The organism is Paraburkholderia sp. J76 (genome assembly GCF_905220295.1).
Classification (GTDB): domain Bacteria; phylum Pseudomonadota; class Gammaproteobacteria; order Burkholderiales; family Burkholderiaceae; genus Paraburkholderia.
Genome location: NZ_CAJMZJ010000010.1, coordinates 228414 through 275813, shown reverse-complemented (window position 1 = coordinate 275813; position 47400 = coordinate 228414). Strand labels below are relative to the sequence as shown.

General features: G+C 64.5%; 43 protein-coding genes and 3 pseudogenes (1 of these 46 cut by a window edge). 28 read left to right on the top strand and 18 right to left on the bottom strand.

Features of this window, described 5'->3' with window-relative positions; translation table 11 throughout:
* From U5768_RS20680 to U5768_RS20670, 3 genes and pseudogenes are all read left to right on the top strand, one after another.
* Window positions 1-241 (top strand): annotated as a pseudogene (locus tag U5768_RS20680) (hypothetical protein); the annotation flags it as partial.
* A 79-nt stretch (window positions 242-320) separates the two neighbouring features.
* Window positions 321-1205 (top strand): hypothetical protein, encoded by an 885-nt coding sequence (locus U5768_RS20675; protein WP_322032258.1) that lies wholly within the window; start codon window positions 321-323, stop codon window positions 1203-1205.
* Window positions 1183-1749: a hypothetical protein gene (locus tag U5768_RS20670; protein ID WP_322032257.1), complete on the top strand. Its 567-nt coding sequence runs from the start codon at window positions 1183-1185 to the stop codon at window positions 1747-1749. The genes U5768_RS20675 and U5768_RS20670 overlap by 23 nt, the downstream gene beginning before the upstream one ends.
* Window positions 1750-2058: 309 nt before the next feature.
* On the opposite strand, the gene U5768_RS20665 is transcribed toward U5768_RS20670, so the two are convergent.
* The 3 genes from U5768_RS20665 to aroQ all read right to left on the bottom strand — a co-directional run bounded on the left by U5768_RS20665 (window position 2059) and on the right by aroQ (window position 4847).
* On the bottom strand, window positions 2059-3354 hold the full coding sequence (locus tag U5768_RS20665) for an MFS transporter (RefSeq protein WP_322032269.1): 1296 nt from the start codon (window positions 3352-3354) through the stop codon (window positions 2059-2061).
* Window positions 3355-3495: 141 nt separating this feature from the next.
* Entirely contained in the window at window positions 3496-4395 is a 900-nt protein-coding gene (locus U5768_RS20660) for a shikimate dehydrogenase (protein ID WP_322032256.1), read from the bottom strand.
* The gene (aroQ, locus tag U5768_RS20655) at window positions 4392-4847 is read right to left on the bottom strand and encodes a type II 3-dehydroquinate dehydratase (protein ID WP_322032255.1); all 456 of its coding nucleotides are present in this window, start codon (window positions 4845-4847) and stop codon (window positions 4392-4394) included. Before aroQ ends, U5768_RS20660 begins: the two co-directional genes overlap by 4 nt.
* A 291-nt stretch (window positions 4848-5138) precedes the next feature.
* Here aroQ and U5768_RS20650 point away from each other — a divergent pair, with 291 nt between their 5' ends.
* The 3 genes from U5768_RS20650 to U5768_RS20640 all read left to right on the top strand — a co-directional run bounded on the left by U5768_RS20650 (window position 5139) and on the right by U5768_RS20640 (window position 9802).
* A complete protein-coding gene (locus U5768_RS20650; protein ID WP_322032268.1) occupies window positions 5139-7055 on the top strand; it encodes a bifunctional sugar phosphate isomerase/epimerase/4-hydroxyphenylpyruvate dioxygenase family protein in 1917 nt (638 codons plus the stop codon).
* 119 nt (window positions 7056-7174) lie between these two features.
* Window positions 7175-8353, top strand: coding sequence for a porin (locus tag U5768_RS20645; protein ID WP_322032254.1), 1179 nt, complete (start codon window positions 7175-7177; stop codon window positions 8351-8353).
* A 105-nt stretch (window positions 8354-8458) separates the two neighbouring features.
* On the top strand, window positions 8459-9802 hold the full coding sequence (locus tag U5768_RS20640) for a PucR family transcriptional regulator (protein ID WP_322032253.1): 1344 nt from the start codon (window positions 8459-8461) through the stop codon (window positions 9800-9802).
* Window positions 9803-9841: 39 nt separating this feature from the next.
* Here the strand turns inward: U5768_RS20640 and U5768_RS20635 are convergent, their stop codons facing one another.
* Entirely contained in the window at window positions 9842-11452 is a 1611-nt protein-coding gene (locus U5768_RS20635; protein ID WP_322032252.1) for an AMP-binding protein, read from the bottom strand.
* Between the two features lie 162 nt (window positions 11453-11614).
* Between U5768_RS20635 and U5768_RS20630 the strand changes: the two are divergent.
* Window positions 11615-11853: pseudogene (locus U5768_RS20630) on the top strand (hypothetical protein); the annotation flags it as partial.
* Between the two features lie 74 nt (window positions 11854-11927).
* Here the strand turns inward: U5768_RS20630 and U5768_RS20625 are convergent.
* Window positions 11928-12351, bottom strand: a pseudogene (locus U5768_RS20625) (GFA family protein).
* A 223-nt stretch (window positions 12352-12574) separates the two neighbouring features.
* Here U5768_RS20625 and U5768_RS20620 point away from each other — a divergent pair.
* Window positions 12575-12916, top strand: coding sequence for a DHCW motif cupin fold protein (locus U5768_RS20620; RefSeq protein ID WP_322032251.1), 342 nt, complete (start codon window positions 12575-12577; stop codon window positions 12914-12916).
* Window positions 12917-12936: 20 nt separating this feature from the next.
* Here U5768_RS20620 and U5768_RS20615 read toward each other — a convergent pair whose 3' ends face one another.
* The 3 genes from U5768_RS20615 to U5768_RS20605 form a co-directional block, all read right to left on the bottom strand.
* Entirely contained in the window at window positions 12937-14043 is a 1107-nt protein-coding gene (locus U5768_RS20615) for a J domain-containing protein (RefSeq protein WP_322032250.1), read from the bottom strand.
* A gap of 139 nt (window positions 14044-14182) precedes the next feature.
* Window positions 14183-15970, bottom strand: a complete 1788-nt coding sequence (locus tag U5768_RS20610; protein ID WP_322032249.1) for a cobaltochelatase CobT-related protein — start codon at window positions 15968-15970, stop codon at window positions 14183-14185.
* A 14-nt stretch (window positions 15971-15984) separates the two neighbouring features.
* On the bottom strand, window positions 15985-17214 hold the full coding sequence (locus tag U5768_RS20605; protein ID WP_322032248.1) for an AAA family ATPase: 1230 nt from the start codon (window positions 17212-17214) through the stop codon (window positions 15985-15987).
* A 123-nt stretch (window positions 17215-17337) separates the two neighbouring features.
* Between U5768_RS20605 and U5768_RS20600 the strand changes: the two genes are divergently transcribed.
* Window positions 17338-18150 carry a helix-turn-helix transcriptional regulator gene (locus U5768_RS20600; RefSeq protein ID WP_322032247.1) on the top strand — a complete coding sequence of 271 codons (813 nt, stop codon included), beginning with the start codon at window positions 17338-17340 and terminating at the stop codon, window positions 18148-18150.
* A gap of 22 nt (window positions 18151-18172) precedes the next feature.
* On the opposite strand, the gene U5768_RS20595 is transcribed toward U5768_RS20600, so the two are convergent.
* Window positions 18173-18382, bottom strand: coding sequence for a hypothetical protein (locus U5768_RS20595; protein ID WP_322032246.1), 210 nt, complete (start codon window positions 18380-18382; stop codon window positions 18173-18175).
* 363 nt (window positions 18383-18745) lie between these two features.
* On the opposite strand from U5768_RS20595, the gene U5768_RS20590 reads away from it, so the two are divergent.
* The 4 genes from U5768_RS20590 to U5768_RS20575 are packed head-to-tail and all read left to right on the top strand — an operon-like array spanning window position 18746 to window position 28187.
* Entirely contained in the window at window positions 18746-20095 is a 1350-nt protein-coding gene (locus U5768_RS20590; RefSeq protein ID WP_322032245.1) for an efflux RND transporter periplasmic adaptor subunit, read from the top strand.
* 18 nt (window positions 20096-20113) lie between these two features.
* Window positions 20114-23248, top strand: a complete 3135-nt coding sequence (locus U5768_RS20585; protein ID WP_322032244.1) for an efflux RND transporter permease subunit — start codon at window positions 20114-20116, stop codon at window positions 23246-23248.
* Window positions 23245-26559 carry an efflux RND transporter permease subunit gene (locus U5768_RS20580; RefSeq protein ID WP_322032243.1) on the top strand — a complete coding sequence of 1105 codons (3315 nt, stop codon included), beginning with the start codon at window positions 23245-23247 and terminating at the stop codon, window positions 26557-26559. The genes U5768_RS20585 and U5768_RS20580 overlap by 4 nt, the downstream gene beginning before the upstream one ends.
* Window positions 26556-28187, top strand: a complete 1632-nt coding sequence (locus U5768_RS20575; protein ID WP_322032242.1) for an efflux transporter outer membrane subunit — start codon at window positions 26556-26558, stop codon at window positions 28185-28187. Before U5768_RS20580 ends, U5768_RS20575 begins: the two co-directional genes overlap by 4 nt.
* Window positions 28188-28202: 15 nt before the next feature.
* On the opposite strand, the gene U5768_RS20570 is transcribed toward U5768_RS20575, so the two are convergent.
* Together U5768_RS20570 and nfsB are read right to left on the bottom strand one after the other, a co-directional pair.
* Window positions 28203-28658, bottom strand: coding sequence for a PACE efflux transporter (locus tag U5768_RS20570; protein ID WP_322032241.1), 456 nt, complete (start codon window positions 28656-28658; stop codon window positions 28203-28205).
* An 87-nt stretch (window positions 28659-28745) separates the two neighbouring features.
* On the bottom strand, window positions 28746-29396 hold the full coding sequence (gene nfsB / locus U5768_RS20565; RefSeq protein ID WP_322032240.1) for an oxygen-insensitive NAD(P)H nitroreductase: 651 nt from the start codon (window positions 29394-29396) through the stop codon (window positions 28746-28748).
* Window positions 29397-29596: 200 nt separating this feature from the next.
* On the opposite strand from nfsB, the gene U5768_RS20560 reads away from it, so the two are divergent.
* From U5768_RS20560 to U5768_RS20530, 7 genes are all read left to right on the top strand, one after another.
* Window positions 29597-30016, top strand: a complete 420-nt coding sequence (locus U5768_RS20560; protein WP_322032239.1) for a secondary thiamine-phosphate synthase enzyme YjbQ — start codon at window positions 29597-29599, stop codon at window positions 30014-30016.
* 86 nt (window positions 30017-30102) lie between these two features.
* Window positions 30103-30825: a dienelactone hydrolase family protein gene (locus tag U5768_RS20555; RefSeq protein ID WP_322032238.1), complete on the top strand. Its 723-nt coding sequence runs from the start codon at window positions 30103-30105 to the stop codon at window positions 30823-30825.
* 125 nt (window positions 30826-30950) lie between these two features.
* The gene (locus U5768_RS20550) at window positions 30951-31724 is read left to right on the top strand and encodes a hypothetical protein (RefSeq protein ID WP_322032237.1); all 774 of its coding nucleotides are present in this window, start codon (window positions 30951-30953) and stop codon (window positions 31722-31724) included.
* Between the two features lie 46 nt (window positions 31725-31770).
* Entirely contained in the window at window positions 31771-32082 is a 312-nt protein-coding gene (locus tag U5768_RS20545) for a cupin (RefSeq protein WP_322032236.1), read from the top strand.
* Window positions 32083-32257: 175 nt separating this feature from the next.
* Window positions 32258-32962, top strand: coding sequence for a glutathione S-transferase N-terminal domain-containing protein (locus tag U5768_RS20540; RefSeq protein WP_322032235.1), 705 nt, complete (start codon window positions 32258-32260; stop codon window positions 32960-32962).
* A gap of 96 nt (window positions 32963-33058) precedes the next feature.
* Window positions 33059-33319, top strand: coding sequence for a hypothetical protein (locus U5768_RS20535; RefSeq protein WP_322032267.1), 261 nt, complete (start codon window positions 33059-33061; stop codon window positions 33317-33319).
* A 166-nt stretch (window positions 33320-33485) separates the two neighbouring features.
* Window positions 33486-33983: a GAF domain-containing protein gene (locus U5768_RS20530; protein ID WP_322032234.1), complete on the top strand. Its 498-nt coding sequence runs from the start codon at window positions 33486-33488 to the stop codon at window positions 33981-33983.
* 64 nt (window positions 33984-34047) lie between these two features.
* Here the strand turns inward: U5768_RS20530 and U5768_RS20525 are convergent, their stop codons facing one another.
* The 5 genes from U5768_RS20525 to U5768_RS31985 form a co-directional block, all read right to left on the bottom strand.
* Window positions 34048-35772 carry a tetratricopeptide repeat protein gene (locus U5768_RS20525; RefSeq protein ID WP_322032233.1) on the bottom strand — a complete coding sequence of 575 codons (1725 nt, stop codon included), beginning with the start codon at window positions 35770-35772 and terminating at the stop codon, window positions 34048-34050.
* A gap of 164 nt (window positions 35773-35936) precedes the next feature.
* A complete protein-coding gene (locus U5768_RS20520; RefSeq protein ID WP_322032232.1) occupies window positions 35937-36848 on the bottom strand; it encodes a LysR family transcriptional regulator in 912 nt (303 codons plus the stop codon).
* 258 nt (window positions 36849-37106) lie between these two features.
* Complete coding sequence (locus tag U5768_RS20515; RefSeq protein ID WP_322032231.1) at window positions 37107-37997, bottom strand: aldo/keto reductase family oxidoreductase; 891 nt, start codon at window positions 37995-37997, stop codon at window positions 37107-37109.
* Window positions 37901-38437, bottom strand: coding sequence for a hypothetical protein (locus U5768_RS31990; protein WP_415913947.1), 537 nt, complete (start codon window positions 38435-38437; stop codon window positions 37901-37903). The genes U5768_RS20515 and U5768_RS31990 overlap by 97 nt, the downstream gene beginning before the upstream one ends.
* Before the next feature lie 48 nt (window positions 38438-38485).
* The gene (locus tag U5768_RS31985; protein WP_415913946.1) at window positions 38486-38962 is read right to left on the bottom strand and encodes an FAD-dependent oxidoreductase; all 477 of its coding nucleotides are present in this window, start codon (window positions 38960-38962) and stop codon (window positions 38486-38488) included.
* Between the two features lie 194 nt (window positions 38963-39156).
* Here U5768_RS31985 and U5768_RS20505 point away from each other — a divergent pair, with 194 nt between their 5' ends.
* From U5768_RS20505 to U5768_RS20495, 4 genes are all read left to right on the top strand, one after another.
* Complete coding sequence (locus tag U5768_RS20505; protein WP_322032230.1) at window positions 39157-39618, top strand: MipA/OmpV family protein; 462 nt, start codon at window positions 39157-39159, stop codon at window positions 39616-39618.
* A 46-nt stretch (window positions 39619-39664) separates the two neighbouring features.
* Entirely contained in the window at window positions 39665-39859 is a 195-nt protein-coding gene (locus U5768_RS31980; protein WP_415913945.1) for a MipA/OmpV family protein, read from the top strand.
* Window positions 39860-40112: 253 nt separating this feature from the next.
* Complete coding sequence (locus U5768_RS20500; RefSeq protein WP_322032229.1) at window positions 40113-40838, top strand: cytochrome c oxidase assembly protein; 726 nt, start codon at window positions 40113-40115, stop codon at window positions 40836-40838.
* Window positions 40835-41347, top strand: coding sequence for a CopD family protein (locus U5768_RS20495; protein WP_322032228.1), 513 nt, complete (start codon window positions 40835-40837; stop codon window positions 41345-41347). The genes U5768_RS20500 and U5768_RS20495 overlap by 4 nt, the downstream gene beginning before the upstream one ends.
* Here U5768_RS20495 and U5768_RS20490 read toward each other — a convergent pair.
* Window positions 41311-41823, bottom strand: coding sequence for a DUF2231 domain-containing protein (locus U5768_RS20490; RefSeq protein ID WP_322032227.1), 513 nt, complete (start codon window positions 41821-41823; stop codon window positions 41311-41313). The two genes, U5768_RS20495 and U5768_RS20490, sit on opposite strands and share 37 nt — an antisense overlap.
* Window positions 41824-41844: 21 nt before the next feature.
* Here U5768_RS20490 and coxB point away from each other — a divergent pair, with 21 nt between their 5' ends.
* The 4 genes from coxB (at window position 41845) to U5768_RS20470 (ending at window position 46861) form a co-directional block, all read left to right on the top strand.
* Window positions 41845-42570 carry a cytochrome c oxidase subunit II gene (coxB, locus tag U5768_RS20485; protein WP_322032226.1) on the top strand — a complete coding sequence of 242 codons (726 nt, stop codon included), beginning with the start codon at window positions 41845-41847 and terminating at the stop codon, window positions 42568-42570.
* Window positions 42567-45104, top strand: a complete 2538-nt coding sequence (gene ctaD, locus U5768_RS20480) for a cytochrome c oxidase subunit I (protein WP_322032225.1) — start codon at window positions 42567-42569, stop codon at window positions 45102-45104. The genes coxB and ctaD overlap by 4 nt, the downstream gene beginning before the upstream one ends.
* Window positions 45101-45439: a hypothetical protein gene (locus U5768_RS20475; RefSeq protein WP_322032224.1), complete on the top strand. Its 339-nt coding sequence runs from the start codon at window positions 45101-45103 to the stop codon at window positions 45437-45439. The genes ctaD and U5768_RS20475 overlap by 4 nt, the downstream gene beginning before the upstream one ends.
* A 96-nt stretch (window positions 45440-45535) precedes the next feature.
* Window positions 45536-46861: a ferredoxin reductase family protein gene (locus tag U5768_RS20470; RefSeq protein ID WP_322032223.1), complete on the top strand. Its 1326-nt coding sequence runs from the start codon at window positions 45536-45538 to the stop codon at window positions 46859-46861.
* A 330-nt stretch (window positions 46862-47191) separates the two neighbouring features.
* Here the strand turns inward: U5768_RS20470 and U5768_RS20465 are convergent, their stop codons facing one another.
* Window positions 47192-47400: the 3' end of a LysR substrate-binding domain-containing protein gene (locus tag U5768_RS20465; RefSeq protein WP_322032222.1), read on the bottom strand. 775 nt of this gene lie beyond the right edge of the window; the window shows 209 of its 984 coding nt (coding positions 776-984); its start codon lies beyond the right edge, outside the window — the gene reads right to left on this strand; the stop codon is at window positions 47192-47194.

Sequence of the window (47400 nt, the reverse complement as noted above, 5' to 3'; positions counted from 1 at the left end):
CCAGAACAAAGGTAAGGCATCACGAAACTCTATTTTCCCGGTGATGCCTGGTGGTGCGCAATTCGACGAAGCTTTCGTCCTCAAGGACGAGCATACGGGCGAAATACTGGTAGGTCGCAAGTACAGAATCAAACGCCAGGACGGGAGCTACGAAGAGGGAATGACCGACGATACTGGGCATACGCATGTGGTCACAACCGCGCATCCCGAAAATCTCATAATTGAAGTAGCAAAAGAATAATTAAGCAGTATCGTAAGTCAACCCGACAATCGCGTGATAAAAATTGATGCAACCAAATTAATAAACTAAAGGCGCTTCTATGGCAAACGCATCCAATACCAATTGGGTGATATACGGCAGTTCAACGACCTCTCCTGTCGAGAACAAAACTCGTAAGGAGGTAAGAGTAGAACCAATAAAATTACTCTTTCTTCTCTTCTGGGTGAAGGGAAAATTTGGTGGATATCTTTATAGCGAGGGCGCCAAAACCAGAATGCACAACATAAAAAGCAGTAGCTGGTACAACGAATCCCTCCACGAGGTACACTGCCCCGATATCGAAGATATATCTGAGATCCTCGATGTAGTCCCACGATACATCGCCAAATTTGGGGGAGCATCTAACGTTCGCCTGCAAGAGGTTAGCTGCCACTCGCATGCAGGGGGAGACGGTCCCATTGGAAGTGTAAATCCAACTAAATATGGCTTTGGGACGCCGGGAGAATTCGGTCAGATGACACTGGATGGCTGGAACTCGATCGACTTCAACTGGAGCCTGAACGATCCCAGATTCATTATTTATGGCTGTGACTCGGCTCTCGAGGCACCTCCGGTCGACCACCCTCAGCAGGAGAAATATAAAAATTTCGCCGCGACGCTTTCAAAAATGAAGAATTTCGAAAACGTCGAAGTCTGGGGCCAATCGACCAAATCAGCGCCATCACTTTTGCCAGACTATCGAATTACTACGGCTGCGCGGGATATGCATACAGGCTGGTTCGTCGGTCCAACTTATCAAATCGCTGCAGGTATGGGCGGAGGACTAAAAGCCACAAGTTTCGGACGATATGCAGATCATTCTGAAGATCAAGAATACATCAAAAAGCATTTTGATCCAGCCAAACCCATGTACTGCTATAAAAATGGAGAGAAGATTATTTCAATTCATCAAGGGTATTTCAATGATCATCGAAAAAAATCGTAAAATATTAACTTTATCAATCCTTGCAGTCGGAATGTCCGCCCTCCTGTTTCTATGGAAGCATCTCACTTATTTCGAGCCGCCTTTCGCTGTTACTGGGAGCAAGGACGTTCTTAGCAAGATGCACGTCAACGTGTATATGTTCAGATACGAATCAAAGTCCTCAATGAGAACAATTTTTTTAAAAGGCAATGCGTATCCATCGGACAACCAGGAGGTTGATCGATTTGAATTTTATATTAACTATGATAATAAATTATTCAGCCATTATGGATACGACAATGTCCCGAGAATGGTTAATGATTCAAGCATCGCGCGCAACACACTACTGATTTGCAAGAAGGGATCCGACATTTATTTCTCAAATCGATCCATGAAATGCGATGAATTAAAAGATCAAAACAAGCTCCGCCCCCTCGAAGAGCAACTTGGCATTGAACTAGCCGGCGAGAAAAAAAGCGGGAGTATAAAAACAAAGACCGACGAAGAGTCATTTATCAGAAACACCAAATCGTCATTCTTTGATATCACCAAGCCCGCAAGCTAGCAAATTGCCTCCAAGTAAATATGTGATTCGACGATCTGGTCTCACCCAACAATATTCGGAAGGAGCGGCAGCATCCAGCAATCCAAGGACTATGTGAAGTACCGGGTGGTGCTGAAGTCGCACATCGGACGCCTGCAACCTGTATGGGCGGCAAATTTCCTGTCGAAAACGCGAATCCATTGCATCGAACATTATATTTCACATCGAAGGATTCTATGTTGTGAGGGCAAAACTTAACCATGCAAAATGGCTCGGCGGATCCGATGGACCTCGAACAACCACAAACCCCAAAAATTTAAATGACCGGCCCTACAGCTCGATGCGCTTGATGTCTCCCACGATAAAGATATACGAGGCCGCGCCGATCAGCGCGATCACGCCGATAAACACGAGCGCCCAGACGAACGAGCCCGTTGCGCTCACGATCAGCCCGACGACGAGCGGCGTGATGATGCCAGCGAGATTGGCCGCGAGATTAAAGATGCCGCCCGTGAGACCGAGCATGCCGGCCGGCGCGATATCCGAAACAAGCGTCCAGCCGAGCGCGGCCATGCCCTGCGCAAAGAACGCCACGGAAAGGATCGCGATCACGGCCACGTTGCTCTGCACGAAGTTCGCGAGAATGATGGTCGAGGCAAGCAGCAACCCGGCGATGATCGGCAGCTTGCGCGCCACGTTGGCCGAGATGCCGCGTCGCAGCATCCAGTCGGAGAATGTGCCGCCGAACATCACGCCAATGGACGCGGCAATAAACGGCATGATCGCGAAGAAGCCGATCTTGAGCCAGCCCATGTGGCGTTCGGTGGCGAGGTAGGTGGGGAACCAGGTGAGGAAAAACACGAGCGTGGAGTTGCCCGCGAACTGTCCGAGGCAGATGCCGGCAAGCTGACGGCGGCGCACCAGCTTGCCCGCCATGCGCCAGTCGAAGCCGTGCTTTTTCGGCTCGCTTGCGGCTTGCGCCCCGGCCTTGCGCTCATGGCGAGCGAGACCGCCGCCCGCCTCGATGTAATCGAGTTCGGCGCGATTGGCCGCGGGGTGCTCGTGCGGTTCGCGATAAAGGAACCACCACACCGCGCCGAACGCGATGCCCACGCCGCCCACCACATAGAAGAGCGAACGCCAGCCGTACGCGCCCATCAGCGCGAAAAGGAAGGGGCTGAAAAACGCGAGGCCGATGTACTCGCCCACCGTATAGGTGCCCGTGGCGAACGCGCGCTCGCTTTGCGGAAACCACGTGGCGACCACGCGGCTATTGGTGGGAAAGCACGGCGACTCCGCGGCGCCCAGACCCAGACGGCACGCGAACAGCGCACCCACGCCGCTGATGAAGCCCTGTGCGAGCGTGCACATCGACCAGAGCGTCATGGAAAGCCAGTAGGTGAACTTGCTGCCGAAGCGGTCGAGGAACACGCCGCCCGGTATCTGCGCGACGACGTAGCTCCACGAAAACGCCGAAAACACGAGGCCCATGAGCGCCGCGCTGATGCCCAGCTCCCTCGTGAGCTGCGGCGCCGCGATGCCGAGCACGGTGCGATCGAGGTAGTTGATCATCGTGCCGACGGCCAGCAGGCCCAGAATGCGATAGCGCGCTTTCGAGCGCCGCATCACCCCCTCGGCGGGGGCGGCTGCGGAAAGGGCCGGCGCGTCGCCGCGCCCCGTGGATACGGGTGGTGCCATGTCTCTCTCCAGGTGTCGGACGGAGTGGGCGCATCGAGGCCGACTCCGGTCCCTTGCAAAGCTCGTTTGTTATTCGCCGGCGTTGGCCGCCAGCATTGATTGCAGATGCGCATACATGCGTTCCGCATCGGGCTCGACGCCCGTGAACAGCCGGAACGCATCCACTGCCTGATACACCGCCATGCCGCCGCCGCTCAACGTGCGGCAGCCGCGCGCCTCGGCCGCGTCGAGCAGCGCCGTGCGAATCGGGAAATAGACGATGTCCGCCACCCATAGCCGCTCGTGCAGATACTCCGCGGGCAGCGGCATGCCGGGCAGCTTCGCCATGCCGGTGGGCGTGGCGTGGATGAGGCCCGTGGCGTGCAGGAGCGCGTCGCGCAGATCGCCGCCCGCGCTCACGCGAGCCGCCGGAAAGCGCGCCTGCAATTCAGCGGCAAGCGACCCGGCGCGCGACGCGTCCACGTCGAATAGCGTGAGCGCCTGGGCGCCCATCTGCAGCGCGGCGTGCGCGACCGCCGCACCCGCGCCGCCCGCGCCCAGTTGCACCACGGCTTCGAGCGAGACGTCGGGCAGGCCGCGCTGGAATGCGCGCGCGAAACCCGACCAGTCGGTGTTGTGGCCGATACGCTTGCCGTCGCGGAACAACACCGTGTTCACCGCGCCGAGCGCGCGGGCGTCGTCGGAGAGTTCGTCGAGCAGTTCGATCACTGCCTGCTTGCACGGATACGTGATGTTCAGTCCGTCGAAACCCATGCGCTCGGCGGCGAGCAACAGTTCGGGCAGCGCTGCGGCCGTGAGCTTCAGCGCTTCGAGGTCGATGCGGCGGTACACGTAGTGGAAGCCGAGTTCGCCACCTTCCTGTTCGTGCATGGCGGGCGTGAGGGAGCCGCCGATGCCCGAACCGATCAGACCGCAGAGAAACGATTGAGCCGTTGCCCGCGCGCCCAGCGCGTTTTTTGCGTAGCTCATTTCGCCACCTTCTTTGCAAGCAGCGCGGCCATGCGCTCGAGCGCAAGCACATACCCTTGCGTACCGCAGCCGACGACGATCGCCTCCGCAACCGGCGAAACGAAGGAATGGTGCCGGAACGCCTCGCGCTTGTGCACGTTCGAAATATGGACCTCGATCACCGGCTTCGAGATGGCGGAAAGCGCATCGGCAATCGCCACCGACGTATGCGTATAAGCGGCCGGATTGATGACGATGCCATCCACATGCGTACGCGCTTCATGAAGCCAGTCGATCAGTTGATGCTCGGCGTTCGACTGGCGAAAATCGATCTCGAGTCCAAGATGCCCCGCCGCCTCGCGGCACAGGTTCGCTACGTCATCTAACGTTTCAGCGCCGTAGATCGCGGGTTCCCGCGTTCCCAGCAGATTCAGGTTGGGCCCGTTCAGGACCAGCACCGAAGGCATTCCCATTGCACACTCCAGAACAGCTTGACGACCGGCGCGGCACATGCCGAAGAACCGATGCATGCTTCACCGCATGGTCTCAAGTGTGCCGCGCAGCGGTCCGGCGGTCACCTGGGGTTTGCCAGAATTTGTACTAACTAGTTAGTTTGGCGTATTCTTCGGGCACTCCGGCGGTAAGTGTGTGTGCGGTGCGCCAGTTGGTTAAACGCCCGCGCCGGACCCTTGTTCAACATCGAAGTCGCAGTCAGCCCGCTCGCCATGCCCATGTCCAGTCCGCCCCGCCCCCCCTCTCGCGCGCTGCGCCGCTCGATCGCCACGGTGTCGATCAGCGGCACGCTCGCCGAAAAACTCGCCGCCATCCGCGCGGCGGGTTTCGACGCCGTCGAGATCTTCGAAAACGATCTGCTTTATTTCGAAGGCTCGCCTGCCGACGTGCGCCGCATGGCCGACGATCTCGGCCTCGATATCGTGCTGTATCAGCCGTTTCGCGATTTCGAGGGCGTCTCGCCGGAGCGTCTCGCGCGCAATATCGAACGCGTGAAGCGCAAGTTCGACGTGATGCATCAACTGGGCACCGACCGTTTGCTGGTGTGCAGCAATGTCTCGCCTGAAACGATCTGCGACGACGGCCTCGCCGCCGGGCAGCTTGGCGCACTCGCGCAAGCCGCGGGAGAAGCGGGCGTGACGATCTGTTATGAAGCGCTCGCGTGGGGACGCCACGTGCGCACCTATGGGCACGCGTGGCGCCTCGTCAATACGGTGAATCACGCCAATCTCACGCTCGCGCTGGACAGCTTCCACACGCTCTCGCTCGACGACGCGCCCGATGGCATCGCCGCGATTCCGGGCGCACGCATCGGCTTCGTGCAGATCGCCGACGCCCCCAGAATGCAGATGGACGTGCTCGAATGGAGCCGTCACTATCGTTGCTTTCCGGGCCAGGGCGATTTCGCGCTCGCGGACTTCACGGCGCAGGTGGTGAAAAGCGGGTACACGGGCCCGCTCTCGCTCGAAATCTTCAACGACGGTTTTCGCGGCGCGCCCCCCGCCGCCACGGCTGCCGACGGTCATCGCTCGCTGCTGCTGCTCGAATCGCTCACGCGCGAGACGCTCGAAGCGGAGCACGTCGACGTAAGCGCGCTCTACCACCCGAGCGCCGCGCCCGCGAACGCGCAGTGGCAGTTCCTGGAATTCGCCGTGGACGATACGGCACGCGCGCAAGTGGCGAACTGGCTCGAAAAGCTGCATTTCCGCCGCGCGGGCCAGCATCGTTCGAAGGATGTGACGCTCTACCGGCACGGCTCGGCCGCCATCGTGCTGAACGCCGAGCCCGACTCGTTCGCCGACATGTTTTTCCAGCGCCATGGGCTTTCGCTCTGCGCCTCGGCGTTTCGCGTAGACGATGCGCGCCTCGCGCTCGAACGCGCCGCGGGCTTCGGCTACCCGCCGTTCTCTGGCCGCGTGGGTCCGAACGAGCGCGTGGTGCCCGCCGTCCAGGGGCCGGACGGCAGTCTTAACTACTTCGTTAATGAGGAGCCGGGGCAGCCCACGCTTTTCGAAGCCGACTTCGCGCTTACGGACATCGATGGTCCCGTCGAAGTGGGACCGATCCTCGGCATCGATCACGTAAGCCTTTCGCTGCCGGCCGGCTCGTTCGACTCGTGGGTACTGTTCCTGAAGTCGGCGTTCGGGCTCGAAGCGACGCCCGCCGTGCTGCTGCCGGACCCGTACGGGCTCGTGCGCAGCCGCGCGCTCATGAGCCGTGACCGCGGGCTGCGCGTCGTGCTCAACGCCTCAGTGGACCAGCATACGGCCGCGGCGCAAACCGTACGCGCCTATCACGGCACCGGCTTGAATCACGTGGCATTCAACACCGGCGACATCTTCCGCGCAGTGCAGGAATTCGAGGCGGCCGGCATGCCGCTCCTGCGCGTGAGCGCGAACTATTACGACGATCTCGACGCGCGTCACGCACTCGACCCCGCGTTTCTCGACGCGCTGCGCGACCACAACCTGCTCTACGACCGCGACGAACGCGGCGGCGAGTTTCTGCACGCCTACACGGAAACGCTCGACCAGCGCTTTTTCCTGGAGATCGTGGAGCGGCGCGGCGGCTACGACGGCTACGGCGCACCCAACGCGGCCGTGCGTCTTGCGGCGCAGGCGCGCCAGCGTGCGCTCGCCGCAAAGGGGGCGCGCGAACCGCGAGATTGATTCAAACGCAGCAAGTCACCCTGGTCACCTCGCGCAGCAGTACGCACGCCGCATCGACCCGACAATCATGCGGCGTAGCACAAAAAATAAGCAGTCCAAATTTCAATGGAGACGCAACGATGAAGAAAACAGGCTTTGGTCCAGGCGCGGTTATCGCGGCTGGCGCAGTCCTCGTGGCCAGCCCCGCGTTCGCGCAAAGCAGCGTCACGCTTTACGGCGCCGTCGATGACGCCATTACCTACGTCAACAACCAGAACGGTCACTCGAACGTCTATCTGCGCCAGGGCAACCTCTATGCGTCGAAGTTCGGCTTGCAGGGCAAAGAGGATCTTGGCGGCGGCACGTTCGCGATCTTCGATCTGCAAAACGGTTTCGATCTCAACACCGGCGCGCTCTCGTCAAGCGGCCTGATTTTCAATCGTCAGGCCTACGTGGGTCTGCAGAACCAGAACGTGGGCACGCTCACGGCCGGCCGCCAGTACACACCCTATTACCTGTTCGTCGGCCCGCTCACGGGTAGCTCGTGGCTCACCGGCGCAACCGGCGCGCATCCCGGCGACATCGACGGGCTCGACACGACCGTGCGCATCAACAATTCGGCCACCTACACGTCGCCGATCTTTTACGGCGTGCAGGCAAGCGCGATGTATGCGCTCGGCGGCATTGCGGGCAGCACCGGCAAGGGTCAGACATGGAGCGCCGCGCTGCGCTATTCCGCCGGCCCGGTGAGCCTCGCCGCGGCCATCCTGCGCATGGACAACGCGCAGTTGACGAGCGGATTCGATAGCGCGTCAACCGGCAGCTTCGGCAAGTCCGCGCTGAACACGGGCTATGTTTCGGCGAGCGCCGTGCAGCACATCGCTGCGGCGGGAAACTACACGATCGGCAACCTGGTTCTCGGCGCCTCGTATTCGAACGTTCAGTACATTGCGGGCGGCAAGTCGATCTTTCACGACACGGCCATCTTCAACACCTGGGCGGCGCTCGCCGTGTATCGCTTGACGCCCGCATTCGACGTCGGCGGCGGCTTCGCCTACACGCTGGCCTCGCAGGCCAACGGCATCACGAGCGCGGCGCGCTACGAGCAGTATTCGCTCAAGGAGTCGTACCACCTCTCCAAGCGAACCACGCTCTACGCGCTGCAGGCGTACCAGCACGCGGGCGGTCAAACGCTCGGCGCGAACGGCGCAGGCGACATCGTCAACGCAAGTCCGGCCGTCGGCGACTCGCAGAACGCCACGCCTTCGTCCACGCGTTCGCAGTTCGTCGGCATGGCGGGTATCGCGCTGTTGTTCTGATCGCTTGTACGCGCAGCCTCTCGACGGCACGGCACGGCGCTGAGTACACTCGCGGGTATCGCCTGAACGAACCCGCGCAAACACGCGCAAAACCGCGAACTCATCGTGCCGCCCCCTGTTCCCGCCATTAGCCCACGCCTGCGCAGCAGGCTGCGCACGCTCGCCAAAACGCAGCCCAAGGCTGTCCAGCGCACCTACGACATGCTGCTCTCGCTCGAGGGCTATAGCGCGCTCTCGGCGGCGGCGCGCAAGGACATCTTCTCGTCGATCGCGTTTTCTGCGGACCTGTGGTTCCGCTGCCTGCTCGACGGCATGCAGCCCACGGCCGAAGTCATGGACCAGACCGCGGCGTTCGCGCGCCGCCGCGTCCACCAGAACGTGCCGCTGCGCTCGCTGCTGCGCGCGTTTCGCCTGGGCGCGCGCGAGCTTTGGCGCACCTGCACGGAGCTTGCCGAAGCGGAGCCGGCACTCGCGCACGAACTGCTATTCGATATCTCGCCGTATCTGCTCGATTACTTCGATGCGATGGCCGAGCACATCGCCGAAGCCTATCTCGACGAACAGCACCAGCAGGCGCGCTGGCGCGGCTCGCTTTTGCAGCAGCTTTACGACCTCGTATTCCATGCGCCCGACGACGCCGCGCGCTTTCGCGAAACCGTCGAGGCGCTCGGACTCGACGCCACGCTGCCGCGCATTGCGCTCGCCGTCGATCTGGACTTGCGCGACCACGCGCCTTCGGTGCGCGAGGATGCGCTCGACCGTTTCGCGCTCGGCGCCGCGCGCCATTTCGAGCTGAAGCCCGACGCGCTCGTGCGCGTATGGCACCGCGAACGTCTGGTGTTCTGGCTGCCGTGCGTGCGCGGCGATTCGATGACACGCAGCGATCAGCGCGTGGCCGAACGTGCGGCGGCGCTCGCGCGCGCCGAGCCGCGTGTACGCAGCATCGGCATCGGCCTGATGAACGAAGGGGCGCGCGGATGGGCGGCCTCCGTGGAAGAGGCGCTAAAGGCCGTGGACTTCGCGCCGCGCGGCAACGTCGCGGACGACGACGGCGAAACCACCCATAGCACGCGCGTGCACCGCTTTTCGTCGATCGCCATTGAGGAAAGCGTGCGCCGCAGCGCCAATGTGCTGCGCTATCTCGTCTCGCTCGCCGGACAACTCGCCACGGAAGCGGACCTGCTCGCCACGCTCGAAGCATGGTTCGCGAGCGGGCAGCGCCGGCGCCAGACCGCCGAAAAGTTAGGTGTCCATCCGAATACGCTCGACTACCGGCTCGAACGCATCGAAACGCTGCTGGGCGCGAAGCTCGACGACGCGCAATGGATAGCAAGGCTGGATATCGCACTCAAGCTGCGCGGCGCGACGCAGGGTTCGGAGCGCGACGGAAAGAAGAAAGAAAAGAAAGGGCGTTTAGGAGCGAAGAAGGCAAAGAGCGCGCCGCGTTGAAGGACGCGGCGCGCTCTTTCTCATGTTATCCGCGCGCTTTCACCCCGCGTCGCGCAACTCCCGCCGCAAAATCTTGCCTACCGTCGACTTCGGCAGCGCCTCCACGAAGCTCACCACGCGCGGCACCTTGTACGCCGCGAGTTGCGCGCGGCAATGCGCGATCACTGCCTCCTCGCTCAGCGCCGCCTCGCGCGTGGCCACGACGAACACGCGCACGGCCTCGCCGCTTCGTTCGTCGGCCACACCCACGCATGCGCATTCGGCCACGCCCGGCAAAGCGGTCACAACGGCCTCGATTTCATTCGGATACACGTTGAAGCCCGACACGAGGATCATGTCCTTCGAGCGATCGACGATGCGCAGGAAACCGCGCGCATCGAACACGCCCACGTCGCCGGTGCGAAAGTAACCGTCGTCGGTAAAGGCGGCGCGCGTCGCCTCGGGCTGGTTCCAGTAGCCACGCATCACCTGCGGCCCCTTCGCGCAGATCTCGCCGGGTTCGCCCGGCGCGGCCTCCATGCCGTCGTTCACCAGTTTGATGTCGGTGGAGGGCAGCGGCAGCCCCGTCGTACCCGTGAAGTGATCGATAGTCCCGGGGTTGAACGACAGCACGGGGCTCGTCTCCGAAAGGCCATAGCCTTCGCGGATGAAGCCGCCCGTAACCGCCTGCCAGCGCTCGGAAACGGTGGGCATGATCGCCGCGCCCCCGCCGCCCGCGAGCCGCAGCCGCGAAAAATCGACCTCGCCGATGCGCGGATGCGCGACGAGCCCCGCATAGAGCGTATTCACGCCCATGAAGGTCGTGGGACGCGCGGCCTTGAACACGTCGATCACGCCGTTGAGATCGCGCGCATTCGCGACCAGCCAGTTCTCCGCGCCAATCGAGAAGTAAGTGATGAGATTCACCGTGAGCGCGAAGATGTGATAAAGCGGCAGCGCGGTCACGACCACTTCCTCGCCTGGGTTCATGTAGCCCGGCATGAAGCTCTTGAACTGCTCGACGTTGGCGACGAGATTGCGATGCGTGAGCAATGCGCCTTTGGAAAGCCCGGTCGTGCCGCCCGTGTATTGCAGGAAGAGCGGGTCGTCGCCGCACAGTGCGGCGGCTTCGAACGGCAACGCCGCCCCTTGTTCGAGCGCGGCCGCAAAAGAGCCGGGCTGCGAGGCGCCCGCGCCGCTCGCGCTTTGGCAATCGCTTGCGGCAACGCTCAGCACGGTCTTGACGGAGGTGTTCGCCTTGATCGCATCGAAGGTGGGCAGCACGCCATCGAACACCACGAGCGTTTGCGCGCCGGAATCCATCAACTGGTGCTGAAGCTCGCGCGGCGTATAGAGCGGGTTCACGTTCACCTGCACCGCCCCTGCCCGCACGATGCCGATCAGCGCGATGGGAAAAGCAAGCAGGTTCGGCAACATCACGGCGACGCGGTCGCCCTTCTTCACGCCCGCGTGCTGCAAGAACGCCGCGAAATTGCGCGAGAGACGATCGACGTCGGCATAAGTGAGCGTGGTGTCGCCCGCACGCAATGCCGGCCGGTGCGCGTGTTCGCGCATCGCGTGGTCGAACATATGCGCGAGCGAAGGATGCCGATCGGGATCGATGGTAGCGGGAATCTCGCCATAGCTGGCGAGCCAGGGGGCTTTCGACACGTGCGTCTCCATGAAATCAATTCGCGGCTTGCAGGCGAGGCGCCGCGTTTCATGCCCATGCTACGGACTTGCCCGCGCCGGGAGAACTGGGAAACCGGATAAGGTGATTGTGAAAAGTCACAAAAGAGTTGCGGAACTTGCCGCGCTGGCGTGGGAGCGCGTGCGACGCTGCCCGCATTGCGGCAGCTCACCGACACGAACGGCAACCAGGTGGCCCTTTCCGGCTCGATGGCAACGGTGCCCGACACCATCGTGGACAAGGTGCGCAACAACATGTGCGTGCGAAGCCCGACGGTCAGGGCGCATCGGCCGAAGCGGTCGCGATGATCACCATCGGCATGGCCGACGCCTATGGATTGCCGGTGCCGACCACACACGTACTCGCCTCGGGCCTGCAGGGCTACGATTCCAGCATTGTTAGTGCTGGCCTGCTCCATCAGTTGCCCTCAGCACCTTGAGCCCTACTGCTGAAGATTCACTGCGATGCGTAAGTAGGACCATCCCAACCTTCGAGGTACTTCGGCAAATCATCCGAGACATCCACCACACGCTGCCGATAGAACAGGTGCATGGTGGGAGCCAAGGCTGCGTCGAGCTTACCATCGGTACCGCGGGCGACCAGGGCGTTCGGGACAACCCGCATTCCCAGTCGATTGGTACCGAATACCACTTCGCCGCAAACGTCGCAAAACGTTTTCATCAGTTGCTTTTCTGGATGTTGAACGTTCTTCCCACACCTTCCTCGATGAAAACCGCGCCGAACTCCCAGGCCGTTCCAGAAAACACGGATGTTCCGTAAAATCCCTGCATGACAAACAGTGGCAGTTCGCCCGCGCGACGGGGCTGCCGTGCAGGTCGACGGAAATCTTCCCACATAGGCACGTAACACGAAGTGGCATAGTTTTTTGTCTCGGTGGCGCAATGTCGCGAGTCATTGTACCGGTATCAAGGTCGAATTCGATGCCTGCGTATCCGCGCCCTTTGCAGTGAGAGTGAATGAAGTAGCATCCGCATTTGCGTTCAGGGTTAGCGCGGCTGGCTCGAATGTGTTTCCATACGCCAGCCAACCGCTACCTGCGGCGGTCCTTATAATCAAATAAAAACACACAAGGAGAAAACCACATGAAAATGGACGCATTTCGTTTTGGAACCACCGACTGGTCCAGCGTCGAGCCCACGCAGCACAAAGGGGAAACGGGCATGGCCACCTGGCGCACGCGTTATTTCGGCGACGAAGCCAACCCGATGCGCGTGCGCATGGTCGAATACTCGCCTGGCTATCTCGCGGATCACTGGTGCAAGAAGGGGCACATTCTGTTGTGCCTCGAAGGCGAACTCGAAACGACGCTCGAAGACGGCCGCAAGTTCGTCCTCACGCCCGGCATGAGCTATCAGGTGGGGGACAACGCCGAGGCGCACCAGTCGTACACGCGCACGGGCGCGAAGCTTTTCGTCGTCGATTGAACGCGGCCGGCTCGGCCGCCTCAGCGTGGCGCGCCGAGATCGGCGTCGAGCCGCTTGCGCAGATCGCGCACCACGCGCGCGGCAGGCACGAGCCACCACGTGGGAGCCGCTACGGAGAAGTCATACGCAAGTGCCGTCTGCGCGGCGCCGCTCGTGTATGCGCGGCAGCGGAGCGCCACCATGTGGCGTCGCGTGCCGTTTTGCGAGCCCGGCGAAAAGCGCATAACGGCACGCAGCGAGAATTGCGAATCGTCGGGCGCGGTCTCGTACGAGTCGATGCTCCACTCCGCTCCATAGTGCGCCTCGTGACGCAATGCGGCGCTCACGCGGCGGCACACTTCATCGGTGGGCAATGCCACGGCGTGTTCGCGGCCCGCCCGCCCCGCGCGGTACAGCGTGCGCTGCGACCAGCCCCAGCCGAACGCGAGCACCACGCCGCCCGCCACGAGTGCCCACTGCAGAACATTGGTAAGCCAGCGGCCGACCTCGAAGCGCGCAATGGGCGCGAGCAGCAAGCCCGCAATCCAATGCGCGACGACGAAAATCACGACGCACGCGAATACGCTCGCGGAAAGCGTCAGCAGCCAGCCTCGCGATGGGTCGTCGAATTTCGCAAACAGGAAGTCGCGCGCGCCGCCAGAACGCACCTGCGCGTCAACGGCCTGCTGCCCCGCGCCGGCCTGCGGCTCGCCGGGCGGCGCCGCATCCGTTTCGTCGCGTAACCCCCTGAGTTCGCCATGCAGCGAGTCGCGTTCGGTCCGCATGCGCTGGATCTCGTCGAGGGTACGCGTGCGCTCCGCTCGCAGGCCGTCCAGTTCGGCACGCACGCGTTCGCGCTGCGCCAGCAGCGACTGCATTTGCGCGTGCAGTTCCTCGGCCTGCGCGACGCTCAGCGCGGCGCGGCTCACCGGCGGCGCATGATGCACGGACCAGTACGCTTCGAGCAGTTCGCGCGCCTCCTTCACGCGCTTGAACTGGTCGTCGGCCCAGCGCATCGAAGCGGCCGTAGGATGCCGCCATTTGTCGGGATGCAGGATCTGCGCGAGATGGCGATAGTGATGCTTGATGTCCGCCTCGCTCGCCCCCGGCTCCAGATCGAGCCGGTAGTAGAGGCGGTCGTAATCCACGGGTCGGTAATCGCGGCCTGGCATACCCTGTACGTGTTCGTCGGAGGATGGGTTGGCAGGCGGCGCAACGCCTGCCCAATCAAGTTAGCGCAATGCGCGCGGTCCGGCAAGCAAAGCGCCGCTGCGCGTCCGCGTGGTTTCAACGCGGACGAGCCGCGAGCAGGCGGCTCAGCGTCGCGAACGCGGTGGCCGGCAGCTCGTGCAGCTTGCGCACGACTACGGCATGCGGATAGAACGCCTCCACCGCGTCGTCCAGGATGCCGATGCCGACCAGCTCGATGCCCTGCTCCTTCACTGCCTGCACGCGCGCGAGCAGGTCGGTGCGCAGCACGGCCGGGTCGCCGTCGCTCGTGGAAGGATAACCGTCCGAGAGCACGAACAGCAGCCGCCGGCGCGCCTTGCGCTGCGCAAGCCGCCCGGCCGCCCATGCGAGCGCTTCGCCGTCGGGGTTCTCGTGGCCGCACTCGATGGCGGCAAGCCCGCTCAGGTCGCGCGAGTCGAAGCGCTTGAACACCCGCAAGTCCAGCCGCTCCACGAAGCGGTTATAGGCACGCAGATCGGCGCCGGCAGCACGCTCGCGCTCGTAGCGCGCGCGCATTTCCGGCGCTTCGATCGAGCTGTAGCCGAGCACTTCCGAATCGAAAGCGAGCTGCGTGAGTGCGTCGGCGAGCGCCGCCGCGCACAGGCGCGCCAGTTCGATCTTGCGGCCCGCCATCGATCCGCTCAGGTCGAGCAGCAGCGCAACCGCCGTGTCGCGACCGCTCGCATGACGGGCCACGCGAAATGGCGTGCGGTAGCCGCGCGAGAGGGCGAGACGCGCGAGCGCCGCGCGGTCGATCTCGCCGCGCTCCTGCTCGCGCTTCCAGTGCGTGAGTTCGTCGGCCTTGAGCACGCGCTCTAGCTGCGCCTTGAGCGCGCCGGTTTCCGCACGCGCCAGTGCGCGCAGCCTGCGCCAGGCGGCTGCGTCGCCACGCCCTGTGAAGTCGGTGACGATGTCGAATGCCGTGGTCAGCGGGATCGACAAACGTGGACGCGGTGGCTCGCGGCGACGTTTAGCGGCGGCGTGCGGCGCATCGACTTCGGAAAGCGATGCGCCGGCGGCGGAATCGGACTCTGTGCTCGGTTGCGCTGAAGCGCCTTCATCGCCGTGGCGAGATTCATCTGGCTGCGCGACGCCGCCTTGCGGCCCGACCTCGTCGTCTTCGCCAAACTCTTCCTTCGCCTGCGCAAGGCGCGCCCCTTCGTCGTCGAGGCCTTCGGCCGGGGCCGCCGTCTGCATCATGTTGTTCGCGCCGCGCGACGCGAGCGAGCGCACGCCCGCCACGATCGCCTCGGCGGCACGCTGGCTCGCGTGGGTCGACTGGCTCGCGCGGGCCGCATCGAGCGGACCGTCGATCGCGCGCAGCGCGGCGGCGAGCGCCGCGGCGTCGCGCTCCAGCAGGCCCGGCGCTTCGTCCCACAGCGCGCGCTCGATCGCCCATGCCAGGCGCTCGCGCCACGCCAGATTCGGCCAGCGCTGCGCGATATCCTCGCTGCGCTGCGCGCGCCAGCTTTGCGCGTAGCGCCGCGCGCCGGGAAATACCCGCGCGAGTTGCGCGAGCACGCGCCTGTCCTCGATCGCCTGCGCAATGCGCCCCGTCACACCGGCTTGCGGCGTGTCGAGACGCCCCGCTTCGCTGTAACGATAGCGTGCCGCCAGCAAGTCGAGCGCGCCGAGCAATGCAGCCTCCTTCGCGGCGTCTTTCTCGCGTTCGCCAGCAAAGCTCGCGGGCAACACCAAGCGTTCGCCCTCCACTCGCGGCTCGGCCGCGCCGAAGCTCACGCTCACGCGCGCGTCGCCGGTCAGCACGCGCGCGAGGCGGCCGAGCGCGCTCTCGGGATCGGCGTTCGGCGTCAAGCCTTCTGTTGCGTCCTGCAAGCTGGACACGGGCGCCTCCGCATTCACGCGTCGAAGATCACGTGATGACGAATGATGCTGCGGATGAGCGCCGCATCGTCCGCGCTCACTTTCGCGTAGATCGCGGGCCCCGCCGCGCGCTCGACATCGCCGGTGCGCAGCATGAGTTCGGCCCAGTCGATCAAGCGCCGCGTGGAGAACGCACTCGCGAGGTCCTCGCGGGCGAACGCGGCGCGGCAGTCGGCAGCGATCGCCGCGAGCGTGTGCGCGAGGGGCCGCGTGAGCGCGGGCAGCGTGCGCAGCAATACTTCGGCCTCCTCTTCAAGTGGGAGGTAGTCGAACAGGTAGACGCGCCAGCGGTCGAGAAACGCCTCGTTGAGCAGGTTCGCTCCCTGGTACAGATGGCGGTACGCGCTCATCGCGCCCGCCGCGTTCGCCGTGGCGAAAAGGCGAAACGAAGGATGCGGCTCGACGATTTCGTTGCCGCGCTCCTTGAGCAATAGCCGGCCGTTCGGTTCCAGCACGGCGGTCAGCACCGCAAGAATGGAGGGCTCGGCAAAGTCGAGTTCGTCGATGACGAGCCAGTAGCCCTCGCGCATCGCCACGGGCAGCACGCCGTCCACCCAGATCGTCTCGCCGCCCTTCACGGTCCAGAAGCCGACGAAGTCGCCGATGGTGGTCTGGCCGTTCATGTTTGCGCGCAGCACGCCGTAGTCCGCGCGCGCGGCGACCTGCTCGATGAAACTCGTCTTGCCCGAACCCGTATGGCCGATCAGCATGACGCGGCGATTTTCTACGATGTCCTGAACGATATCGTCGCCGCGTCCGGTGAAGATATACGCCGCGTTCACGCGTGGAACAAGTTCGTTCGGCTCGCCGCGCGGAAGATCGACGCCGCCGATGCGTACGGTGCGCGTGCTGGTTTGCGGCGCGGCTTGAACGGCTTTGGCCTCGCGCGTTGCTTCGACGGCTTGCTGCAAGGCCGCCGCAAACGTGCTGCCCGCGCGAACGGCGCGCGCTTCGCCGGCGCGCTGCGCTTCGGACACGAAACCCTCGCGACGCCACTTGAGCAGTTTGGCTTCGAGGTTGTCGAGATCGATTTCCGTGTCGATGTCGATATCGGCTTCATCGTCCTCGCCCCGGCCGTGCTCGATGCGGTACATATGCGCGCGCCCGGAAGGCGAAACGCGCCACCATTCGCGCGACTGCGCGCCGCCGCGGGTGTAGAGGCCCAGCGGGTGTTCGTCTTGCAATGCGGGATCGGAGGCGTTCATGGGCGGAAATGCAGGGCGCCGGCGCGCGGTCCGGTCAATCGTCTCATATTACCGGCGCGAGTGGCTTCCCGCCCACGTTCAGCCATGCTAGCGTGACGATCGCCTACCCACCCGGAGCCCCCCATGCCCCAAGCCGCGCCCCCCGATCTCGATGGCGAGCCCGGGCGCGGCCGAACGCTCGCGCGCCACTACCCGCGCGGCCTTCAGATCGAGCCGCATACGCATACGTGGGCGCAGGTGCTCTACGCCGTCTCGGGCGTGATGTGGGTCGAGGTGGAACGCGAAGCGCTAGTCGTGCCGCCGCAGCGGGCCGTGTGGCTGCCGCCCGGCACGCAGCACGCCATCCACATGCTGAGCGCCGTCGAGATGCGCAATCTCTACCTCCACGAGCGCGACAGCCGGCACCTGAGCGAGCGCTGCGAAGTGTTCGAGATCAATGGCTTGCTGCGCGAACTCATCACGAGTCTCGCCGAACGCGCGCGCGAAGACGACGCCTGGCTCGACGCCGCCTATCGCCTCGCGTCGATCGAACTCGCGCACGCGCCTCGCTCCCCGCTGCGCATTCCGCTGCCCGGCGCGTCCGAGCGCCGCCTCGCCGCGCTGTGCCGCGCGGTGATCGACAACCCGTCGGCAGATGTTGGCTTCGAGCAGCACGCGGCCTGGGCAGGCGCGAGCGTGCGCACGCTTTCGCGGCTCTTCACGCGCGAGCTTGGCATGGGGTTTGCGCAATGGCGCCGCCAGGTGCAGCTCGCGCTTGCGGTGTCGCGGCTCGCGGAAGGCGAGCCCGTGAGCGCCGTGGCGCGCATGCTGGGCTATCTGCCGAGCAGTTTCAGCGACATGTTCCGCCGTGAACTGGGCGTGCCGCCCAGCGAGTTTCGCCCCACCGGGACACTTGGCGGCACACCGGGCAACGCCGAAGAGCACGCGGCACAGTGACGCGCGTAGACACACCGAGGACTCAATGCGGCGGCAGATCGCCTACCAGCGGAAACATGTCGGGCGTATAGCCCATATTGAAGTAACCCGCCCGTGCATAGGTGGCGATTCGTTCAAGCTGCTCGGCTTCGCGCGACGCGTCGCGCAACTCGGGCTCGCCGCCGCGCGGCGCGGGCGGCAGGCTCGCACGGCCGCGTCGCGTGAGCCACGCCGGCATCGACAACTTCGACATTGCGAACTCCTTGCAAGGCGTTGACCTCATCAATCTAGACAGTCGGAGGAGCGCGCGCAAACAAGCATTTCTTCGATGCATTGCACACCTCGCTTGCACCCGCTGTAAACGCCCGAAAACCTTACAAACAACTAACGTTTCGAAATTGGCGCACGAGTTGGTTAGACTGCGAGTCTCGGCCCCTCCGCTGCACCCCTTCACTGCGACGATGGAGCCCGGCTTCGACGGCATAACAATCATGAGAATGCGTATGCAGCAACTCGACAGTCACCGGCAGCAAATCGCGGCGCCCAGGCCGTTGAGCGCGCCCACATGGTTTCTCCGCACCGCCTCGCGTGGTGGTCCGATCTCCTGGAGGCAGGCATGAGCGACGTCCCGCAGACGCAACCCGCGCCCCCGCCTCCTCCGCCCCCGCCGCCACCTCCGCCTTCCGCGCCGCCCCCGCAGCCGCGCAAGCGCCGCCGGCTCGGCCCGATCATTCTCGCCATCGTCGTGATCCTGCTGATCGTGCTCGTGATCGTGCATATCGTGCGCAACAAGAAACCGGAGCGCGGCGCGGCGCCGCAGGTCGTAACCGTGGCCGCCGCCACGCTCGGGCCCATGCCCGTCACGCTCAATGCGCTCGGCACCGTCACGCCGGTCGCGACCGTCACCGTTCTGCCGCAAATCAGCGGCTACCTCACCGAAGTGGGCTACAAGGAAGGCCAGGATGTCGTGAAGGGGCAGTTCCTCGCGCAGATCGACCCGCGCCAGTACGAGATCAGCCGGGACCAGGCGCTGGCGCAGCTTGCCAAGGACAAGTCGCTGCTCGCCCAGGCGCGCGCCGACCTCGTGCGCTACACGCAGTTGAACGAGAAGCGCTCGATCGCCGAACAGACGTACACGGACCAGCGGTTCCTCGTCGAGCAGTACGAAGCCTCGGTTAAGGCAGATCAGGCCAATGTCAGGCTGTACGAACTCGATCTGATCTATTGCCGCATCACCGCGCCGGTGTCGGGGCGCGTGGGCCTGCGGCTCGTCGATCCGGGCAACTACGTGACCTCGTCCAGTTCCACGGGCATTGCCGTCATCACGACGATGAAGCCCACCACGGTCCAGTTCGCGATTCCGCAAACGTCGCTCGGGAGCGTGCTCGAGCGCGTCAACGCCGGCGCGAAACTGCCGATCACCGTGTACAGCAGCGACAACACACGCCAGATCGCCACCGGCACGCTATTCGCGCTCAGCAACCAGATGGCCACGGCCACCGGCACGGTCACGCTGCGCGCGAGCGTGCCCAACGACAACGAGGCGCTCTTTCCCAACGAGTTCGTCAACGTGAGACTGCTCGTCGACACGCTGCAGAACGCCGTGCTCGTGCCCACGCCCGCCGTGCAAACGGGCGCGCCCGGCGACTACGTGTACCTCGTGAACGCCGACAACACCGTGTCGGTCCACAAGGTCACGCTCGGCCCGAGCGACGGCCGCAACACCGTGATCTCCGCGGGCCTGCAGCAGGGCCAGCACGTCGTGACCGACGGCCTCGACCGCCTCAACGACGGCGCGAAGATCCAGCCTGCGGGGCCGAGGCCCGCCACGCACGCGGGCGCCGCGAGCGGAGCCAGTGGCGCGAGCGCCCCGCAGCACGGCAGCGCGCCCGCTGCGTCGAGCGCGCCAGGCGCCACGGCGCCGAACGCCTCCGACGCGAGCGCCGCGGCCTCGCAAGCCAGCTAAGCCGCGGACCCAGCGCCGATGAATATTTCGCGTCTCTTCATCCTGCGGCCGGTCGCGACTTCGCTCCTGATGATCGCGATGGTGCTGATCGGCCTCGTCGCGATGAAGTTCCTGCCGGTTTCCTCGCTGCCCGCGGTGGACTATCCCACCATCCAGGTGCAGACCTTCTATCCGGGCGCGAGCCCGAACGTGATGGCAACGACGGTCACGGCGCCGCTGGAAGTGCAACTGGGCGAGATCCCGGGCCTGCAGCAGATGATCTCGTACAGCTCCGAGGGCGCCTCCGTCATCACGCTGCAGTTCGACCTCTCGCTGAGTCTCGACGTGGCAGAGCAGAACGTGCAGCAGGCCATCAACGCGGCCAACAGCTTCCTGCCGAGCGGGCTGCCCGCGCCGCCGACCTACGCCAAGGTCAACCCGGCCGACCAGCCCATTCTCACGCTCGCGGTCACGTCGAAGTCGATGTCGCTCACGCAGTTGCAGGACGCGGCCAACAACCGTCTCGCGACCAAGATTTCCGAAGTGCCGGGCGTCGGCCTCGTCACGACGGCGGGCGGCAACGTGCCCGCCGTGCGCGTGGAGGCCGATCCGCAAAAGCTCGCCGCGTACGGCCTGAATCTCGACGACCTGCGCACGCTGCTCGCCAACGTCAACGTAAGCAATCCGAAGGGAAATTTCGACGGTCCCGAACTCAACTACACGATCAACTCCAACGACCAGATTTCGGACCCGAAGGACTACGAAGACACCGTCATCGCCTACCAGAACGGCTCACCCGTGTTCATGCGCGATGTGGCGCGCGTGTCCACGGCCGCGCAGGACGTGGAGCGCGGCGCCTGGTACAACAAGGCGTCCGCCATCGTGCTGAATGTGCAGCGCCAGCCGGGCGCGAACGTGATCGCCACTGTCAACCAGATCATGCGGCAGTTGCCGCAGCTCGAAGCGGCGCTGCCCGCGGGCATGCAGGTCACGGTGGTGTCGAACAGCGTGGGCGTGATCCGCGCTTCGGTGAGCGACGCGGCCTTCGAACTCGTGCTCGCCGTCGCGCTCGTGGTGGCGGTGATCTTCGTGTTCCTGCGCAACCTGCCCGCCACCATCATTCCGAGCATTTCGGTGCCGGTCTCGCTGATCGGCACGCTCGCGATCATGTACCAGCTCGGCTACTCGATCGACAACCTCTCGCTCATGGCGCTCATCATCGCCACGGGCTTCGTGGTGGACGACTCGATCGTGATGATCGAGAACATCGTGCGTTACCTCGAAGAAGGCGATAAACCCTTGCAGGCGGCGCTAAAAGGCGCGGGCCAGATCGGCTTCACGATTCTTTCGCTGACCATTTCGCTCATCGCCGTGCTGATTCCGCTGCTCTTCATGGGCGGCGTGATCGGGCGTCTCTTCAGCGAGTTCGCCGTGACGCTCGCCGTGACCATCGTGCTTTCGGCCGTGGTCTCCCTCACCGTCGTGCCGATGATGTGCGCGCGCATCCTGCGCGCGCAGGCCGAGCGTCACCCGAGCCGCTTCGAGCGCATCAGCGAAGGGCTGTTCGACAAGACGCTCAATGCCTACGAGCGCGGCCTGCGCTGGGTGCTCGACCACCAGTTGCTCACGCTCATCGTGTTCCTGGTGACGCTGGTGCTTACCGGGCTGCTGTATGTCGTGATTCCGAAAGGCCTGTTCCCGGTGCAGGACGTGGGCGTGCTGCAAGGCATCAGCGTGGCCGACAACTCCATTTCCTACCAGGCGATGGTGCACCGCCAGGCGGCGCTCGCCGAAGAAATTCTCAAGGACCCCGATGTTGTTTCGCTCACCTCGTATGTGGGTATCGACGGCATCAACAACACGCTCAACAACGGGCGTTTCCTCATCAACCTGAAGCCGCACGACGACCGCTCCGAAACCGCCGACGAAATCGGGCGGCGCATCCAGCAGTCGGTGGCGAAGGTGGCGGGCGTGCGTCTTTATGTGCAGCCCGAGCAGGATCTCACGCTCGACACCACGGTCTCGCGCAACCAGTACAACTTCGTGCTGCGCGGGCCGAACCAGGAGGCGTTCGACCAGTACGTGCCCGCGCTCATCGCACGCATGAAGCAGATTCCGTCGATCCGCGACGTCACGAGCGACCTCAACACGGATGGCCTGTCCGTGAACGTCGAGGTGAACCGCCAGCTTGCGGCGCGTTACGGCATCACGGCGGCGACCATCGACAACGCGCTCTACGACGCCTTGGGCCAGCGCATCGTTTCGACCATCTTCCAGCAGTCGGACCAGTACCGCGTGATTCTGGTGGCGAAGCCCGAGGCGCTGCCCACGGTCGAATCGCTCGGCGACCTGTATTTGCCGAGCCAGACGAGCAGCGAGGGCCAGGTGCCGCTCAAGGGCATCGCGAAGATCAGCATCACGCGCTCGCCGCTCATGATCAGCCACCTCGCGCAGTTCCCGTCGGTGACGATTTCGTTCAATCTCGCCGATGGCGCCTCGCTCTCCGCCGCCGTGCGCGACGTGCGCCGTGCCGAGGCCGCGGTGAAGCTGCCGCCTTCGATCACGTCGTCGTTCCAGGGCGCGGCGCAAGCGTTCGAAGACTCGCTTTCGAGCGAGGTGTATCTGCTGATCGCGGCGCTCGTGGCCGTCTATATCGTGCTGGGCGTGCTCTACGAGAGCTATGTGCACCCGGTCACGATTCTCTCGACGCTGCCCTCGGCCGGCATCGGCGCGCTGCTCGCGCTGATGATCGCCGGGAAGGACCTCGACGTGATCGGCATCATCGGCATCGTGCTGCTGATCGGCATCGTCAAGAAGAACGCCATCATGATGGTGGACTTCGCGCTCGAAGCCGAACGCGTGCAGGGCAAGCCGGCGCGCGAGGCGATTTTCGAGGCGTCGCTGCTGCGTTTCCGGCCCATTCTCATGACCACGCTCGCGGCCATGCTCGGCGCGCTGCCCATGCTGCTCGGCAGCGGCACGGGCTCGGAGCTGCGCCGCCCGCTCGGGCTTGCGATCATCGGCGGGCTCACGCTTTCGCAGATGCTCACGCTCTTCACGACGCCCGTAATCTATCTGTACTTCGACCGCCTCGCCGACCGCTTCGGGCGCAAGCGCAAGCCCGAAGGCAGCGCAGGCGGTGAAGCGCCGCCCGCGCCCGAGGGCACGCCGTGAACCTCTCGGCGCTCTTCATCCGGCGGCCGGTCGCGACTTCCCTGCTCGCGATCGCCATCCTCATTTCGGGGATGCTCGCCTTTTTCCGGCTGCCGGTGGCGCCGCTGCCCAACATCGCCTATCCGGTGATCGTGGTGCAGGCCAACATGGCGGGCGCGAGCCCGGACATCATGGCGTCCACCGTGGCCGAGCCGCTGGAGCGGCGCCTCGGCACTATCGCCGACGTGAGCCAGCTTACGTCGATCAGCAACACGGGCTCGTCGCTCATCATCGTCGTGTTCGGCCTGAACCGCGACATCAACGGCGCGGCGCGCGACGTGGAAGCCGCCATCCAGGCCGCGCGCGCCGACCTGCCCACCACGCTGCGCAGCAACCCGACCTACCGCCAGTACAACCCCGCGAGCGCGCCGATCATGGTGCTCGCGCTCACCTCGGACACGCTCACCAAGGCGCAGCTCTACGATTCCGCCGATTCGGTCATCATGCAGCAGCTCTCGCAGGTGGACGGCGTGGGCCAGATCACGCTGGGCGGCGGCGCGCTGCCCTCGGTGCGCGTGGAACTGGAGCCCGGCAAGCTCAACAGCTACGGCATCGGCCTCGAAGACGTGCGCGCCTCCATTGGCGCGGCCAACGCGAACAGCGCGAAAGGCCATATCGATCAGGGCAACCAGCGCTACACGGTGACTTCGAACGACCAGATAAGCAAGGCCGCGCCGTTTCGCGACGTGGTGATCGCGTATCGCAACGGCTCGCCCGTGTTCCTGCGCGACGTCGCCTCGGTCATCGACTCCAACGAAAACATCCGCAACGCGGGCCTCTACAACGGCAAGTCGGCCGTGCTCGTGATCGTCTACCCGATGCCGGGCAGCAACGTCGTGAAGACGGTCCAGCAGATTCGCGCGCGCCTGCCCTCCATCGAGGCCGCGCTGCCCGCCACGATCAAGGTGGATGTGGCGATCGACCGCTCCGAGTCCGTGCGCGCCTCCGTGGCCGACACCGAGCGCACGCTCTTCATCGCCGTGCTGCTCGTGATCGGCGTGGTGTTCGTGTTCCTGCTCTCGCCGCGCGCCACGCTCATTCCGGCCGTGGCGCTGCCGCTTTCCATCGTGGGCACGTTCGGGCCCATGTATCTGCTCGGCTACAGCATCGACAATCTCTCGCTCATGGCGCTCACCATCGGCACGGGCTTCGTGGTGGACGACGCCGTGGTGGTGCTCGAAAACATCGTGCGCCATATCGAGGCCGGCGTGGACCCGAAGGAAGCGGCGCTCAAAGGCGCGGGCGAAGTGGGCTTCACGGTGCTCTCCATGAGCCTGTCGCTCATCGCCGTGTTCCTGCCCATTCTGCTGATGCCCGGCATCGTGGGCCTGCTCTTTCACGAGTTCGCGATGACGCTCTCCATCGCCATCCTCATCTCGCTCGTGATCTCGCTCACCGTCACGCCGACCATGTGCGCCTACGTGCTCAAACGCGAGGCGCTGCACCGCAAGCCCTCGCGCGCGGCCGTGTGGATCGATGCGCAGTTCGAGCGTTTCAAGCAGTTCTACTCGCGCACGCTCGACGTCGCGCTCAACCATGCGCGGCTCACGATCTTCATCCTGGTCGCGCTGCTCGTGGGCAATGTGTTTCTCGCACGCCTCCTTTCCGGCACGTTCTTCCCCGAACAGGACACAGGCATCCTCATCGGGCAGATCATCGCCGACCAGAGCATTTCCTTCACGGCAATGGAGAAGAAGCTTGCGCAACTCCAGGCCATCGTGAAGGCCGATCCCGCCGTGCAGTCCGTAGCGGGCTTCACGGGCGGCCGCGCGCTCAATTCGGCCACCGTGTTCGTCGAATTGAAGCCGATCGCCGAGCGCCGTCTTTCGGCCACCGAGGTCGTGAACCGTCTGCGTCCCAAGCTCAACGCCGTTTCGGGCGCACGGCTTTTCATGCAGGCGCAGCAGGACTTGCAGATCGGCGGCCGGCAGTCGGCGGCCGAGTATCAGTACACGCTCACGAGCGACGACGCCGACGCCCTCTTTACCTGGGTGCCGCGCCTCGTGGACGAGCTGAACAAACACCGCAGCCAGATGATGGACGTGAATTCGGACCTTCAGCAAAATGGTCTGGAGGCCTACATGACGGTGCAGCGCACGACTGCCAAGCGCTACGGGTTCGACCCGAACCAGATCGACAACGTGCTGTACGACGCCTTTGGCCAACGCACCGTTTCGACCATCTACAACGCGATCAACCAGTATTTCGTGGTGATGGAAGTGGCGCCGCAATACTGGCAGTTTCCGCAGTCGTTCCAGAATATCTGGCTGAGCACGGCGGCGGGCAACGCAAGCGGCGCGGCGCAAACGCAAATGCCGTCCAGCGTCATCTCGGGCGTCACGCCCTTCACCGCCGTGACCACGACCGGCGCCGCGAACGGCAACACCAACGAGCGCAACGCCAACGCCGTGGCGAACCAGCAGAACAACGCGATTGCCAACAGCAAGGGCGGCAGTTCCAGCGGCAGCGCGGACAGCACGGCCGCCGAAACCATGGTGCCGCTCATGGCGCTCATGGACTGGAAAACGCACCATACGGCCACGCAGGTCAATCACCAGGGCACGGAAGTGGCGGGCACGATTTCGTTCAACCTGCCCAAGGGCGGCTCGCTTTCCGAGGCCGGCAACATCATCGAGCAGGCCGAGCGCGACATCGGCATGCCGGCCTCCATTCACGGCGCGTTCGCGGGCGCCGCGCAGGCCTACGCGCAGTCGATGGGCGTCGTGCCGCTGCTCATTGTCGCCGCGCTCGCCGTGGTCTATATCGTGCTGGGCGTGCTGTACGAAAACACCATCCACCCGCTCACGATTCTCTCCACGCTGCCCTCGGCCGGCATTGGCGCGATTCTCGCCATGCTGATCTTCGGCACGCCGTTTTCGGTGATCGCGATGATCGGCATCATCCTGCTCATCGGCATCGTGAAGAAAAACGGCATCATGATGGTCGACGTCGCCATCCAGTTGCAGCGCAACGAAGGCATGGAAGCGCGCCGCGCGATTCACGAAGCCGCCGTGGTGCGGCTGCGCCCGATCATGATGACGACCTTCGCCGCCGTGCTCGGCGCGCTGCCGCTCGCCATCGGCATCGGCCAGGGCGCGTCGCTGCGCCAGCCGCTCGGCGTGACGGTGATGGGCGGCCTGCTGCTCAGCCAGGTCTTTACCCTATACACCACGCCGGTGATATACCTGTTCCTCGACCGCCTGCGCGCACGCCTCGCGCGCTGGGCCGCGCGCCTGCCGTGGAATCGCCAGGCCGATGAGAGCGCATCATGACGAATATTCCCTTTACCCGATCGCTCACGCGAATGTTGATTTCCGCCGCCATCAAAGGCACGCGCCCGCTGCCGCTCAGCCCTCTCGTGCCTTTCGCCGCCGCGCTGCTGCTCGCGGGCTGCATGGTGGGGCCGGATTACCGCCGGCCCCAGGTCGCCGTGCCCGCCACGTGGAAGGAACTGCCCGGCTGGACCCAGGCCCAGCCGGATGCGGCGCAGGGCCCGAAGGGCGAATGGTGGACCGCCTTCCAGGACCCGCTGCTCGATGAACTGGAACCGCTCGTCGAGGTCTCGAACCAGACCGTGCGGCAAAGCTACGCAAACTACCAGGAAGCGCTCGCCGAAGTGCGCGTCGCGCGCGCGAGCCTCTTTCCGACCATCGGCATTACCGGTTCCCTCGCGCGCGAGCGCTCCTCCACGGGCACGCTCAGCAGCGTGAGCAGCATCACCTCCACGCCGAACGGCGCGCGCATCGTCAACGGAGGCACGCTCGAAGGCAACGCGAGCTGGGACATCGACCTCTGGGGCCAGGTGCGCCGGCAGATCGAGGAACAGTCGGCCACGGCGCAGGCAAGCGAAGCGACGCTGGCCAACGCTACGTTGTCCGAACAAATCGCGCTGGCGAACGCCGTGATCGATCTGCGCATCACCGACGCCGATATCGACCTGCTCACGCATACCGTGCAGGCCTACACGGACTTCCTGCGCGTGGTGTCCAACCAGGACCAGGCGGGCACCGTTCCGCCGTCCGACCTCGTTTCCGCGCGCACGCAGCTCGAGTCCACCCGTGCGAGCCTGATCGCGCTGGGCGTGGCGCGCGCGCAATACGAGCACGCCATTGCCGTGCTCGTGGGCCGCAACCCGGAAGAGGTCGATATTCCGCACAGCACGCAGATCCCCGCGCTGCCTGTCATTCCCGCCGGCGTGCCGTCCACGCTGCTGCAGCGGCGGCCCGACATCGCGACCGCCGAACGCCAGATGGCGTCGGCCAACGCGTCGATCGGCGTGGCGGTGGCCGCGTACTATCCGTCGATCTCGCTCTCCGCGCTCGATGGCTTCACGCAGTCGCCGCTTTCGGGCCTGCTGCACATGAGCAACTACGTGTGGTCTCTCGGCGCGAGCGCCACGCAGACGATCTTCGACGGCGGCCAGCGCAGCGGCCAGGTGGCGGCGGCGCGCGCGAGCTACGACGCGGCGGTGGCGAACTATCGCGGAACGGTGCTGACAGCATTCCAGGGCGTGGAAAACGATCTCTCCGCGCTGCGCATTCTCGCGCAGCAGGCCGAAGCGCTCGACGCCGCCGTGCACGACGCCATACGCGGCGCGCAGATCGCGCAAAACGAATACGAGGCGGGAACCGTGGACTACACGACGGTCGCCACGGCGCTCGCCACGCAGGTGACGAATCAGCAGAGCGCGCTCAATGTGCAGCAGCAACGGCTGCTCGATACGGCTTCGCTGATCGGCGACCTGGGCGGCGGCTGGTCCGGGCAACTGCACGATGCGCAGCATCCCACGCGCGCGGTGACGCCGGCTTCCGACGCTGCTGCGGCCTCCGGGGCGGCGGCCACGAACGGTTCTACGAGCGTGGAAGCGAGCCGCGCGCAGGGCGCCGCGGCGAGTCCCTGAGCGAGCGCGAGCGCGCTACGCGCGCGGCTGCGTTTCCGAAGCGGCTGTCACCGGCATGGCGGAGGCCGGCAGGCCGAACACGGCGTCGAAGATCAGGTTGTAGACGTAGTTGTAGACGAGAAAAAACACCGAGAGGCCGATATCCATCGCGAACGCCTCGACCAGCGACACCTGCAGCGTGAGCGCGATCATCGGCACGAGAAACACCACGAGGCCGCCCTCGAAGCCGGCCGAATGCGCAATGCGGCGCAACACGCCGCGCCCGCGTTTGGCCTGGCGCGCTTCCCAGCGCTCGAACAGCAGGTTGTAGACGAAGTTCCAGCCCACCGCGATCAGCGAGGAAAACACCGCCGCCGCGCCCGCGCGGTTCATGCCGCTGCCCGAGAGCGACGCGAAGCTCGTGCCGGTAATCAGGATCGCTATGCCCTCGAACAACGTGACGTACACGATCCGGCGTTTGATACCCTGCATGGACGAATGCTCCTCATGCGGCTTCTGCGTAACTTCGGGCAGGTCTCGCCGCGATTCACGGCGATTCACAGCGAGACGCCTCGCGAATCAACCGAGGTCGGTGAACACCGAAGCCGCGGACAGACGCGACTTCGGCAGCTTCGCGTTGAAGTCGTCGGCGCTGCGGTAGCCGAGGCCGATCACCACGAGCGCGGCGAGGCCCTGCTCGCGCAGGCCCAGTTCCGCGTCGAGCGCCTGGGCGTTGAAGCCTTCCATCGGGCAGGCGTCGATTTCGAGCGTCGATGCGCCGATCAGCAGCGTGCCGAGCGCGAGATACGCCTGCTTCTCCATCCACGCGGGCAGGTCGTTGCGTTCGCGATGCAGGTTCACGTAGAACGAGCGCGTCTTTTCCTGGCCCGACTTCGCTTCGGCATTGGCGAAGCGGCCGTCCGCCTCTTCCTGCGCGAGCACTTCGGCGAGGTGGGCTTCGTCCATGTCGGTGCGCACGCACAGCACCATCACGTGCGAGGCGCGCATGACTTTCGGTTCGTTGTATGCGAAACCTTCCATGCCCCTCGCGATACGCGCGCGTGCGGCGTCGCTTTCCGCCAGCACGAAATGCCACGGCTGCGAGTTCACCGACGACGGGCTGAAGCGGATCAATTCCTTCAACTCGTCGATGACGGCGGCGGGAATCTTGCGGGCGGGATCGAACGCCTTGGTGGCGTGACGGGCTTTTGCGAAGCGGGTGAGGTTCAAGCGGTTTTCTCCTTCGTGTGCGGCCTGCCCTGGCGGCGGCCGGCAAGGCGCACATCGTACCAGCATCGCGCGCCGGCCGCGGGCGCGGTCTGCGCGCAAGCCGCCCCTGCGCTATGCTTGAAGACTGATATTGCCGCGACACCGTACGCGCAACGCACCAGCCGCGCGTCGCATCGCGGCCCGCAAGGAGAACAGCGATCATGCGCCAGGCCATCCATCATCTGCCAGTCAGCACGCGCACGCGCGGGCTCGTCGAAATCAGCGAGGAAGTGCGCGCGTTCGTGCGCGAGCAGCGTATCGCCACCGGCTTGCTCACCCTCTTTTGCCGCCACACGTCCGCGTCGCTCGTCATCCAGGAAAACGCCGATCCCTCCGTGCGCCGCGATCTCGAACGCTACTTCGAGCAGCTCGCACCCGAAAACCCGCAGCGCTACGAGCATGACACCGAAGGCCCCGACGACATGCCCGCGCATTTGCGCACGGCGCTCACGCACACCCAGCTCTCGATTCCGGTCGAGCACGGCGCTCCCGTGCTGGGCACGTGGCAGGGCATCTATGTGTTCGAACATCGGCGCGCGGCGCACACTCGCGAGATCGTGCTGCATCTGATCGGCGAATAAGCACCTCAGGTGCGTGCACACAAATCCCGTACGCAAGCGCTATGCTTGCGACTTTCGTTCAACCGACTCACCAGGGGTTGCTCCAGATGAAACAGTCCGCCGGTTCCATGATTTCCTTCACCCGCCCTGACGGCCAGTCGCTCCAGGGTTATCTCGCCCGGCCGGAAAAAGCCGAGGGCGCGCCCGCCATCGTCGTGATCCAGGAGTGGTGGGGCTTGAACGACCAGATTCGCGGCGTGGCCGACCGGCTCGCGCAGGCCGGTTACTTCGCGCTCGTGCCCGATCTCTATCGCGGCAAGACCACGGTGGAACAGGAAGAGGCCCACCATCTGATGACGGGCCTCGACTTCGCGGACGCAGCCTCGCAAGACGTCTACGGCGCGGTCACTTATCTGAAGACGCTCACGGACCGCGTGGGCGTGACGGGCTACTGCATGGGCGGCGCGCTCACGCTGCTCGCGGCCGCCATGGTCCCGGGCCTCTCGGGCGCCGTGGTGTGGTACGGCTTCCCGCCGCTCGAATACATCGACGCGAGCAAGATCACCGCGCCCATCCTCGGCCACTTCGCGACCCAGGACCAGGTATTCAGCATCGAAACCGTGGCGGAACTCGAAACGAAGCTCACGAACGCCAACGTGGACGTCGAATTCCATCGCTATCTCGCCCACCACGCGTTCGCGAACGAGACCGCCGTGGGCCCGACCCGCATCGCCATCACGCAGTACGACCCGGTCTGGGCGCAACTCGCGTGGGACCGCTCGCTGACGTTCTGGGGCCGCACGCTGTGGCCGCAACGCGCGGCGAGCTGAAGCGCCGGCAGCGGGCCGCGTTCGCGCCCGGATTTGTCGTAGAATCGGCGTCGCCCTGTCTCGCACGGGCGACGCCTTTTTGCATTGCAGCGCCTTCGTCCCTCTCACGCTCTCGCGGAGACTTCATGACGCCGCTCATCCTCCAGCGCCCTGCGCTTTTGTTCGTCGTGCTGATCGTGGTGCTGCCGCTTGCCGCCTGGCTGGGCACGAGCCTGCTGCACCGATGCTTCCCGCTCGCCGAGGAGGCGCGCGAGAACTACAAGATCGTGCAGGGCGCGACGCTCACGCTGCTCGCGCTCCTGATCGGTTTCACGCTTTCGATGGCCGTGAGCCGCTACGACCAGCGCAAAAACCTGGAAGAGGAAGAAGCCAACGCGATCGGCACCGAGTATCTGCGCGCGGAACTGCTTGGCGCGGAGGGCGCGGCGCAGACCAAGGCGCTGCTCGCGCGCTACGTGCAGGCGCGCATCCAGTTCTATGTTGCGCGCGACGCGGCCAGTATCGATCAGATCAATCGCACGACCGGCGAGCTTCAGACGCAGCTCTGGGCGAACGTGCGCGACGCCGCGAAGGCGCAACCGAATCCGGTCATGGCGCTCGTGGTCGGCGGCATGAACGACGTCATTAACTCACAGGGCTACACGCAGGCGGCCTGGATCAATCGCATTCCCGTCGCCGCGTGGGTGTTGATGGTCGCAATCGCCATCTTCAGCAACGTGATGCAGGGCTACGGCGCGCACGGCCAGGTCGGCCGGCGCGTGCTGCTGCTCGTGCTGCCCATTACGGTGACGCTTTCGCTCACGCTCATCGCCGATATCGACAGCCCGCGCGGCGGCTTGATTCGCGTCGCGCCGCTCAATCTGTTCAGCCTCGCGAAATCCATCCCGGCGAATCCTTGAGCGCTGTCCCGCCGCCGCGCACACTCACGCCGAACCCCGTAATCCCATGAAAGTCATCCGCTCGAAAACCTTCACCGCCGGCCGCCCCTGGGGCGCGCTCGACATCGCCAACATGAACGGCACCACCGTACGCCTGCACTGGACCGACCAGCCGTACAAATGGCACGTCAACGACGGCGAGGAAGTGTTCGCCGTGCTCGACGGCGTGGTCGACATGCACTACCGCGAAGGCGGCGCGGAACATGTCGCCGTGCTCGAAGCCGGCGACGTGTTTTTCGCGGGCGTGGGCTGCGAGCATGTCGCGCATCCGCGCGGCGAAGCCCGCATTCTCGTGGTCGAGCGCGAAGGCAGCGTGTAAGCCGCGAAAGCGACGAAAGCCCGCGGCTTGCGGCGAAAACACGGCGCGCGCCCTTTCCTCTAAACTGGGCAGCTTCACTTCGCATCCGGTTTCCCGGTCGAGCCGTCGCGCGCTTCGCACGGCTCGCGCCGGCGCTAAAGGACATCAAGGACCTCAAGGACTTCAAGGACCTCGCATGAACGACCTTTCCGCATTTCCCGTCACCCGCAAGTGGCCCGCGCTGCACCCCGAGCGCATCCAGCTCTATTCGCTGCCCACGCCCAATGGCGTCAAGGTGTCGATCATGCTGGAGGAAAGCGGCCTGCCCTACGAGCCGCATCTGGTGCGCTTCGACTCGAACGACCAGATGTCGCCGGAATTTCTCTCGCTGAATCCCAACAACAAGATCCCGGCGATCCTCGATCCGAACGGCCCGGGCGGCGAACCGCTCGCGCTCTTCGAGTCGGGTGCGATCCTCATCTATCTCGCCGACAAATGCGGCCGCTTCCTCGCGCGCGAAGGCGCGGCGCGCTACGAAACGATCCAGTGGGTCATGTTCCAGATGGGCGGCATCGGACCGATGTTCGGCCAGGTGGGCTTCTTCCACAAGTTCGCGGGCAAGGAGTACGAGGACAAGCGTCCGCGCGACCGCTACGTCGCCGAATCGCGGCGCCTGCTCGCCGTGCTCGATCAGCGCCTCGAGGGGCGCAAGTGGATCATGGGCGACGAGTACACCATCGCCGATATCGCCACGTTTGGCTGGGTGCGCAACCTTGTTGGCTTCTACGAAGCCGGCGACCTCGTGGGCTACGCCGATTTCAGGAACGTCGCGCGCGTGCTCGCGGCATTCGTCGCCCGGCCGGCGGTCGAGCGCGGGCTCAACATTCCGGCGCGCGGCTGACGCGCATCGCGCGCGACCGTGGCACTCGCTTCGCCGGAGCAGCGGCCTCTGATCGCGCCCCGAAATCAGCGGTGGATTTTGGGTAAACTGGAACGCATGGAAACCTGCCGTTATTGCGGAAAACTGCGCGACGAATGGGACTGCCACGGGCCAGCCTGCCGCCAGGCAATCGCGCAGGCGCTGCGCCGCCAGCGCAAGGGGTTGCCGATGGTGGCGAACGTGATTCGCAATGAAATCCCCGCCGACGCCACCACCGGCCAGATCATCACCGTGCTTTCGCGCCAGCGCCAGCGCGCGCGGCGCGGCAACGAGGAACGGCGCGAGCGCAAGGCGCTGGATATTCCCGAAGGCGAGTAAGGCGACGCCGCGAATCTGGGCGCCACCAGTCTGTCCCGATGCGCAAGCGTGCCTGAAAACGCGTCAGCCCCCGGGCGATTTCCTGCCAACGCCCGATCTCGCCTAAACTCCCGGTTGGCTCACCGCGCCTTTCGCTGGACCGGCGCATATCCTGATCGACTGACTTATGTTCTCGCTTCCCGACATTCTCCCCTCCGACAAACCCGCCCTCTACGAAACGCTCGCCGCGCAGGCGCGCTCGCTGATCGAAGGCGAAACCGACGTCATCGCGAACGCGGCGAATTTCGCTTCGCTCGTGTTTCATTCGCTCGATGGTCTGAACTGGGCGGGTTTCTATTCGTTCGACGGCACCGAACTCGTGGTCGGCCCGTTCCAGGGCAAACCGGCGTGCGTGCGCATTTCCCTGGGCAAGGGCGTATGCGGCACGGCGGCGGCTACGCGGCAAACGCAGGTGGTGCCCGACGTGCACGCCTTCGCGGGACATATTGCTTGCGATTCTGCATCGCAGTCGGAAATCGTCGTGCCGCTCGTCACGCCGGACGGCGAACTGCTTGGCGTATGGGACGTGGACAGCCCGCACCTCGCGCGCTTCGACGAAGAAGACGCGAAGGGCATGGAATTGCTGTGCCGCACGTTCGTCGAGTATGGGATGAAGCGACGTTGAAGCGGCGTTGAAGCGACCTTGAACCGACGTTGCGGCGAAGCGCGCAAGGCGCTGGCTTTGCGCGTTATTCGCCGCCAGCGTGGCGCGCCCGCGCGGCGAGCGCCTCCTCCACGCGCCGCAGAACATCGTCCCACGCGCCGTTCGCGCCCTGACGGAAAAGCCGCGCGGTGGGATACCACGGCGAGTCGTCCCCGTCCCCGAGCCAGCGCCAGCACGCGCCGTAGCGCGAAAGCACCCACACCGGCTTGCCGAGCGCGCCGGCCAGGTGCGCCATCGAGGTATCCACGGTAATCACGAGATCGAGATTCGCGACGATCGCCGCCGTATCGGCGAAATCGCGCACTTCGTCCATCGGGTCGAACGGGCGCAGGGCGGCGGGAAGTCCGGCGATTTGCGGTCGCGTCGTCGCCCCGAGTTGCAGGCTCACGAAGGTCACGCCCGGCGTGCGCAGCAGCGGAACGAATGCGCGCGCGTCGAGGGAGCGGCGCTGGTCGATGGCGTGCGAACCCGCCTTGTCCTCGCTCGGATTACCGGCCCACACGAGGCCGACCTTCAGCGCCCCGGCGGGCAGCCGGGCGCGCCACGCCTGCGCCGCAGCTTCGTTCGCATGCAGATACGGCACGCGCGCCGGAATCGACGCGACCGTGGTGCCGAAGCGCAGCGGCAGGCTCATGGTCAGGCACCAGAAGTCGTGACGCTCGATGATGCCCCGCCCGTCGAGCGCGATCACCCGGTCGGCGCCCGCGAGCGTTTCGAATAACCGCGCGAGTGCCGGCGCACAGGCGATGCTCACCTGCGCCGCGCCGAGCGCCTTGAGCATCGGCACGTAGCGGCAGAATTGCAGACAGTCGCCGAGGCCCTGCTCGGGCCACACGAGAATCGACTTGCCCGCGAGCGCTTCGCCCTGCCACTGCGGATACGGCACGGGCGGTCGCGCCACGCCGCCCTCGCCCATCGACGGTTCGTGACGCGCTTCGTACAACGGCCACGCCGCCTCGTACGCTCCCAGACGCAGCAGCGGCAACGCCAGGTTCACGCGCGCCGCCGCATAGTCGGGGCGCAGCGCGAGCGCGCGCCGATACGGCTCGATCGACGCCTCGACCTGGCCGAGTTGCCACAGCGCGTTGCCAAGATTGTTGTGGATTTCCGGATGAGAGTCGTCGAGCGCGAGGGCGCGCCGGCACGCTGCCTCCGATTCCGGCAGGCGGTTCATCTCCTTGTACAGCAGGCCCAGGTTGTTCCACGCCGCGACATGATCCGGATGCTGCGCGAGCACCGCGAGATACGCGGCTTCGGCTTGCGCAAGACGGCCAACACGCCACATCAGCAGGCCCTGGTTGAACAGCACTCCCGGATGATGCGGGTCGATCTCCAGCGCGCGCGAAAGCTCGGCTTCGGCTTCGTTGGCGCAGCCGTCGTTCATCAGCGCCAGGGCAAGATCGGCGCGCGCGGACATGTCGTCGGGGCGAATCGACAGCACGCGCCGGTACGCGTGACTCGCGGCCGCGAAGCGGCCCCGGCGGTACAGCCACGCGCCGAGCCCACGGTACGCTTGAGCCTGCGCGTCGGGCGTGGCAAACGGCGCGGCCGCGCGGTCGGGCGCGCCGCCGGCGAGCGTACGGGCAGCCAGTTCCAGCGCTCGGGCGTGGGCAGGCTGGGCGTGCAGCACGCGTTCGAGCGCGCCGAGCGCGGCCTCGTGCCGGCCTTCCGTGTGCGCCGCCAGCGCTTCATGCCAGGCGGCGTGCCAGGCGGCGTCTAGGGGCTGTGGGTGGGCGGCGGACGTGTTCATCGGCGTTCTCATGAGGGCAAAGCGGGAGGGCAAAGCGGAAAGGCAAAGCGCTTGCGGCGCGAAACCTCTTAATCTACGACCGTCTCATAGAGCCGGCCATTGGCAAATTCCGAAATCGCGCCCCCACGTCATTCGAACGGGCGGCAGGAACGATTCGACCCTGATCAGGATGCCGAAACGTCTGACGTGTTCGCCTTGACGAAATCGACGAATGCGCGCAGCGGCGCGGGCAGGTGCCGCCGCCCCGGATAGTAGAGAAATGGGCCGGGAAACGAGACGTCCCAGTCTTCGAGCAAGCGCACGAGCGCGCCGCTTCGGATGTGCGGCAACAGCATCTCTTCAAACAGATACACGATGCCGACGCCGTCGAGCGCCATGTTGATCAGCAGATCGAGCGCCGCGCCGGGACGCACGACGAGCGGCGCGGGCGGGTCGAGGCGCAGCACTTCGCCAGCGCGCTCGAATTGCCACAGCGGCATCGCGCCACCCGCGAACTGCACGCGCAGGCAAGCGTGCTCCAGCAATTCGCGCGGATGTTCAGGCCGCCCGCGCGCCGCGAGATACGCGGGCGAAGCGACCGCCGCGAAGCGCTCCACGCGCGGGCCGATGGGAAGCGCGATCATGTCCTGCTCCAGACGCTCGTCGTAGCGGATACCGGCGTCGCAACCGATCTGCAGCACGTCGACGAAACCATCCTCCACCACCACTTCCACCCGAATCTCGGGATACGCGCGATGAAACGGCGCGAGCACGCCAGGGAGAATGGTGCGCGCCGCGCTCGCGGGCACGTTGAGCTTGAGCGTGCCCGCGGGCTTTTCGCGGTAGCCGTTGAGCACGTCGAGCGCCGCTTCCAGCTCGCTGAAAAGCGGCGTGATCGATTCGAGCAGCCGCTGCCCCGCCTCGGTCGGCGCGACGCTGCGCGTGGTGCGGTTCAACAGCCGCAGCCCCAGCTTCGCCTCCAGCCTGCGCACCGCCGCGCTCAGGCTCGACGCCGAGACGCCGCCAGCACGCGCCGCGTCGCGAAACCCGCCCGCGCGCGCCACCGAAACGAAAGCGGCCAGATCGTTCATTTCCATCGGCATGGTTCCCTTCGCGTAGTTCTCACTCGTTGTTCGATTTTACGCACAGGGGAATCCGATCAGAACGAATTATCGGACAATTGGAAACACCGATACTGCCGCAAGCCAGTTATTGCGCCATGTGATCAGGGGAAACGGCAGCCGGCGGCAAACAGCGAGCGCCGTATCGCCGGATTCGCGTCAACAGGTAAGCAGCGGGCGCTGCGTACCGCGTGGAGGGCGCATCGGGGACCCCGTGCGCGCGCGCCACGCCGCTTACGCCTGTGCCTTACCTATGGCGTCGAGTTGCCCTAACACCTCGGCGGAAAGCGTGAGCGTGGCCGCCGCCATGTTCTCCCGCAGGTGAACCACCGAAGATGTCCCTGGAATCAGCAGGATATTGGGTGAACGGTGCAGCAACCAGGCGAGCGCGACGGCCATTGGCGTGACATGGAGCGAGTGCGCGATTTGCGAGAGCGCCGTCGACTGGATCGGCGTGAAGCCGCCGAGCGGAAAGAACGGCACGTAAGCGATGCCGCGTGCCGCCAGCGCGTCGATCAGCGCATCGTCGTCGCGGTGTACGAGGTTGTAGTGGTTCTGGACACAGGCGATAGGCGTGATCTTTTCCGCGTCGTCAATCTGCTTCGCGGTCGCATTCGACACGCCGATGTGGCGCACGAGCCCACGCTCGCGCAGGCTGGCGAGCATCTCCATCTGTGGCTCTACCGGACCCTCGGCGGGTTTGTGCACATCGCCCATGATGCGCAGATTCACGACGTCGATAGCGTCGATGCCAAGATTGCGCAGATTGTCGTGCACTGCGCGTTCGATGTCTGCGGGACCCTGTGCAGCCAGCCACGCGCCCTTGTCGTCACGCACGGCGCCGACCTTCGTGACGATAGTGAGATCGGCCGGATAGGGATGTAGCGCCTCGCGGATGATCTGGTTTGTTACGTGCGGGCCATAGAAGTCGCTCGTGTCGATATGGTTCACGCCGAGTTCAAGCGCCAGACGCAGGACCGCGATGGCTTGCGCGCGGTCCTTCGGCGGCCCGAACACGCCTGGGCCGCTTAGCTGCATGGCGCCGTAGCCCATGCGGCCAACAGTGCGTCCCGCGAACACAAAGGTATCGGCGGGTCCAGGAGTATGGCCAGTCGTTTGGGGCATGACGTTCTCCGCGAAAAGGGAATGGTTGCAGTATCGATAATGACGCGCAGCGCGACAATCCGGCCCAGTCCGCACGGGCTGTGCAAAAGAACGCACACCAGGATCCCCTCCCTGCAGGAAGCAATCGCTCCACGGGGTTCGCCAGCACCCTCAGGGTCCCCGAACCAACGCGACGGGGCAATGGCGAACTCCTGATCGTCGGGCACGTCTTCGCATGCCCACGCGACGAACCCATCGGGACGCACCAATACGGCGCGCACTCCTTGCCGCTCTTTGGCATCGGTCGCGACGTAATTGAGACGCTTCCGCCAACGGCTCGCCAGCGCCCGAAGCGATGCGCCCGAATCGAAGTCCAGCGGGAGTCCCCGCCCGTCGCGCAGCCAGTTGCCGACTCTCGTCCCGTCGACCAGCTCGAAATCGGGAACGCTACGACCTGTCATCGGATGACCGCTGCCGAGATCGTAGCGAAGCGAAACACCCCTACGCGCTCAGCAAAATACGTCGCGCCATCCCGTGTCTCGATGAGATCCCGGACAATCGCTGCGAGGGCGCGCGTGCTCGGGGTGGGCCGCATGAGCGCGACCTGCGTGCGCGACCAATCGAGAACGCTTGCTCCCACCGGATGCCGTTCGAGCGAATAGCTGTCGAGCAGACCGGCCTGTGCGTCGCCAAGGACAGTGTTGCATCCAGTGTGCGGGCACCACGGCCTCGCGGGCTGAATCATCGGCGCGTTGCATGGCGATGACTTCGTCCAGCAAGCCGCGACGGTAGAGCGCTTCGAGGGTGGGGGCCGAGAGGCCGCGCATTCCGAACGCCAGGCGCTTCAAGGGAGAATGCGGCGCCTGGGCTCGCTCCAGCACCAGGACCGGGAGATCCCGCAGGCGCAGTTCGCAGGCGAGAAACAGGCCAACGGGGCCGGCTCCGGCAATGACGACGTCGTACAGATGGGAATGATGATTGTGCATGCACGGCTCCTTAGTCGATGTTCGACCGGAGCGTTCCCCAGATGAAGAACCGCACGGACGAACGTGTGGACGCCTGGGCGGCGTCCGATGTTCGTCGTGGGGATCTCATGCACGAGGCCGCTCGGTCTCTCGGAGAGTCTCTATGCGCTTGAGCCAGCGGCGGCCCAAGCGGCAACTCCTGGCTCCCCCAGTCCATGCCGCTTCCCACTGGGTATGGCGTTGTGAACATGCCGAAGTTTCCGGTCGCGAGTGGGACCAAATGGGAGGCCGTTCCTCTGGTTTCCGCAAGCTACGACCGCTTCTTCATTGGCGCCAATCCAGATGCGGCGTCGCTTGTTTCGCTCGGCGCTTACCTCTACCGTGACGCAAACTGGCGGGTTGGCGTCGCGCTCACGTACGATTTCATCGAACCACGCAGTGAATCCGACGACGCCCGACTCAATGGCCTCGGTGACATCAAGCGCACAGCGCATGCTGAGCTGTTCGGCGTCTACTCGCGGCAATTCATTGCAGCGCGTGCCAGCGTACTCACCGACATCGCGGGCAACGATCGCGGGGCAGTGATCACGTTCGATGTTCTCGCGAAATACGAACCGCTGGCTGGACTTACACTGACCGCTGGCCCCGGATTTACGTGGGCGAGCGGGCCAGTATAACGAGACCTACTTTGGCGTAAATTCCGAACAGAGCAGCCGCTCCGGGTTGCCTGTTTTCTCCGCAAGCTCCGGAATCAATCAGCTGCGTTTCTCGATTGGCGGCGTGTACCGGTTCGCCACGCACTGGAACATCGGGGCAAACATCGCCTTTGGATGGCTGCGCGGTGATGCAACCGATAGCCCAATCACGGAAAAAACCAGCCAGATATCGTACGGCCTGTTTTGCAGCTATGCGTTCTAGAAGTTATTGGCGTGGTGTGATTGATCCTTTCTGTGACTTTTTCTGAAGAATGCAAACGTTTTTTGTGTATGTGCCAGTCATTAGTAATCCTTAAAGGCCGCCGCGTTCGTGGCTGAAGACGTGAACGCGCGATTTGAGCTACAGTGGTTCTGCAGTCAACAAGATCGTGAGCCGTCCCGACAACGCTTCGGGTTCCCGCTCCAGGGCGCTCAGCGCATGGGACTGAATCCGGACTAGCCGAAGAGATTGCGCCATGCAAAATTTTCCGGTTGCTTACTGTGGCCCTGCGAGCGTCCCCGCCAGCTTCTGGATACGCTGGAATACGGACCCACTGCTACTCGGGGCGCTTGCTGCGCTCGCGTTCGTCGTCGCGCGCGGCCGGTCGGCCAATGCGCGAGCGGGCTGGGCAGCGATCGCACTGATGGCCGTCATATTCGTTTCCCCACTCTGCGCCCTGTCTTCGGCATTGTTTTCGGCGCGCGTGACGCATCACATCATTCTGATCGCGGCTGTTGCGCCGCTACTCGCCATTGCTTTCCCGATGCCGCGTCTCGCCAATCCGCCGCTCGCACCGGTCGTCGCCGCGCATGCGTGCTTCATCTGGCTCTGGCATGCGCCGGGGCTCTACGCATGGGGACTTTCCACGGTCCCCGCTTACTGGCTCATGCAGATCACGCTGCTTGGAAGCGCCTGGCTGATGTGGCGCGGCATCTTCGCGCCGTCCGTGCAGACAGGCGCCGCATTGATCGCGCTCGTCGCGACCATCGGGCACATGGGTCTACTCGGCGCGCTGATCGTATTCGCGCCGGTACCGCTGTATGCCGTGCATTTCGAAACCACGGCTGCCTGGGGACTGACTCCGCTCGCCGATCAACAACTAGCCGGTCTATTGATGTGGGTGCTCGCAATGGTCCCTTATCTCATCGCGGGACTGCGGATCGTCTGGTCCGGACTGCGCGTCAGCGTGCCTCATCTGTGACGACCGTTCTCAAATTCATTCATCTGGGCGCGATTGCCATCTGGTCGGGCGGCCTCATCGCGCTACCCTTCCTGTTCGGGCAGCGCCGGGCGCTTACGGCCACCGCCGATCTCGACCGGCTGCACCGCGTCACACGGCTGATTTATGTGGAACTGACCTCGCCTGCCGCTTTCGTGGCGATCGCCAGCGGCACCGCACTGATCTTCCTGCAGGCTACGTTCGTGGAGTGGTTTTCCGCGAAGATGGTGCTGGTCGGCATCATGGCGATGCTGCACGTGGTGGCCGGTCTCGTGCTTCATCAACTCTATTCACCCAACGGACATTTCAGCCGGCTCTCGGAGATCGCGCTAACCACGGCCTACGTTGTCGTCATCGTTGCGATCATCTGGGTCGTGCTGGCCAAGCCGCATATCGACTCGACCCTGATCGCCTCGCATCTGTTCGAACCCGGCGGCCTTGGCCGATGGCTGCATCAGTCCTTCGGCGACACGAGAATACCCACGCCATGATCGAAGACGAGCTTGCCTCCATGCCAGCCGGCGAAGCCCGTCATCACCGAGGCCAGTGCCGACAGCGCGAGCCCATGCGGCAAAACCTCGTTGGGAAAGAAGAGACGCACGCCCCAATTGGCGCCCGCGATGGCAACGAGCGTCATGGCGGCCACCGCATGGGACCAGCTTGCCTCGCGCAGCCGGATGCCGCGCACGAGCAGCAGTTCGGCCGTGCCGACGGCACTCGCGCACACGCCGCTCCAGAACGCGAACCCGGCGGCCCACAGACCCGCCCGCACCCAGAACGGATCGCCCGTCCACCAGTAGATGACGTCCACCCCCAGGGTAGCGACGACGAACGCGATCGGAAAATGCACCATCATCACGTGAATCGGATGACCGACGAATGCAACAGCCGAACCTGCATCGAGTCGCAGCAACTCCAGGAGCACTTCGCTCCTGGCTTCGGCTCCGGTGTCGTCCTGCTTTGCCATGATGGAAGCTCCTCGCGTCGAATGAATGTCGCCGCAAACCATCATAGGCGCTCCCGCGCAGCGGTCCAAGCAGGATGGCTTCTCGCGGCCGCCGGCATGTCGGGCTGCGCCGGTCCATTGTCGACACTGGACCCGTCAGGCCGCGCCGCGGCGTCCATTGCCGGGCTCTGGTGGGTCATGCTTGCCGGGGCGGCGGTGCTGTTCGCCATGGTGCTCGTCCTGTTCTTCATGGTGATCCGGCGTCCAGGCTGGGGCTCGCGGGTGTCGCCCATGCGCTGGATCGTGCTCGGCGGACTTGTGCTGCCTGCCATCGTCCTGATCCCGCTGATCGGCTATGCGCTGCTCGCTGGCGAACGGCTGCTGCCGCTGCCCACGCAGGCACCGATGCGCATTGAAGCGATTGCGCAGCAATGGCGCTGGACCTTCCGCTATCCGGACCAGGGCGGCGTGGAAACCGAAAACGTGCTGCATATGCCAGCGGGCGTGCCAGTCGACATGGTCGTGACCAGCAAGGACGTCGTGCACGCTTTCTGGATTCCGCGCCTCGCGGGCAAGATCGATGCCGTGCCGGGTCACGAGAACCGGCTGCGGATCCAGGCCGATCACCCGGGCCAATACGCTGGCCAATGCAACCAGTTTTGCGGCATCGGCCATGCCCGGATGCATTTCGCCGTGGTCGTCGACCGTCCTGAAGACTTTTCCGCCGCCGTCAAAAACGCCGCCACCGCCGGGGAGGTGAACAAATGAGTGTGCCCATCGAGCCGCATTCAGAGGGCATGAGCGCGCTACGGCTGCATCGCCAGCTCACGGCGATCTGGGCTACCGGGCCGGGTTGGCAGAAGCTTGCCGCCGTGAATCACACGGTCCTCGGCATGCGCATGATGATCACCTCGTTCGTGTTCTTCGCGATCGCGGGCGTGCTCGGCATGCTCACGCGCGTCCAGCTCGCCACGCCGCACGCCGCCTTCATGGACGTCGAGACCTACAACCAGGTCTTTACGATGCACGGGTCCATGATGCTGTTCCTGTTCGCCATTCCCATGGTGGAGAGCTTCGCGGTGTACCTCACGCCAAAGATTCTCGGCACGCGCGACTTCGCGTTTCCGCGGCTGACGGCCTATGGCTACTGGTGCTATCTGCTGGGAGGCACGATCCTCGGCGTCTCGCTGATCCTGCGCAGCGCGCCGGACGGCGGCTGGTTCATGTACACGCCGCTCAGCTCGAACGTCTACACGCCCGGCATCAACGCAGACGTCTGGCTGCTCGGGATCACGTTTGTCGAAATCTCGGCGCTTTCGCTCGCCATGGAAATCGTCGTCTCGATCCTCAAGATGCGCGCGCCGGGCATGTCGCTCGACCGCATGCCGATCTTCGCGTGGTATATCCTCGTGACCGCGATGATGATGATCGTGGCCTTTCCCCCACTCATTCTCGGCTCGATCCTGCTCGAGGTGGAACGCGCCTTCAACCTGCCTTTTTTCGATCCGACGCGCGGCGGCGACCCGTTGCTCTGGCAACATCTGTTCTGGCTGTTCGGGCACCCGGACGTGTACATCATCTTCCTGCCGATGGCGGGTGTGCTGTCCACCATCATCCCGGTTTTTGCCGGACGGCCACTCGTCGGCTACCGGGTTATCGTCGTCGCGATCATTGCGCTCGCGTTCCTGAGCTTCGGCATCTGGGTTCACCACATGTTCACGGTGGGCATACCGCATCTCGCGCTGGCGTTTTTCTCGGCCGGCTCCGCGATCGTCGCGGTGCCGACCGCCATCCAGTTCTTTGCCTGGCTAGCCACGCTGTCACACGGCCGCCCGCGCTGGGATGTGCCGATGCTGTATATCTTCGGCTTCTTCTTCGTGTTCACGGCAGGCGGCCTGACCGGCGTGATGCTCGCGATGGTGCCATTCGACTGGCAGGCGCACGATACGTACTTTGTCGTCGCACACATGCACTATGTGGTGGCAGGCGCACTCGCGTTTCCGATGCTCGCCGCGTTCTATTACTGGCTGCCTTTGCTAACCGGACGCACGGCCGTCTACAGACTTTCCGTGCCGGCCTTCTGGCTCGTCTTCATCGGCTTCAACATGACGTTCTTCATGATGCACCTGACCGGCCTGCTCGGCATGCCGCGGCGCATCTATACGTACAGCGGCGACGAGGGCTGGAACTGGCTCAATCTGCTGTCGTCGGTGGGCAGTTTCGTGATGACGATCGGTTTCGCACTGGTCGTGATCGACATCGTCGTCCAGGTGCGCTTCGGCCGGCGCGTGCGCCGCAGCCCATGGGCGTCTACCACCCTCGAATGGGCCATGCCGATTCCGCCCGCACCGTACGCATTCGCCTCGATCCCGCGTGTCGATGCCGAAACGGAAGGTGTTGCGCCCGGCGTGCTGGCGACCTCGCTCGCGCGCGGCGAAGGCTATCTTGGCTTCACGCGCAACGGCTGGCAGGAAACGCTAGGCGTTCACATGACTTCCGGCGAGCCCGAGCAGTTGATCGTGCTGCCGCGCGCGACCTATCTGCCGCTCGTCACCGCGCTCGTGACCTGCGCGGCCGTGCTCGCGATGCTGTTCAAGTTCTATCTGCTGTCACTGGCGTTCGCGTTTGTAACGTTCGGCCTGTTCATCTACGCAGGACAGAGCGCCGGGCTCGCGCGCGACTATGGCGCGCTGCCGGTCGGCCGCGGCGTGAGTGTTCCGCCGCACACCGAAGTGCCTGGCGCGCCCGCCTGGCTCGCGCTGACCTGCACGCTGGTCGCGAACGGCACGCTCTTTACGTCGCTCGTGTTCGGCACGTTCTATCTGTGGATCGCCGCGCCAAACTGGCAGGCCGCGGTCACGCCGCAACCCAGCCGCCTGCTCGCGTCCGCCACGATTGCCGCGCTGGCCGCCGCAGCGGCGGCGGCGCGAGGCTCGCTGCGCGCCGCCGCCAGCGAACGCAAGCCATACAGCACGATTGCCCTCACCATGCTGACGCTCGCCGTCGCGCTGGCCGCTGCCGTCGCGCTCATCAACGGGGTCACGCCAAACCCTCGCGAACATGCACTCGGCGCGACGGCTGCCGCGCTGCTCACGTATGTCGCGATACACGCGGGTATCGGCCTGCTGTTCCTCATCAGCAATGTGCTGCGCCTTCGCGCCGGATTTATTTCCGCACGACGGCTGACGGACCTGCGCCTCACGCGCCTGTGGATCGACTACACACTGGCGACGGCCATCATCGCGCTGGGCCTCGTGCTCGCACTGCCCGGCCTCGTGGGCATGCTCGGGGCGAGACCATGAGCGCGCGCCCGCTTTCGCCCCGTCGCTTGTGGTGGCTCGCGGCGGGCTTCACCGTCTGGTGTCTCGCGCTGGTCGTTCTTTACGCGCTGCACGCAATCGGCTGCGCATTCGGCTGGGCCGCGGGCCCTCTACGCGCGAGTCTCGCAATCGTACTGCTCCTGCATCTGATCGCTATCGGCTGGCTATGGCGCTATCGCGCCGCCGCGCGGCGCGACCCCGGTCCCGAGCGCATCGGCACATTCATGCACACGGTCGTCATCTGGACTTTGATCTCGGCGTTGGCTGCGACTGTCATTACCTTTGGCCCTGCACTTCTGCTCACCACGTGCATCTGAACGGCAGACGAGCAACGCGCGGCCTTTCCCGCTCGCAACGGCACGCTGCACAGCGAGACGCCCGTTTATTTCGCTGCCGGATTACGGAGGTATTGCATGCAGTCTCGCGACCTTATACGCAAAGCCATCTGGTCAGCTATCTATCTGCTGTTCATACTCGCCCCGCTCTTCGCGCTGCTTGCTGGCACATTGCCGCCCGCGCGAAACTTCGGCACTGAGTTTTCAGTTGCGCTCGGCTACTCGGGACTTGCGATGATGGGGCTGCAATTTGGTCTGACCGCGCGCTTTCGTCATGTGACCGAACCGTGGGGCGAGGACGTCATCTATCATTTTCATCGACGGGTATCCTTGCTGGCAGTCGGCCTCGTCATCGTTCATCCGCTTATTCTGGTCGCCATTCGCTCCGAATCGGTCGCGATGCCGGAATCGCTCAGTGAGGTTCCCTGGGGTGCCTGGTTCGCTGTCCTGTCCATTGGCTCGCTCATCGTTCTCGTGATTACCGCCCTATGGCGCAGGCAACTGAAAATCCGCTATGAGATATGGCACCTGTCGCATATCGTGCTGGCGCTGACTGCAATCGGCGCGGGCATGCTTCACATGATCGGCTGGGGCTTCTACCTGACCGATCCATTCAAGCGGACGCTCTGGATCTGCCTGGCGGTCTTCTGGCTCTTACTGCTGCTCTATGTGCGCCTCTTCAAGCCGCTTTTCATGCTGCGACGACCCTACCGGATCGCGGAGGTGCGCGCGGAACGCGGCGACACGACGACGCTCGTGATGCTGCCCGACGGACACGCGGGCTGGCGCTTCAAGCCGGGGCAGTTCGGCTGGCTAACCGTGTGGAGCGGGCCATTCAGGATCACCGGACACCCGTTCTCTTTCTCGTCGAGCGCCGAGGCGCCGGACGGACGCGTTGAAATGACGATTCGCAATCTCGGCGACTTCACGAGTGCAGTGAGCAGGATACCCGTCGGCAAGCGTGTGTATCTCGACGGCCCGTATGGCGCTTTCACGATCGGCAATCCAACCGATATGCATGTGCTGATTGCGGGCGGTATCGGCATCACGCCGATGATGAGCATGATCCGTACGCTTGCCGATCGCGGCGACAAACGTCCGCTCGTGCTGCTGTACGGCGCGAAGACCTGGGACTCGCTCACGTTCCGTGAAGAGCTGGAAACCCTGAAGACTCGCCTCGATCTGCGCATTGCCTACGTGCTGACTGATCCGCCCGTTGGTTGGGATGGGGACACCGGTCGCATCGATGCGGCATTGTTCCGGCGTCATCTCCCACCCGAGTATGCCGATCACGAGTATTTCATTTGCGGCCCAGACCCGATGATGGATGCCATCGAGTCCGCGCTCGGCGAAATGAAAGTGCCGCTTTCCCGATACCACTCCGAACGCTACAGCTTCGTCTAGGAGATTCGCGATGCGTCGACTGTTCGCCAATCGCCTTGTGGTTGCGACGGGCGTCATTGTGGTTGTGTTGTCGCTTCTCTTTGCCCTTATACGAGTGATGTCCACACGTTAGACGCTGAAATGCCGCGCGGCAATGCGTGGCCGTAGGGTCTGGCGTACGAGAGCAGTGAGTCAGCCTCGCAGGCCGCCCGACTATTGTGCGGCTACGGAAGATGAATAGATTTTATGGAACCGGAACGGAATGGCTCAAAGGTCATATAACCCTCAAAAAGAGCCACCCGTGCGCAAGACTTTCCGCAGACTGCGGACGACGTGGCGCCACCGATTGCGTCAAATCCGCGCCACCTTTGCCGCTTCACTCAAGCAGGCGCGAAACAGCGCGGTGGCCGGCGTGTCGTCGGCATCGGCGCGCCATGTGGTGCTGACCGGGCCGAGCGCGGCCCCGAGGCTCAACGGCAGGATCTTCAGCGCGCCGCTCTCCTCGTGATGCCGCGCCAGCGAGCGTGGCAACAGGCCCAGCACCGGATACGACTGCAGCA

Bases quoted from the DNA above. Each gene is read 5' to 3' on its own strand.
- aroQ (WP_322032255.1), bottom strand. From the start codon at position 4,847: ATGGGAATGCCTTCGGTGCTGGTCCTGAACGGGCCCAACCTGAATCTG.
- U5768_RS20540 (WP_322032235.1), top strand. From the start codon at position 32,258: ATGAACGACCTTTCCGCATTTCCCGTCACCCGCAAGTGGCCCGCGCTG.
- U5768_RS20515 (WP_322032231.1), bottom strand. From the start codon at position 37,997: ATGCCCCAAACGACTGGCCATACTCCTGGACCCGCCGATACCTTTGTG.
- U5768_RS20665 (WP_322032269.1), bottom strand. From the start codon at position 3,354: ATGCGGCGCTCGAAAGCGCGCTATCGCATTCTGGGCCTGCTGGCCGTC.
- U5768_RS20645 (WP_322032254.1), top strand. From the start codon at position 7,175: ATGAAGAAAACAGGCTTTGGTCCAGGCGCGGTTATCGCGGCTGGCGCA.
- U5768_RS20470 (WP_322032223.1), top strand. From the start codon at position 45,536: ATGCAGTCTCGCGACCTTATACGCAAAGCCATCTGGTCAGCTATCTAT.
- U5768_RS20500 (WP_322032229.1), top strand. From the start codon at position 40,113: ATGCAAAATTTTCCGGTTGCTTACTGTGGCCCTGCGAGCGTCCCCGCC.
- U5768_RS20560 (WP_322032239.1), top strand. From the start codon at position 29,597: ATGCGCCAGGCCATCCATCATCTGCCAGTCAGCACGCGCACGCGCGGG.
- U5768_RS20550 (WP_322032237.1), top strand. From the start codon at position 30,951: ATGACGCCGCTCATCCTCCAGCGCCCTGCGCTTTTGTTCGTCGTGCTG.
- coxB (WP_322032226.1), top strand. From the start codon at position 41,845: ATGAATGTCGCCGCAAACCATCATAGGCGCTCCCGCGCAGCGGTCCAA.
- U5768_RS20555 (WP_322032238.1), top strand. From the start codon at position 30,103: ATGAAACAGTCCGCCGGTTCCATGATTTCCTTCACCCGCCCTGACGGC.
- U5768_RS20530 (WP_322032234.1), top strand. From the start codon at position 33,486: ATGTTCTCGCTTCCCGACATTCTCCCCTCCGACAAACCCGCCCTCTAC.
- U5768_RS20535 (WP_322032267.1), top strand. From the start codon at position 33,059: ATGGAAACCTGCCGTTATTGCGGAAAACTGCGCGACGAATGGGACTGC.
- U5768_RS20670 (WP_322032257.1), top strand. From the start codon at position 1,183: ATGATCATCGAAAAAAATCGTAAAATATTAACTTTATCAATCCTTGCA.
- ctaD (WP_322032225.1), top strand. From the start codon at position 42,567: ATGAGTGTGCCCATCGAGCCGCATTCAGAGGGCATGAGCGCGCTACGG.
- U5768_RS20505 (WP_322032230.1), top strand. From the start codon at position 39,157: ATGCCGCTTCCCACTGGGTATGGCGTTGTGAACATGCCGAAGTTTCCG.
- U5768_RS20490 (WP_322032227.1), bottom strand. From the start codon at position 41,823: ATGGCAAAGCAGGACGACACCGGAGCCGAAGCCAGGAGCGAAGTGCTC.
- U5768_RS20570 (WP_322032241.1), bottom strand. From the start codon at position 28,658: ATGCAGGGTATCAAACGCCGGATCGTGTACGTCACGTTGTTCGAGGGC.
- U5768_RS31990 (WP_415913947.1), bottom strand. From the start codon at position 38,437: ATGACAGGTCGTAGCGTTCCCGATTTCGAGCTGGTCGACGGGACGAGA.
- U5768_RS20575 (WP_322032242.1), top strand. From the start codon at position 26,556: ATGACGAATATTCCCTTTACCCGATCGCTCACGCGAATGTTGATTTCC.
- U5768_RS20525 (WP_322032233.1), bottom strand. From the start codon at position 35,772: ATGAACACGTCCGCCGCCCACCCACAGCCCCTAGACGCCGCCTGGCAC.
- U5768_RS20590 (WP_322032245.1), top strand. From the start codon at position 18,746: ATGAGCGACGTCCCGCAGACGCAACCCGCGCCCCCGCCTCCTCCGCCC.
- U5768_RS20620 (WP_322032251.1), top strand. From the start codon at position 12,575: ATGAAAATGGACGCATTTCGTTTTGGAACCACCGACTGGTCCAGCGTC.
- U5768_RS31985 (WP_415913946.1), bottom strand. From the start codon at position 38,962: ATGCACAATCATCATTCCCATCTGTACGACGTCGTCATTGCCGGAGCC.
- U5768_RS20600 (WP_322032247.1), top strand. From the start codon at position 17,338: ATGCCCCAAGCCGCGCCCCCCGATCTCGATGGCGAGCCCGGGCGCGGC.
- U5768_RS20595 (WP_322032246.1), bottom strand. From the start codon at position 18,382: ATGTCGAAGTTGTCGATGCCGGCGTGGCTCACGCGACGCGGCCGTGCG.
- U5768_RS20545 (WP_322032236.1), top strand. From the start codon at position 31,771: ATGAAAGTCATCCGCTCGAAAACCTTCACCGCCGGCCGCCCCTGGGGC.
- U5768_RS20660 (WP_322032256.1), bottom strand. From the start codon at position 4,395: ATGAGCTACGCAAAAAACGCGCTGGGCGCGCGGGCAACGGCTCAATCG.
- U5768_RS20475 (WP_322032224.1), top strand. From the start codon at position 45,101: ATGAGCGCGCGCCCGCTTTCGCCCCGTCGCTTGTGGTGGCTCGCGGCG.
- U5768_RS20585 (WP_322032244.1), top strand. From the start codon at position 20,114: ATGAATATTTCGCGTCTCTTCATCCTGCGGCCGGTCGCGACTTCGCTC.
- U5768_RS20675 (WP_322032258.1), top strand. From the start codon at position 321: ATGGCAAACGCATCCAATACCAATTGGGTGATATACGGCAGTTCAACG.
- U5768_RS20520 (WP_322032232.1), bottom strand. From the start codon at position 36,848: ATGGAAATGAACGATCTGGCCGCTTTCGTTTCGGTGGCGCGCGCGGGC.
- U5768_RS20605 (WP_322032248.1), bottom strand. From the start codon at position 17,214: ATGAACGCCTCCGATCCCGCATTGCAAGACGAACACCCGCTGGGCCTC.